Raw genomic sequence first — 57671 nt, 5'->3', positions numbered from 1 at the left:
ACGACATGGTCGACGCCGGCAGCGCGAAGATCGTGATGGGCAACCATGAGTTCAACGCACTGGCCTACGACACCGAATGGCCGGCAGACAGCGGCAAGTACCTACGTGCGCATTCTGCAAAGAACACCAAGCAGCACAAGGCGTTTCTCGATCAGGTCACCGGCGCTGACCGCCGTCGATCCCTGGAGTGGTTCACCACCATCCCGCTGTGGCTGGATCTCGGCGGCCTGCGGGTCGTGCATGCCTGCTGGCACCAGGATTCGATCGCCGTCGTCGAAAAGCAGTGTGGCTCAAGCACACCGTTCGGCGATACCAATCACCTCGTCGCCGCCACCGACAAAGACAATCCGCTGTACGACGCTATCGAGACCCTGCTCAAGGGCCCGGAGATCAGCCTGGTCGACCGCGACCAACCGGCGTACCGCGACAAGGACGACAACCCGCGTGACAGTGCACGGGTGCGGTGGTGGAACAGCGAGGCCCGCACCCTGCGGGACCTCGCGGAAATGGGCGGCAACTACACCACGGCCAGCGGTGAGCCCTACCCGCCACTTCCCGAGAAGGAGCTGTCCGGCAACGACCGGACTTACGTCTATCCGGCGGGGGTCCCGGTGTTCTACGGGCACTACTGGCGGCAGGGTTCGCCCAAGCACCTGCACGACTGGACCGACTACACCGCGTGCGTGGACTTCAGCGCGGTGCAGGGCGGCACCTTGACCGCCTACCGCTGGTCAGGCGAAAAGCGGATCCGCCCAGAGCATTACGTGCCGTCGGCCTGAATGCGGCGCTAGCGCGGTGAAGTGCCCCGCCACGTCACTGCCAGCTATCGCACGGCCCAGCAGCAAATAGAAGCAGGGGTGTCGGTGGACCACCGATATAATTGCTTTATGCAGGTGATACGGGCTATCTATCCACTCCTGGACCGCGATATAGCCACAATAGCTACGCATCAGGATCCCTGTGGGCGGGTCTGCTGCACGATCAGGTGACATCTGAGTTGGCTTGCCCAGCGTGGGCAGGCTGGAAGGATGTCAGTGTGCCTAGGCCCTACCCCCGTGAGTTCCGCGACGACGTCGTGCGCGTTGCTCGCAACCGAGATGACGGTGCGACGATCGAGCAGATCGCCACCGATTTCGGTGTTCACCCGGTGACGCTGCACAAGTGGATGCGCCAAGCCGACATCGACGAAGGCGGCAAGCCGGGCAAGAGCACCAGCGAGTCCGCTGAGCTGCGCGACGCGCGGCGTCGGATCAAGTTGTTGGAGCAGGAGAATGAAGTCCTGCGCCGGGCCACGGCCTATCTGTCGCAGGCCAACCTTCCGGGAAAAGGCTCTACCCGCTCGTAAGTGAGCTCGCCGCCGACGGGATCCCCGTCGCGGTGACGTGCCGGGTCCTCAAGCTCGCCCGCCAGCCCTACTACCGCTGGCGGGCCCATCCCATCACCGACGCCGAACTCGTCGAGGCCTACCGCGCCAACGTGCTGTTCGACGCCCATAAGGACGACCCCGAGTTCGGGTACCGCTACCTGGTCGAAGAGGCCCGAGAGGCCGGCGAGTCGATGGCCGAGCGCACTGCCTGGCGGATCTGCTCGCAGAATCAGTTGTGGAGCGTGTTCGGTAAGAAGCGCGGCAAGAACGGCAAGGTTGGTCCGCCGGTGCACGATGATCTTGTCGAGCGCGACTTCACCGCTGATGCGCCAAATCAATTGTGGCTCACCGATATCACCGAGCATCGCACTGATGAAGGCAAGCTCTATCTCTGCGCGATCAAGGATGTGTTCTCCAACCGCATCGTCGGGTACTCGATCGACTCCCGGATGAAGTCCCGGTTGGCCACCGCAGCGCTCAGTAGTGCGGTGGCTCGCCGCGGTGATGTGGCCGGGTGCATTCTGCATTCTGATCGTGGATCTCAGTTCAGGTCAAGACGATTCGTTCACGCACTCGGTCGCTACGAGATGGTCGGATCGATGGGCCGCGTCGGTGCGGCCGGCGACAATGCGGCCATGGAGAGCTTTTTCGCCCTGCTGCAGAAGAACGTGCTCGATCGCCGCCGATGGAGCACACGAGAAGAGCTAAGGATCGCCATCGTCACCTGGATCGAACGGACCTACCATCGCCGCCGGCGCCAAGCCGGCCTCGGGCGGTTGACCCCGATCGAATACGAAGTCATCATGACCACACCGGCCAGTCAGGCCGCGTGACCGCAACTGTCACCTGATCGTGCAGCAGGCCCATTCGAGTACGGTGCGTGTTACTTGGGTCCGTGAGCTCGGGGTATGTCGCGATCCCCTCATCGAGCAGACGCTGCTCCAACGTCTGCAACAACTTGGCAGAGCTACGTTGGTAGCCGGCTTCACGTACCAGCGTTCCGAGCAGGCTGTCTGGGCTGTGCGACAACGACCGCGTCACCTCCGGTTTGTCATCGATCCGCTTGCGCGTCTTCGCGATGAGTCGCTCAAGGCGCTCTTCTTTGCTGACAAGTCTCGGCATCCTGCGACTCTCCGATCGCGCTGGCTAGGAACACTCACCTGCAAACGTTCCTACCATGACGCGGGAGTGAACCGTGGCAACTTTCTGAACGACATCTTCGGTTGGAAACCCACCGTCGCGAGGTCCGATCAGTAACGTCTGACAGTGAACACCGCTGACCTATCCGTCTGGGTTCGAGCGATAACCGTCCTGGCGGCACCAGTCCCACCGATTGAAATCGGATGGATGTTCAGCGATCTGATAGACGCGCCGACCCCACGTCGCGATCCACGCGTCCGAAGCTGTCCGCGCAGTCTCGGCGGCTACCAACAGTCGATGATCGGTGTGGTCCGAATGGCCGACCAGGCAGTACAAGCTGTCAAGAAGGTACTTCCGGGCAGGGCAAGCTTGATCACCGATAAGCGCTAGCAGCAATTCCAGGTTGTCCATGTCGGCAATGACGAGGTCCCAGTCCTGCATCGGCTCGAACGCTCCGCTGTACGCCCAGTCACGGATCTCCTCCGGCGTCGGGTTGACCACGTCGACAAAGCTCGGTTCGTCCGGCATCGTCCTATCGTCGCAGGATTTCTCCGATATCTACCGGATGAGGTTGCGGCCGTGCCAATTATGCTATCGATCCATTCAGCAAACTAGGCGCGCACAGGGCAAGGGCACTCCTTCAGCGAACGACAGCGCGCCGACCTCAAGGGCGCTCAGCCGTCGGACAACTCGGACCGTTGGTCGGCAGTGAAGGCGGGCATTGCCGCTACAGGGTCGATGAGCTTCGCGCCCCGATACCTGCGGACGTTGTCGGATGCCGCCACCCAGGCCTCGCGGGATTTTCCTCGTGCGTAGGTGACAGCCTGGTCAGCCTTGACGCCCAGGCCCCCGCCCACCTCGACAGCGTCTTGGTCGGCACCCATGTACAGAAACTCCCACCCGCGCTCGTTGGTTTGTTGCTCGACGAGAGCCTTGACTGCCGGACGTGGCCATTCGATGCTCGCGTTCTCATGGCCATCGGTCATGACGGCCACAACCACTGTCCCCGGCCGGCCATCCTCGGGCAGCGCGTCGATCCGTGCGGCGGTGTCGGTGATGAGCTTGCCCATCGAGTCCAGCAGTGCCGTTCGCCCGCGCGGCTCCAGCACCAACGGTGGCACGCGGTCGATCGAAAGACCTTGGTAGACAACCTCGTATTCGTGATCGAACTGCGCCAGCGTCGCGATGCACTGCCCCTCGGCGGCTCGTTGTTCAACGAGGAAGGCGTCGAACCCGCCGACGACGTCGGACTTGATCGACTGCATCGACCCGGACCGGTCCAGCAGGAAAACAAGGTGGGTGAGATTCGAGTTGGCCATGGTCGGTCCTTTCCGGAAGCGCTAGGAGCGCTTCGTGTTTCGGCGCGGTTTGAACCGCATCGGTTCGGTAGGTGGAGTGGGCGGCAGCGGTGTGCGGGCATGCTTGTCGTTCCGCGCACGTTTGACGTCTTCGGCGGTCACGCGACCGCCCGTGGTGGCGTACGGGGCCAGCCGGGCCGTATTGGCCAGGCGGGGCCCGACCGCATTCTCGGTGAGGCCGGCACTTTTCCCGGCCGCCGCGAGCGACATTTCGTCGTCGACGACGGCGCGGGCGAGCTGCTCGTCCAGGAGCTTGCCGACCTCCGTCAGCACCAGCCGCAGATGTCGCAGGGATTCTGCGGTGGCACCGGCCTTTTCGGCGTCAGCCAGGTGACGGCGGATCTGTTCGTAGGGGTTGAACATGACGCACTATAGCGCAGTAACTGCGGACTCCGCAATAACTGCGGTTCCACTGTCACAACCCTGCCGCAGCGGCCCCGTAGGCGGCCTGCGCGGAGGTATACCCCTCGTACTCGAGTTGGTTGATCAGTCCGCTACGCGAGAACCCCGAATAATCCAGGTAAGCCTTGGCAGCTTTCGCCGCTTGCACATTCCAGTCGACGACGATGCTGTCGACGGCGAAGGTCGCGTCTGCGGTCGAGAATCCCTCGTACTCCAGTTGCTTGATGAGCCCCTGACGCGAAAAGGCACTGTAGTCGAGGTATTGCTTGGCGCTACGCACCGCATTGCGTTGGCTCGCTGACGAAACCGGCTCCAACGGGATCGTGGGTCCCGACAGAGCGCGAGCGTGCGGCTGGCTGCGCTCTTCGACGCTGGTGACAGCGCTGGCCAACTGCACCGACGTGGCAGCCACCCCGAGCCCAGTATTCGCGGACCAAAGGGCTGTGCCACCGACGGTCAACAGGATGCCTGCGACAAGGGCACCGACACCCTTTCTCATGTTGATTCGAGATTTGGCGCTCGGAGGCGCCGAATTGGCAGGCGTGCGGCCGACGGTGTGGGTCGCGGCAATCTGCGCCAGGTAGGTAATCATCGTGTGCTCCATCCGTTGTTCGTGTCGCTCGCACACGCGAGCCGAACAGAATGACAGAGCCGACCGACAAGTACCTTCCCTGCCACCAGCATCGCCGCGCCGAGGCCGGCTCACGGCCCTGCTGTCGGTGGCATGTGCCATTCTGATCAGCTCCCGCCCGGGCGCCGATCGCAATATGACGGAGTTGACATGACCGAAAACGCATCCCAGACAAGTCCACCCGGTTTGGAGTCGGGTTTGTTTGAGCTGTGATTCCATTGATCTCGTCGACAACCGGGGCGGCTGTCGGCAGGCACCTGCAGAATGATGCACCATGACACCGACCGTGGAATTCCGCGACGATGACGACGGCTATCTGAGGTGGCTGGTGGAGCATCCCACGGGCTACGTCCTCAACATTCAGCGCGGTTACAGCCCGGCGGACGCCCGCGTGCACCGCGCCAACTGCTCGACCATCGGTGGCCGGAGCATTCCAGGGAAGACGCTGACTGAGTCGTATGTCAAGCACTGCGCCGACTATCTCGAAGATCTGACGCGGTGGGCCATTACGACGGTTCAGCAGGAAATCCGGCCATGTGGCACCTGCCGCCCGACAAGCGCCCTCGGCACGACTACAAACGAGAATGAGGACAGTGCCCCGACGTCCTTGGAGTTCGACGAACATTTCGCCATCCGTGGACCGCAGTCGGACAATCCCGTGGTCGAGGCTCGGGCCGACGACTACATCCGCTTCGAGCGACTACCGTCGTGGCAGCTGAGCCTGCGCTCCCAGATCCGGAGCCGGTGCAACCTGCTCCGCCCGTCTGCCAGTGAGGTGTTGCACGCGAAGTACTTTGGCGCCAAACCGCCCAACGCTGATGTCGAGAACCGCGTGCTGTACAACATCGGCACATTCAAAGCCGCCGGCCAGAACGGAATCCGCTTCGAGCATGGTCACTCCTTCTCGGAGCCTGAGGACCGCGCTGAGTACCCGTACGCCTACCGCTACGCACTCGCCCCACGTGGCGGCGGTTTCGACGACTGGCGGCCAGGACGAAAGCTCGCTTCGTTCGAGTGGACCGATGTCGGCAAACTCACCAGGAACCCCAAGCTAGCCGAGATCTGGTTGGCTCTCGCCCGGAACCCGGGTCAGCTCTACGCGCCATGCCGCGCCCCTGGCACTCCCTATGTCCTCAAGGTCGAGGTCCGAGCACCGCGAGGACGGCATCCAGTGTGGGGCGCGCTGGTGAAGAGCATTTTCGACGGTGTGATCTGCGCACACCAGGCCCACACCGACACGGAAACCGTGCCTGTCGTCGCGGACCGGATCGCCGCAGCGCTCGGGGAAGCCCCTGAGGAGATCGCGAAACTGCTATTAGATCAACGCCGCAACGCCATCGGCCTCGTGCCCAAGCTCGTCAAGCCGTTTGGTGCAGGCGTCCAGTGGCACCCGTCGGACGAGATGTGCGTAGCAGGCGAACTGCTTGCCGCCGAATCTAGCGACCAACAGGGGCGCACAGGCGATCAGGCCTGGGCGATCAAAGGTCAGATCATGGAACTGATTCGTCGAGTGCCCTGAGACGCCACTGCCTGCCCTATCCACGATTCGCCCGGCGTAGAACGTCACTGCATCGAGATGGTGTGTCCGCCCGGGCACTCGGGGCGAAAGTCAGACTGGCAACAAGGACTCCACAACACCGCACAGGTACTCAATCTCAGCGGCTGAGGGTTGCAGCTCAAACGCATGGACGTGGCATGCCGCGCTGAGCCGATTCCACGCGATCGCCGCGCCGTCGGCGGCCTCCTCGGTGTCCAACGAACGCAGCACCACAAGCTGACTCCTGGTATTCGCCCATGGCGCGGGTGCACCCACGCTGGCGCACCGCAGTTCGATGATCTCTTCCAACGCTTGACGCGCGAGAAAGGCCGCCATGCGCGACGAAAGTCCATCAGCGCGTGACTGTCTGACAATCCGCTGTGCCTGCCGCAGCAGTTCGTTCGCGCTCATCGCCGCCCCAGGAGATCGTCCACGGTACGTTCGAGCTCGCGCACGTCCTCCTTTGTCAGATTCTCGACGCTCCCGTGGGCGCCGGCATTGCCGATGTCCAGCACGTTCTTCCGCCCACGACGGGCGTTGAGCCACGCCGTCACGTCTGCTTGCTCATCGCCGTGGACAGCGAGCGCCAGGCGGTTCCGCGTTTTCTTCGCGGACTGCCATTGCGATTCGGCGGCCACCCGGGACTGCCCCGCCGACAACTGGCGTGCGTAATGTGCCTGTTTGGCCGCCGATTCCAACGCCATCCGAAACAGGTTCGGCGCCACGCGTCCTTTAATGTCGTCGGGTAGGCCGTTGTCTTGAACGATCGCGAAGGCATCGTCGACAAGCCGACGCGCCGGGTCCGTGTTCAGCCGGGTCGTGACTTTCGAACCGGCTCCCCGAATGACATCGACGAGCCGCGCCTCGACACCGGTATCCCGGATGACCGAAGCCAATCGATCGTCGTGGGAAAAGACCACGATCTGGTGGGTACGGGCGATGCTCGTAAGCACGCGGACGAAGCCGTCGATCTTGGCCGGGTCCATGGCTTGAATCGGATCATCGAGAATCACAAACCGGAACGGGCTTTTGACCGACGTGGCCCGTGGCAGGAACAGCGCCAGCGCGACAGCATTCTGCTCACCTTGGCTCATGACCGAAAGAGCCTGGGTGGGCTCACCGTCCACAGAGCCGCTCAGCACCGCCTTCCGCTGGGTAGCCGTTCCCTTCAGAGTGATCTCGCCGAGATCGACATTGCTCTCTTGTCGTAACTCACTCCAGATCTGGCGCGATTGAGCCGCAATAGGTTTGAGTCTGAGGTTGCGAAATGCCATCCCCTGCTTGTTGGCCCAGTTCTTGGCGGCCGTGGCCGCCTTGTATCGCGCATCGAGCTGCTGAGCCCTGCGCTCCTCCGGCACCCACGCAGCCACCTGCGCCGCCAGCGGCGCCCAGGCGTCTTCGCGGCTCGCCAGAACTTGACCGGCTTCGGTTCTTAGCAGTTCCGCCGCGCTGAGGGCATCGGTCAGCGCCGATTCCAACTCGGCCACTCTCGCGACGTCGTCCACGGGGATTTCCGCGGCGTGTTCAGCTGCGGTGTTGTACAGCGCAAGCACCTGCAGGTCGACCCCCGGGGCTGCCTCGACCGGCCGCAGTCGTGCCGTCAGCCCTTGAACACCTGCCTGGGCAGTCTTGAGATCATTGACAGCTGCGCGGTATTCGGCGACCGAGGCTTCACCGTCGACGAGTGCGGTGCGCGCCTGCTCGGCCCAGCCCTGATCCAGCCGGCCTTCACCGCACACCGGGCAGTCAGTGTCCCCGGCACGCGTGTGGTAGTCGAGTGCGCTCCGCAGCAGTTCCACCCGGTCTGACGCCAATGCCGCGATCGCGACTTCGCTGCGGCGTAGGTTGTCCAGTGAAGTTCGCAGCCGGGCCAGGCATGATCCAATGTCTTCAACAGACGGCACCACCATCTCACTGAGATCGCGAAGCGCCGCGACGATGCCCGTTTCGGGCTGGTTCGCCCCGGTGACTATCGCCAGAATCTCATCGAGTGGCCGTACATGCTTCTTCAGCAGCTTCACCAGGCCTGCGGCTCGCTCATCTTCCGACGACAACAGCGCCGCAATAGCTTCCTTCCGCAGGACGTCGGCAGCGTCCTTCACCAGTTTGGCTTCTTTGAGATCGGCAGCCAACCTCTTCTCGACCACCGAAAGCACCTCAAGTCCAAGGAGTTTGGCCAGCGCGTCGTACAGAGCAGAAGGCCCACCGTCGAAGAGGCGGCCAAGTTCGTCGTAGGACAGCACCGGACGGCAACGCTGCAACGGATGCGTCCAGCCGAGGTTGTCGATACCGTCGAGGCGGTCTTCGCCGTCCCGTTGGGTCCACAGCGTGCAGTCCGTCAGCTCCGCCTCGGTAGCCCAGTCGACGCCGATGGTGACCGGCCCGCTGCCTTCGCGGGTGAACCTGACCCGCAATGCGCAGGGATTGGATTTGTGTAGATTCCGCCACGACTCCGACCACAGCGCTTGCTTCCCTCGCCAGCGGTAGCTCGAGCCGGTCAGGGCCAGTTCGACGGCTTCAGCAAAACTTGATTTGCCCGAGCCGTTGCGACCACTGACCACGGTCAGGCCAGGGCCGGGCTCCAGGTCGAGTTTGGCCGTGGAACCGATGCCGCGGAAGCCGGACACCGTGATGTTGGTCAGGTACGTCGAGGACCAGTCGGTCTCCGCGCTGCCGTCGGCTTCATCGGTAACTTCGGCAAGCGCGCCCAACACGAGGTTGCGGGCCGATTCGTCCAGCTCACTGTCGGCATCGAGCAGCTCCAGGATGGCCTCCTGAACAGACTGCTCCATCTCACTGCCGGCGCGGTCAATTTCTTCCACGCGACGATTGAACTACGTGGCACCGACGTGCGCGTTCAATTGATGCCAGTCAGCCTTGCGTGCCGCAAGCCGTGGTGCCCGTGCAGCAACCTGACAAAGGTGACTTCCAAGGCGTCCGGAATTGGCGGCCAATGTGTCTGCCGTTCCCGCAGCGGAGCGTCCTCGTCGGCACCGAACGCGCTAGCTAATGAGAGAATCTCCTGGTCACGTCACGTCTACAACCCGCGGTCGGGCGACTCGGCTCCGGCGGCTCTGCACGGCGTCGGTGAAGCCTCGTCGTTGGACGCACAAAGATCAACTACCAGGCCGCGTATCCCAGGTTCCGAACAGTGACGCCAACATGAAGATCGCCGCGGTTGCTCGCGACCGCTGCGCACTCAGATACGAACCGCAACTCTCTGCGAGACCATCAACCTGGTTTGCCGCGCGTCCGGCTCGATCGAGTTGTCGGTCGCCGGGTCCATACTGATCGGCTCGCTGGAGATTCCATGCCGAGCGGGAACTGACGTCACCCGAGCACTGGGAGGTCTCGATGGCGACGACCGTACACAACCGACTACAAGACCGTCTCGACGCACTGAGGTGATGGGCATCCTCCACAGCCCCGCCGACGGTACGGAATTAGGGAAGTCGATCCGCCCCTTCGTCCACCTCAAATAACATCAGCCGCGAACTACAAGGAGCGATCATGGCGCCAATCGACGACCTGGGCACCAAGGCCTACAGCGGAATGGGACGTGAAGGCACACCGTTCATCGAAACCCTGGGACCAAAGATCATCAATAACGGCCTTCTGCAGGGCCGTTCGACGATGTCACATACCGAACAGGCCTGGACCGAGGCCGCAGCGGCGGAATTGATCGCGGTCTACGTCGAGAGCCCGGATACGTCGGGCGAGAGCTTTGACAACAAACTGCGAAAGCAGGTCAGCACAACCTCACGGGCAGCTCGCCTGCTCTTTTCCGACCTCATTTTGCTGAATCTGCTGCCCCTCGGCGACTATGGCGCAGTCCGGAAACGGGAGCTCGTCTGTCTGCCCATCGAGGATCTCGACCCCCCAGCCACCATCCCCGCTGACGTCGAGGCGGCACTCCACCACGGAATGTTTAAGGGCGGCATCGGCTTCAAGAGCGGTCGGTTCGCACGATTACGGTGGCTCATCACCTTTGCCCACTACGCCTGCGGAGTGAGCAAAGAAGAACGTACTGCCGCGTTGGCCGACCCGCTGTCATTCCGAGAGTTCGTACAGGCAGCACCCGGAGCAAGTGAAGGCGCTCAACGCCAATCACTGCTGTACCTGGCATTCCCCTGGTTCTATCTGCCTACCATCATTGCCCGCCAGCGGACGAGGATCCGTGACGCTTTCGCCGACCAATGCCTACAGGGCGGCAAGACGGACGACGTCGACATCGACCTGCATAAGATCTACGCAAATCTGACGCAGGCCGCTGGTGGGCCGATCGACTTCTACCGCGATCCTGTCTACGAACAGCGCTGGGCTGAACCCGCCCCACCGAAACGCCAAGTCTGGATCTTGCAGCCTGCCGCCGATGAGTTCGACTTGACCGACTATCTCAAGAAGCCCGATGTTGGAGCAGGCACCCCAGGAAACTTGCGGTTGCGACAACACGTCAAGGAAGTCGCCGAAGGCGACACCGTGCTGCTGTGGTCACCGACGCCCCAACCCGGCATCTACGCGACTGGGAGCATCACCGGGGACAATATGACCGAGCACGAAGCCGAGGCGGAGCCCGACGGTCAGTCAACTGCGGGCCGCTCCATCGGATTCGAACTCAAGGAGAGCCTCCTCGCACATCCGTTGACTCTGGACCGCATGGCCGCAGAACCGGTCCTCAAAGATTTGGAGATCGTCAAGAATCCGACTGCCGCCAACTTCAAGGTGACTGGGCCGCAGTGGGAAATGCTCCGCACCTTGCTGGAACGACCCACACCTGTTCCAGGTCCCCGTGACCATGGCTGGTTGATCAACGAAATTCATTGGCCTCCAGGGGAAATCGATGATCTGACCGAGACCCTGCGTACGCGTCGACCACAGGTGATCCTGGCTGGACCTCCCGGTACCGGCAAGACGTATGTCGCCGAGAAGGTTGCTGAACATCTGACCGGTGGGCTGCCGGGCACCGTTCAGATTATTCAGTTCCACCCGAGTTACGCCTACGAGGACTTCGTGGAAGGACTGCGTCCCGTTGCCAAAGACGGGCAGGTGACGTTCGAGGTGATCGAGGGCAAGCTCGTCCGACTTGCCGACGCTGCGCGCAACTCCCCTGATCAATCATTCGTGCTCGTGATCGACGAGATCAACCGCGCCAATCTGCCCAGCGTGTTCGGAGAGTTGTTGTACCTGTTGGAGTATCGAGAAAAGGAGATTCAGCTCCTGCTCCGCGAGAAATTCTCTCTGCCGCGCAATCTGTACATCATCGGCACCATGAACACCGCTGACCGAAGTGTGCGCAATCTCGATGCCGCACTACGCCGGCGGTTCGACATTTTCGACTGCCCGCCACGTGACACAGTGTTGGAGCGCTACTACGACCGTGGCGGATACGACTCGCAGGTCCTCAGCCTCCTCGATGGGTTCAAGGAGCTGAATGCTCGCTTACGCGAAGACATCGATGAGAACCACACGATCGGCCACAGCTATTTCATGCGCCGCACGTACACGCCTGACGATTTGCGCCGGACGTGGCTGCGCCAGATACTGCCGCTGCTGCGTGAGTACTACTTCGACCAGCCGTCATTGGTGGACCAGTTCGTGTTCAATGACCTGTGGCCAGATCAGCCTCCGCTATGAGAACAGTGCATCTGACCGAATCCGCCGAGCAGCGGGTGCCGCTGACGGCGGAGGAAGCCGCAACGCTGCGCAGCATCGGGCAACAGCTCGCGTCCAAGAAGGATTGGTGGGGCGCCTCTGACGAAGACGATCCCTCCTCCAACCAGACGGTGGTGCGGTGCAATGCCGTGTCGGCATCCGATTACCTGGTACGCATCTCGGATGCGATCGGCGTGATCGGACTGCAACATACTCAGCTCGTGGTCAATCCCAAGATCTCATTGGCACATCTACTGTTCTTGTTCGCAGCGTCTCAACAGTTTCCACGTCACCTGCTCGAACGAACCCATCTCGAAACAGACTCCAGCTTCCACATTGTCGTGGCGACGTGGTTCACCGAAGCATGTGAAGTGCTGCTGCGGCATGGGCTGGCGAGCGACTACTCGCGTGTCACCGGCAACCTCGGATGTGCCCGCGGCCGGATCGAGGCCACAGCTACCGCACGTTCAGTGATGATGGGCAGACCAGTTGTCCGCTGCGACTACGACATCCGCAGCGAGGACACCAGCCTGAACCGGGTGGTCAAAGGCGCCACGCTCCGACTACTCAGTTGGCCGGACATGCCGGCTGATCTGCGGCGGCGATGCCGACGAATCGGCGATCGATTGACTGACATCCGGGGACTGCGCGACGGCGATACCCAAGTCAGGCTCGACCCACTCACTAGCAGCTACAAAGACGTCCTTCCACTGGCGCTGATGATTCTGGAAAGCAGCAGCATCTCCATCTGCGAAGGTGCGCAACCGGTTTGGACATTTCTCTACCGCACCCCAGACGCAGTCGAAGCTGGAGTACGCGACTGCCTCCAGCGGCGACTCCACACATATTGCACAATCGAGAAACGGCGGAAGAACCTGCAAGGTGACAAGAAACGAAGCTTGAACCCAGACCTGGTATTCGGACATACCTTCGCAGTCGGCGACATCAAATATAAACATCGTCCGGACGGTTCGATTGGGCGTTCCGACCTCAACCAGATCACCACGTTCGCAACCGGATACCGCGTCAATGCCGGCGTCGTAATCGCATTCGGCGAGCGCGAAGTCGGGGCACACGTCCGCGTCGGACCCGTGGCGATCAATTGCTTCAACTGGAACACCACCACAGCCAACCCAGCGGACGCAGCGGACGCGCTTGCTGAGCACCTTCAGGGATGGCTCGCGGCGCAAGCAGAAGGACAAGTTTCGACACCTACACGCCGAAGCCACGGAAGGACCCCATGAGCACGGACCCGTCCAATATCCCAGCCGAATGGCTTGCCGCTGGGTTGTCTGCCAGCGATGCGAAGACCTTCATCGATGCCGGTGTGTCCCTCGCCATCGCCCGCGAATGGGCGAATGCCGAGATCGACGCCGACGATGCGGTCGAATACATCGACAAGACCGTACCCCTTGACGTCGCAACGGAATTCCACCAACGGGGCATCGAGCCATGGCAGATCACTCGCACCGACACTGCATACGAGGTGGAGCTCGAGCCCTGGCAGAAGGATCCCGTCGACCAGCTTCCGGAGGTGATCAAGCCCGGGCGTTTCGGGCTGAGCTTGTGGTCGGTGACCCCATGGGATGAAGATTCACATCTCGAGAGCGAGGTTGCACTGGAATGGGACGGACAGACGACCGTCGAATGGTCGGTGCTGAGCGGTTCCGGGCTGTCGATGATGTCGGACGTCTCGTTTACCGGTATCGCCGCCTGGCCAGACGGAAAGAATGTTTTGGTGAGCTACTCGGGCGATGCCGGACTGGGATTCCAGCGGCTGCCCGGTGCCGCACCCACGGCCGGCGGACCGGGCGGCGCAAAAGACCCGCAACACTGGGTCGAGTTCGCCAACTCACTCGTCGGCCTCACCGACGAGCTACTGAATTCCGGTATTGAATCGAGCGATGCGTTCGCCCACGAGTATCACCGCACCGCCGACGACGAATGGTTCGGATTCGATGACATGTTCCATGTCTATCTGGCCAGCGCAGGTCCCGATGGCAACCTGCCAGACTTCGACGAATGGGTTAGCGACGCGTTGACGGACGGAACGTACGAAATCGCCTGACCTGCCGGCCCGCGAGGGCAAGCAGACGGAGTCGGCCACAGCGTCCTGCGCCGCTAGATTTCAGTTCGAAATCCCGTTGGACACCTCGTGGCGTCGGGCGAGCTCCGCAGAGTCACGCCAGGCCGTAGCGATCCACTGGCAACCCAGGCATCCTGCGCAGTCGCCGAGCGTTACGCCGGGATGTCTGGTGGGCCACCGCTCTGGTGCACCGCCGTGTTCGGTCTCGTAGACCCGACGCAGCTCCTCGCGCTGGCGCCAGAGCGCGACCGCGTGGTCGATCCAGTTCGGGACGGCTCTCCACTGAACCATGTAGTGAACCTGGCGCTGCGGATACAGGACGTCGTAGTACGGGCCCCACGTGCTGGCGGCGTACTCGGGTGCGGCGGTAGACAACACAGTGCCTTCGCGGTCCATAGTCACGGCCACCCTCTCCAGATGTCAGTACTCGACTCCGACGGCAGAACGATCGCGGACCTGCAACGGTCACGGCCACCGGTCGGGGCCCCAGCGCGATGCAAGTTGGGTACTTCCCAGGCGATGGCGCCAGGGTTGTACACATTCACAACCCATGCCGATCGTCGTCGACGGCGGCCTGCACAGCGCTGAAGGATGGCTCAGCGGCGACCAACAGTAGTGGCGCCACGGCACCTGCAACACGTCGAATAACATTCCACCCGAAGGCATCCCATGTTGCATGGTAGGTGACCTGCGAATCGCCGATCCAGGTGCGCAACACAAGATCACCCGCGGCGAGTCGGATCCACTCGTTTCCAAACATCTTGCCCACCCTCTCGATGTACGGCCGCGACCGCTCGCCCCTCATCGAGGCGCTCTTACCGCCTCCTGTTGAAGGCGATCGCTTCGTCATCCGAGCCACCCACGAGCGTGGGGTTGGCGTGCCGCCCAGTCGGAGCTTGTCGACGGCATCTCGTGAAGCTCGCTCACCGTAACAACGCCGCCTGACAGATTCTTCCGGCCGCACACACCCCTGCGCGGTCAGCCCGAAGATTGGGCTGAACGTCGGCGAGATCTAGCAGCTGCGCGCCGGTGTAGTTCCGGAATGCGAGCTTCGTCCAATCGCCGCCGACCCAATAATCCGACGGTGTGTGAGCGCACACTGCTCGCCGCCTCAGCAGGCGGGTGCCGATCTCACCGGCGGACGGATCACGGCGCGAGTAGTGCAGTACAGGACACCTCGTGATCTTGAACTGTTCGTCGAGTTCCTGTTCCTGCCACACTTCCGGCTGCATCCGCTCCAGAACAGCCGGCGACCTCCATCATTTCGCCGTAGGTCCTATGTTTCCCGCCGTCTCCACATTGCGCAGCAGTCGACGACGCCCAGACATCGGTCCTGCGGCGCCGCGCGAGGTCACCCGCCTTCCTCTAGCCACCGCCACCCTCGATGCGTCTGGCGGTCGGTTGCACAGGCCAACAGTGACCACCGAGGACCGCTCCACCCAAAGACCGCGACCTGCCCGAATCGCAGACCGAGCTGGCGCGCCTGATCGTCGCTCAACCCGAACACCGCCCAGCTTTCCTCGGCGTGCTGCCCATAGGGGCTGGCACCGACGACTGGCAGCGACCGGGTACGCGCCGCGGCGAGCTCCTGGTCCAGCACGATCATGCGCGCGGCGTTGTCCGCTGAGTCAGGTGTCCGATCCACTACTTCTTGAGAGTGTTCCGCGAATACCTGAGAGTGATCCGGATTCGGCGGATTTCCCATGACCGTCTGAGAGTGCGGCGTCCTCCGGGATGCCGGCGATGGTGCCCTCAGGTTGTGGACGACCTCTGTCGGCGGCGTCTTGTCGGAGGCATGTGCGACTCTGTTGCCGTTCGGCCAACGACCGGTAGTCGGATCGTCAGACACAGGGAGCCGATGACATGGCAACATGGTGCGCGGTGAGGGGGCGCGTTTGATGGACAACGCTCGAAGCGGACGGCTGGGACCGCAGAGGCCACACGACTATTTCTACAGCGTTCCCGACCACACCGACACGCTTCCCGACTACACCACGCGGGCCCGCGAGACCGGAGAGCGCATCGCTGTCACCCGGCCGCTGGCGCACAACGGCCGGGTGTTCTGGAAGCTCACCGACGCCGACAGTGAAGCACTCGCCTGGCTCGCATTCACCCGTCCAGATGCGCGTTCGGCGCTGGCCCGGCGCAAGGTGTGGACACTGATCCCGCACCTGCAGGAATTCTTGGCTAACTGGTTCGTGAGCGTCGACCACGAGCGCACCGATCAGAGCCAGTGGATACACACAAACATCGACGTTGATGAGGCACGCGACCTGGCACTCCTGGTGCCGCAACCGCAAGCCGAGGACATCAAGCGGATCACCCGACCCGAAGCGGTCCTGACCATCGACGACATCGATCGGCTCAAAGTGACGACGGTACTTGGCAGGGGAGCGGCTCAAGCATTAAGGACTCGGCGATGACTGACATCAAAAAAGAGGAATTCCATGCCTGGGCGTACGACGACCTGCTCACCAACACCACCCGTGGTGTGCTGGCCGAGTACATCGTGGCGATAGCACTCGGCATTGATGAGGTGAAGCGCGTCGAATGGCACAGTCACGACCTCGACGTCGACGTCGACGGTGTCAAGGTCGGGGTGGAAGTGAAATCGGCTGCCTACGTGCAATCGTGGGAGCAGACCCGACCCTCGGTGATCGAGTTCGGCATCGGTCCGGCAAAGGGGTGGGACGCCCACACCAACACCTATGCGCCCCGTGCGAAGCGAAGCGCCGAAGTGTACGTCTTCTGCCTGCTGAACGGCTCGATTGGCGAACCGGTCGATCCGCTCGACGTCAGGCAATGGACGTTCTATGTGATGCCCACGACCGAACTTAACCGAAACGTTCCGGAGCAGAAGAAGATTCGGCTCGGACGGCTGCTAGCCCTCGGTCCGAGGCAGTGTTCCTTCGACGAACTCAAGACCGCCATTCATGCGGCCGCAGAGTTGAACGGGCTCTCGGGCGGAGCGTAGCTGGCGAGCAACAACCTATGTGCGCTAGGCGCCCCGGTACATGAACGCGCGTGCAGCACGTTTCGCCGACGAAGGCGCCGAGCATCGAGCGCTTCCTCGGTCCCTAATCGGGCCAACCACGAAGCGGCCCAGGGTCATGTACGGGTGGCGACGGCTTAGGAAACGGATCTCGTCCGACGCGCCAATCGCCGCGGTGGCCCTCGTACCACATGCCCGTCGAACTCTCGCCGGCTTCAATCCGCACGCTGTGGCACCCGCGGTCATGCAGGACACCAATCGCGTGGAGCACCAAGCGAGATGTCGTAGCCGTCCATGAAAGGAAGCATGACACCGGACACCGACGAGTGCGGCGGCCTGCCGCAGTTCGCTCCGGTGCTCTCAGGTCTTCGTGAAACTTGTCCGGCACCGTCAAGTATTCGTGGACAAACAGGGTCGGACCCGTCCGAAACTACTTGAGAGTGCGCTGGTCAGCGCTCCTCCGTGCTCTCAAGAAGAAGTTCCGGATCGGGCAGCAGGGCCGGTCTCGGGCTGAATTGCGGTGACGATGTGCAAGGATCCCAACGGTGGGCGCTCGTCCGCGCTCCCGCCGGCTACTGGAACAACCCGGCCGGACTCGAAGCGCACCGCAGTCTGCTCGTAGTAGCACCACGGATCGTCACCCTCGGCCATGCTTCTCAGCGTCTCTGCGGCGGTCCAGGTGAAGTCCTCATACGCGGGCACCGGGTCAGTCAACCAAATGCGCGCATCTGCACGGCCGAATTTCCTCACCGTTGTCAGTGGCACAGTCCACAATCATGCGGTGGTACCGAGTTGTCGCGGGCGCGGCACCGCACCCGAGCATCGCCCATCCGATACACAAGCCCAGGCCGAGAGGAGCAACCACGATGCGTGAGCACCTCCTGACCCCGTCCAAGATCACGGCATGGTTGGACTGCCCGCACTACCTGACGTTGCGCCACCAGGTCGATGAGGGGCTACTCCCCCAGCCGAAGTCAATGTTCGGGTCGTTCGCCCAGCTCCTGCTATCGAAGGGCGAGGAGCACGAGAAGGAGTGCCTGGCCCACTATCGGAGCGACGGCAAGTCCGTTCTCGATGTTCCGGGCCGCCGTGATGGCGAGGCGTTCGCGGACTGGGTGGCGCGGAGCGGTAATCTCTTCGGTGAGAACTGGGATGTGGTGTACCAGATGCCGTTCATGCACGACGGCGTGCGCGGCATCGCGGATTTCGTTGTACAAGTGCAGGATCCCACGACAGGTGCCGTCTCGTATGAACCGGTCGACGCGAAGCTCGCCCGGTCCGACGCCAAGCCTGGTCACGTGCTCCAGTTGTGCTTCTACGCCGACGCCATCGAGGCGCAGACGGGAGTTCGTCCCGAGCACATGTACGTGTGGCTGGGTTCGGGGCATCTGGAGAAGTTGCGAGTAGACGACTTCAGCCCGTACTGGCGACGGCTGCGAACCCAACTGACTACCGCGCTCGCCGCCGGCCCGATCGCCGGAACGACCCCGCAACCCTGCGCGCACTGCGACTTCTGTGAGTTCCAGGAGTCCTGTGTGCAGCAGTGGCGCGATGACGATGCCCTGCATTTCGTTGCCGGCATTCGCCAGAGCGACATTGCCGCGTTGGCCGACGTTGACGTCCGGACATTGGCGGACTTGGCATCCCGGACCGACTCCGTGGAGGGGATGCGGGAACAACGGCTGCAACGGGTCGCCCAGCAGGCTGCGCTACAAGTGCAGGCACGACTCCAGGATGGGGTGCCGCCGTATCGTGTCGTGCCGCCCGGCGATGATCCTCAGTGGGGCCGTGGATTCGAGACGTTGCCGAAGCCCGACGACGGTGACGTCTTCATCGATTTCGAGGGCCATCCGTTCTGGCGTGCCGATACCGGCCTGTTCTTTCTGTTCGGCTTGCTCGAGCGCAACACTGACGGGCAGTGGCAATACCGCACCTGGTGGGCACACAATCAGGACGAGGAAGCGACGGCGACAGCTCAATTCATCGACTACTTGGCCGAGCGTCGCGGGCAGTTCCCCGACATGCACGCCTACCACTACAACCACACTGAACGGTCATCGCTGGTCTCACTAAGTCAGTCTTACGGCGTGGCCGAGCCCGCCCTCACCCGTCTCGTCGAGACCGGGTACTTCGTCGACCTCCTGTTGGTGGCACGCAACAGTATTCAAGCGGGAACTGAATCCTACGGTCTCAAGGCACTCGAACAGCTGACCGGATTTCAACGCAGCCACGAAATCGACAAGGGCGCAGGCGCTGTGCTGCAATACGAACGCTTCATGTCCGACGGCGATCGCGCTGATCTGGATGCCATCGCCATCTACAACGAGGACGACGTCCTGGCGACGATGGCGCTACGTGATTGGTTGATCGAACAGCGGCCTCCCGATATCGAATGGCGCTCAGCGCGTATCGAATTCGAGGAGAAACATCCCGAGTTCAACGAGCGGATCGCCCAGCTGCATAAGTTCGAGGTCGGCAGCGACGAGCATTTCCTTGGCGATCTTCTCGGCTACTGGGGGCGCGAGTGGTCGGCATACATCACCCCCAAAGTCGCCAATCTGGCCGGCGACGCGTCACGCCTCTATGAGGACCGTGAGGCCATCACCGGTCTGGAGTCCGTCGGCCTGATCGACCAGTTCGGCGCCAAGGGACAACTGCTCCTGCCCGCCATGCGATTCACTTTTCCCGACCAGGACGTCACGAGTTTTCCGCTGACGGGCAGCAGCGTCGTCTTCCTCGACCCCGACGGGATGAAGCGGTACGCGGAGATTGCTCAACTCGACCGTAACGAGCGCGTACTCGACCTCAAGTGGAACGAGGGTCTGCAGTACCTCGGCCACATACCGAAATCCGTTGTCGTGCATGACTGGGTCCAAGCGCAGCCCAAGCCGGAAGCCCTGTCTGCGTTCGCCAGCCAGTTGCTCGACGGCGGTCATGTCAATCCGGCGACGCTGGCCCTGCTGCGCCGCGATATCCCGACATTCACCACCGGAGGCGGTCCCGCTGGCGGAACGTTCACCGACGTTCTCGCCGATATGACGCAGTGGGTCACGAACCTCAATGCCAGCTGTGCCGCCATCCAGGGCCCGCCCGGAACCGGAAAGACCTACAGTTCAGCGCATCTGATTCACGCACTGGTCCGCAGCGGCCTGCGGGTCGGCATCAGCGCGAACACGCATGTCGCCATCGACAATGTGGTCAAAGAGGTCCTGAAGACGTTCGAGGAACTGGGAAGCATCGGTGAACTTCGCGCCGTACGAAAGACACCGGTTGACGGGACCAAGACATTCGCCGGGGTGATTCGGTATGGCGATAACAAGGTCTGTGCACGAAGCGAATTCAATGTGGTTGCAGGCACTACGTGGCTGTTCGCGTCGGAGGCGATGCGCGATGCCCCAGTCGATGTCCTGCTGATCGACGAGGCCGGGCAGCTTTCACTGGCCGACGCGTTGGCTGCATCCACCTCGGCACGCAATCTGGTGCTGCTCGGGGACCCGCTGCAGTTGCCGCAGGTGGCGCAGGCGGTCCACCCGCACGACAGCGGACGCAGCGTGCTCAACCACATCCTCGGCGAGGCAGTCACCATGCCCGACAACCGCGGTGCGTTCCTGTCCGAGACCCGGCGCATGCATCCCGATGTGTGTGGATTCATCTCTGACCAGATCTATGAGGGCCGGCTCAGTAGCCATCCCAACTGCGGCCAGCAGTCGACGATCGCCGGAACTGGCCTGCGGTGGCTGCGCGCCGGTCATGTCGGCTGTAGCACTGCTTCCGTCGAAGAGGCAGACCTGATCGCGGACGAGATCAGCCGACTGATCGGCACACCGTGGACGGACTTCGACGGCAACCAAAGTCCGTTGGCAGTAAACGATTTCATGGTGGTGGCGCCATACAACGACCAAGTTCGTACCATCCGCGAGCGACTCGACAGCTCCGATCGCACCCGCGGTGTGCCGGTCGGGACCGTCGACAAGTTCCAACCTGAGTTAGGACATTTGGCTTAGTGCCCCGGTTTTGGGATGCCGAGGGTGGTCAGGATTTCTTGTTGGGCTGCCAGGATTTGCGGTGGGAAGGTCTGGGTGGCGCCGTTGATGGCGATGGTCGCCGAGCGTAGCGGCCGCAGGGATTTGATGACTTTGGCGATGGCCAGGCCGCTGCGGTCCTGGACGTTGTGTGCGACGGCCAGGGCGGTGAACACGATGGTCAGGTGGGCTTCGATGGCGTCGCGGGTGCGGTGGAACATGGGCCGGGCACGAAGGTCGCTCTTGGACATGCGAAATGAGCGTTCGACGTGCCAGAGGTCGTGGTACTTCGCGATGATCTCGGCCGCGGGCATCATGGTGGCGGGGATGTTGGTGACGTAGCCCTTCAAGCCGACCAGTGATTGGGCGCGGGCCAGGCTGGCCTCGTCGAGGACGCGGTTGCCGGCGTGGGTGGTGACGAAGCGGGTGGACTTGGCGGCACGCTCCCCGTTGATGACGGCGCGGGCGCGGGTCTCCTGGGCGTAGAGGGTTTTCTGGTCGCGGCGTGCGCGTTTGGCCGAGTACGCCCAGACCGCACGCCAGGCGTTGGGGTGCTCGTCGGGATTCCAGGCCGGCTCACGCCGGTGCGCGGGATCATTGACGACGGATTTCGCGTGCCGGGGTGTGACGGTGTCGATGATCTGCCCGTCGGTGAAAACGTCACCGTTCCAATGGAAATGGGACGCCAGATCGATCGGGGCTTTCACACTCCGTGAGCCGACGATGAACCCGAGCCCGGCGTCGTCGAGTGCGGTCAGGTTGGTCGCTGACAGCATGCCGGCATCAGCGGCGATGACCATCGGGGCGTCACCGAGCTCGTGGCGGGATTGGAAGGCGTTGATGACCGGCACCAGGGTGGTGGTTTCGGCGGTGTTGCCCTCGAAACAGCCGACCTCCAACGGGAACCCGGTCCGATCCACGAGTAGACCGACGACGATCTGCGGATCGATGCGACGTTCCTTGGAGTAGCCGACCTTGCGCAGGTCGTCTTCGTTCTCGGCTTCGAAATACAAGGTGGTGACGTCGTACAACAGCAGGCTCAGCCCGCCTCGATCGGCGGCGTGGGTGAAGCACTTGCCGGCGATCACATCCCGGTAGTTGCCGGTGTTGACCTTGGCCAGGTGTCGTTGGATTGTCTTGTAGGACACGGTGTCTGCGCCCAGATCGGTCAAGACCCGGGCGGCATCGGCCTTGCTCGTCGGTTCGACCAGTCGGGCGATCACCAGATCCCGGAACACCGGATCATCGACGGCATTGAAACCCAGCCAGTCATACACCGCGGCGAGGGTGTCGTAGAGCAGTCGCGAACACGTCGCCGTGGTGCGTCCCGACGGCACCGCGGCGCCTTTGGGAGCACCAGCGGCGGGCAGGTTCAGCGTGCCGGCCCGCCAGTCGGCGACGTCATCGACGCGCTGGGTACGGGCAGTCACCTCGATGTCGAGGGCACCTTGATCGGCGGCGGCGATCCGGCGGCCCGCCTCGAGCAGGAGGCCCAGCTCGGCATCGGTATGCGCGGAACCGACATGCGCCAGAATCGTCCGCTGACCTCGATGTTTACGCACCACCTGCACCGCGACAGCGCCCGAGGCGGTGCGCACCTTCCGCACGTATGCCACCGCCAGAACCTACCCGCTTAGTGCCCCAAACGGGGCACTAAGCCGAGGAAACCTGCAGGTCAACGGACTGCGGATTCGTAGACCAGCCGACCATGACCTAAGTCAGGAGGCAGTCACCATGCCCGACAACCGCGGTGCGTTCCTGTCCGAGACCCGGCGCATGCATCCCGATGTGTGTGGATTCATCTCTGACCAGATCTATGAGGGCCGGCTCAGTAGCCATCCCAACTGCGGCCAGCAGTCGACGATCGCCGGAACTGGCCTGCGGTGGCTGCGCGCCGGTCATGTCGGCTGTAGCACTGCTTCCGTCGAAGAGGCAGACCTGATCGCGGACGAGATCAGCCGACTGATCGGCACACCGTGGACGGACTTCGACGGCAACCAAAGTCCGTTGGCAGTAAACGATTTCATGGTGGTGGCGCCATACAACGACCAAGTTCGTACCATCCGCGAGCGACTCGACAGCTCCGATCGCACCCGCGGTGTGCCGGTCGGGACCGTCGACAAGTTCCAAGGCCGGGAGGCAGCGGTCGTGTTCTTCAGCATGGCCACGTCAAGCGGCGACGACATGACTCGCGGCGCTGACTTCTTGTTCTCCCGCAATCGGCTCAACGTCGCGGTCAGCCGGGCTAGGTGTCTGGCGTACCTCGTTTGCACCGAGGCGCTGCTCGACACTCGGGCCCGCACGGTGGAGGACATGCGGTTGATCGCGACGTTGAATGCGTTTGTGGAGCATGCGATTAGGTAGCGGCAGGCATATGTAGGTCTACCCAATGAACCGACGAGGCCCTAGTTGCGCGGCTTGGCAACGTCAATGCGGTCGATCCTGATCATCGAAATACATTTGCAAGAAGCACTTCTCGACGCGTAGCGCTTATTACCCGGTCAATTGCTACCGAGGGTGCACCTCGGAGATTTCCAGTAGATCTTCACCCGACTTGACGAGCGCCTGCAGCTCACCGACCAGCTTGCTCAGCCCATCGTTCAATTCGGCTCGGTCGGCGGTGGCGTCAAGAATCGCCTGTCGTGCTGCTTCGATCAGTGGTTCGAGCTCGTTCATCGCCGCGCTCGCCGCAGAGGCACCCATGCGATCGAGCTCTGCGTCCATCTCCCTACGTTGGCGCTCTCGCTCCGATGCCTCCACTCGGGATCTGAAGAACTGTTCGGCGACCGACGATATTTCGACGAGCAGTGGAACCACAGCGGTCGCAGCCGCAACTCGCTTGCTCACGCCCATCGCCGACGTCGCGACCTGCGCCGGCTTTCGCAGTGTTGAGAGCTTCTCGTACTCGATTAGGGCTGTTAATGCTGCATTGGCAACCTGTTTGAACGCCGGCGAGACGACCTCGGTTGGTTCCTCGACCTCCGGTGCGCGCGTGGACCGTGCACGGATAGATTCGGCGAGCTCGTCCAGCTTCTGCCAAGATGGGCGCTGCCGCTCCAGGGCAATCGTCTCATCCACGTTGCGCAGTAGTTTCTCTATGTTGCGCTCTTGGAGTCCGTACCAAAAATCAATGGTTGTCTTCAGTGACTGCTGGATGGCATCGGCATCGCGCCGGTCGTCGACGGCTTGCCCCATCGATTCCGAGATCCTGCCGCGTAGATCCGCATCAGCGGACGCCTGCAGCGTACTCAGCTGCGTCACCCATGATTGGCGGAGTCGCAGGCCCTCGTCCGCGAAGCTTTCATGCTCGCTATACCTTGCTACCTCCGCGCGTAGTCCGTCGATCGCATTTGTGACCGACTGTCGCCAGAAGCGCTGAGCAGCAGCAGCTCTCAAAGATGTTTTGTTCCCGGAGCCGAGCTCTGCGAGCGCGCCCTGCAGTTCTGACATTCCGTCCCAGCTCCGGAAATCGTCCCACAGCTGCGGATCCGGATTGCGTTCCGATCCGGCCATCTGCGCGAAGTCCTGTGACACGACAAACACCGGTACAGACTCTTCGAGCCCCAGCGCACGGCGAAGTTCTTCGGTCTTTCGGTGGGCCCGTTCGCGGTACCCCTCAGGATCCGACTCGGGATCTACACCCGCCTCGTCGAATCTCGAGATGACGAACCACAAGGAGCCCGCCCTCCAGCCCAGCTTGAGCAACGTCTGGAGCGCAGAGAACTCAGCCGTCGCCAACTGAGGAGTAACCGTAACGATCGCGACATCAGTGAGCTCGACTGCGGCAGCGGCCAGTTGAGTGTTCATATCGGCGCGGGCGTCTTCGGCTCCCGTAACGAACCCGGGGGTATCTCGGAGCACACACCCCGCCGCGCAAATCTCGTTGACTTCGAACGTCTCATGGCGAGCACTAATCGTGAGCCACTCCGGCACCTCCACTCCGGAATCGACAACCAAGCGTCGAAGGAGCGAACTCTTCCCCGTGTCGTACGCACCGTAGACCGTTACGACAGGCTCATTGCTGGCCGCAAATCGTTGCCACCGCTCATCAGCGTCCAAACCGAGGTGCCCGCCGGGAATGGAGTCGAGCCAGGACTTGGCCGAAACAATGTCAAAGGGACTCACTGTGATATCGCTTCCTTCCGGACATCATCAAAGGCTTCCAACAGCGCGGCAATCACCGAGAGTCGTCGTTCCGCGCGGGACAAGTCGTATTGCGCCAGCATCTGCTGGTTCTTGTGGTCGTCGCGAACAGCTCCTATGTCAACAATTCGTTCCAGGAGGTAGGCAACGGGAGCGCCCTCGCCGCGCAAGAACTCCGCCATGTGATCTGCGCTGTTCTGCTCCACCGACTCAACCGCCGCGCTGACAGTTTCCTCCCAGTGCGCGCGCTTACCCTCGGTGCGCACCCAGCTGAACGCATCCCATGCAACCGCGGCGACCTGCAGTACCACTCCAGCTCGTGCAACTGTTTGGCCAAGTTTGACCGCACCCCACGGCTTGAAATTCTGGCCTAGCTTCTTCCCAATGACGTAGACGGCGTCCCGCGTGCCCGCTCCCGCCGCAAGTTTCTGCGCCGCCTCGGTAACGAACTTCCCCACCCCGACCACGTCGGCGGTAGCATCGCGCGGCGATTCGCCAGTGTCTGTCACGGGCTCGCTCAGCTTTTGAGTGAAGTTCATGGCGGCGAGCTCTCGATTTATTGCAGACTCGTGTATCGCTGCCCATTCGCCAATCTCATCGCTGGCAGATACCAAGAATCCCTCAACCTCAGCGTGGAGATCGGTGTTGTTCCAGGACTCCATGGCCGCAGCCAGATTCTGTTCATCGCCGCGGCTCACCTCGCGGACCTTCCTGATAGCTTCGGCCGTGTGCCGTGACACCAACTCTGACAGCGTGTGATCAAATTTGTCCGACAGCTGTTGAGCATCGTCCAGACACCTTTCTAGCGCCAGAATCAAAGAAGAATGAATATCGGCCGCCGATCGACTCGTCTCACTCTCAGCGCGTGTGGCAATCTGCAAGTGCAGCAGCTCTGCAGCCGCGTTATCGAATGCCGCTATCGCATTGGCCTGAGCTAAATCACTCGGTGACAATGAACGCAACGCTTCCAGAAACGCGTCGACGCCATCCCAGTCGCGATTGGCAGTGTACGAGTCGCAGGTGACCGATAGCTGGCTTCCGACGGCCGAGAATGGATCTGCGGCGATGCCGTGGATGTGATCCGCAGCGACGTCGATGCCCCGTGACTTCAACGCGGCTTGCAACTCCGCTGCCTTGCGATCGCGTCGGTTGAAGTACTCGTCGACATCGTTACTCGGGTCGACGCCAAGTTCGTCACAACGGTTGATGAGAAACAACATCCGTGGCCATTTGGCCGGCGCCGACTCGGTACCCTTCACCACTCCTTCGAGCCGGTCGGTGTCACCGATCAACAAGTTCACGTGAAGCAACACGATCACGAGCGAAGCGTTCGCAATAGCGGCGACCGCCCTTTCATCGTGGTCGCTGCGTCCGCTCTGAAAGCCGGGTGTGTCCACGAGGTCGATACGGCCCAATTCGTAGACGTGCACTTCGTCCGTCGTGGGATCAGCTCTGATGTGAAGCGTTTCGGGCACCTCACCGCCTAGCTCAACTAGCAGCCGTTTGATGAAGGACGACTTTCCCGCACTGAAGTCGCCAACAACAGCGATCCCCGGCCGGGCATTATGTGCTGGCTTCGCAGCAACTAGTGCGGCTCGGAATGCCGGGTCACTGCTGGCCGCACCAGACAGCAGCTCTATCCAGTTCGAGATGTGGGCGATATCAGGTCTCTTGACCGCGTCCGTGAGTGCGCGGCGCAGCCGGGCGCCGTCAAAGTCGTGGCGCTCACGGCATGAATCCAAAAACGCCGTGCTAGCTCCTAGTGGGGAGTCGACGGACGGTGTTGCGACGTCGAACCAGTCTTCTCCCAATAAGATGCGCTGGACATTCCCGCGACCTCCTCCACTCGCCGACGGGTCGCTAAATGACTGCTGCGCTTCGGCGAGGACGTCTACCTTGGGCGTTGTCGCAATTTTGCCCGCGCTGCTACTGAGCTGGTCACCGATAGAAGCGACCTGCTGACGCAACCGCGACAGCACCGCCGCCTCGCGCAGCAGTAACTTCACAACAGGTGCTGCTTGATTCCAGGCCATTGAGCGTGCGTCGCGGGCGAAGTCCTTCTCAATTCCGTCAAAAGTTTTACGAATCGCCGTGCGTCCAGCGTACGCAGCCTTGGCGCGCGCCTCAGCCCGCTGCCGTTCAGCGGAGTCGCCCTGCCGTCCACCGACGATGCTGAAAACCGACGACGCGATGCTGACTCCTGCGACGACGAGTCCGCCCGCCCAACCAATAGGGTTCCAGGCATTCGCGAGTGCAATCACCCCCACGGCGGCAGTGACTCCAGTCAACAGTCCCGTTGTCCTAAATGCGGTTTCAAAGGTCGCTGACCCCGAACCAGCCGAGCCGCCTATCTTGGAGGAGTCATGATCCGCCGAGAAGTCGCGATGCCGCAATTCGGCTGCAGCCATTGATAATTCGCGCTCAAGAAACTGTGCAGATTCAGACCACACCCGATCAAGAGCATCTGCTATTGCCGGTTCGTCGAACACTTCCTTGACGAACGATTCTTTGTCAACGTCCATGCGCTTCTCGAACGCCTCCCGCTCGAGCCGCTTGAAGCGCTTCAGCGCATCACCGCGTGGAGCCGAGAGGTGCGGCTTCAGTACTGTTCGCAGGTACCTGCTGAAAGTGCCGTCGGCCGGCGTGAGGTACGGGGCGCCACGCGCGGTCTCTGCAATTGTGAGCAGGTCACCGCTCCAGTCGTCGTCATGAACGAAGGCTCCGCGTTCCGCAGGTTCGAGGTAGCCAAGCACTTCAAGGTGTCGCGCGATCAGCCTGTCGACTTCGTCGAATCGCTCCTTGAGTCGCGAGTCGAGTGCACACAACATGTCGGCTTCGTCGGCGAGAATCGCCCGCATCCCCTCACGGAGCGAGGTCAATCGCAGCTGTGCACCACCAGAGGCGATCCCCGAGGTCAACAGCGCCTCGAGTGCCCCGAAATTCGACCAACGAGCCAGGTACTCCACCCCGTATTGCTCGCGTTCATTCAGAAAATCCCGTTCTGCAGGCCCCCGAAAGGGCAGACTTGCACGTGCGAACAACGCTCGCCTGCTGTGAATCGCGACCACGGGTGTTTCAGCCAAACCGATGCTGGCCAACTCGGTGCGGATGTTATCGCTATGTTGGCGGACGGGCACCGAAATATTTTCCCGGGCAGTCTGATTGGGGACCTTGGCCGGGTGCCGCCAACGTAGGTTCCGGATATTGAGTACGGCGATGGTGGGCTTGCCGTAGTGACGCACCCAATCGGCGACCTTTGAGAATTCGCTGGCTTGCTGACTTTGGCTGTCGAAGCACAGCAGGACGACGTCAGCGATTTCTACTGCTCGACGCGCGGTGGCCTCCAGTTCTGCGCGGCTTTTTCGGCCGCCCCAACCGTTGATCCCGGGAGTGTCGTAGAGCCGGCATCCCCGCCAGGGCACCGAGTGAACCTCAGTCGTCCAGTCACTTTCCCCGGGCGAGACATCGCTTCCATCCAGCTGACCGAAGGCCGACAGCAACGTGCTCTTCCCGGCGCCTGTGCGGCCGAAGAAAGCCACGTTGAAGGTCGACAGCACATCGCGCTGTTCGGAGAGGTGAGTACGCACCTTCTCAGCGAAGGCGGCGGTCGCGTCTGAGACCTCCTGAATCAGTGGTCCAAGCCCATCGGCTCGGGGCAGAGAAATGGCGTAGCAGTCGATCGCTGCCTCACCCAACTCGTCAAGCACAGCCATTTCTTCGTGTCCGGCCGTAAGTGCGCGCGCGATCGCCCTGTCGAAGTCGATTGCTTCGAGACCCTCCTGCACGCTGCCTCCCTAGTGTTGCGACCGCCCTCTAGCTCGTGCGGTGCACAGACGTTAGCTGACGGCTCCGACAGTCGGCGGCGGTTCGACCGTCCCAAAACTCCGACAAGTGGACGCAACCGCCTCACCCTGCGTGATACCGAACGATGCGAGCTCGGACGGTCTCCGCGGCACCACGCGGATCGGCCAGCCGCTCACCAAGAGTCTTGACGGCAAGGTCAGGCGGCAGTGCTACCGAGAACTTCAGCCCAGAGATGGCGTCGTCATCAACGCGCGGGACGGCCACAGGGTCTGCAGCCTTAACGTCATCTCCAGTGATTCCTTCTGGCAAAAGGACACTTTCGTTTTCGACCCCGCTCGCGTTAATGCCCAGCCCTGAGAGAAACGTCGCGTTTGCCTTCAAGCCGGCCCACGTCCACAGGCGCGCACCTCCCGCACCGCGAGAACGCAGGACGAGTCCGTCTCCACTGACCTCCGAAGCGCGTTCCTCCCGGAGTCGCTCCATCGCTGCCGGCACGCGCTTGGACAACTCGACCTCAGGCACCGCTCCAAGCAGCACTTCTCTCTTCGCGTGGCACACCTCGAAGGATTGCGTGACTGCACCGGACGGCCACTTCACATCGCCCTTAGTCGAAACCTCCTCGACCCACACGGTGAAGCGCTCCCAGTCGACATGTTGCACGAACCAGCCTCGGCCCGCGAGAACGAGGGGGCGCTGCTCGCGCTCTGGCCTGGCTGGAATGGCAAGCGGCGAAACGAATCCGATCTCCCTAATGCCTGCCATTACCCGCAACTCGAGATCGGCGACGAAGGTAGAGAGGAGGTCCATGAAGTGACGCTGCCCGAATTCCTTCTCCGCGCGCGGGCCGATCATCAACAACCCTGAGTCCTCAACAAGGAACTCCTGCTCGCGAAGATAGGCGAGCACCTCCGTACCGTCCGCCATGAGCGGAAGATCTCCCCACCACCGCGGCCAGTCCGATGCACCGAACGCCCCCTCTTGAAGCGCCAGTGCAAGGAGCTGTTGGGCAGCAAGGTGGCGTGGATGTGGTGGGGCGACGACCTTCTCGACGAATCCCCGCTTCCACAGAAGTAGCACGGCAGCAGCGTCGAGTAATCCGTCGAGGCTGGTGGCGAGAAAGAGGGTGTTACGACTCGTGCCCGCCCGCCTTCCAGTGCGGCCAAGCCGCTGCAGGAACGACGAGACAGTGCGCGGAGCGTCGATCTGGATGACCCGGTCGAGGTCTCCAATATCGATGCCCAGCTCAAGGGTCGAAGTCGCAACAATGACAGTGTCTTTGGCCTCGGCGAAAGCACGCTCACTCTGCCGCCTCTCGTCGACCGAGAGCGACGAGTGAGACACAAACGTCTGGACGCCGCGCTCGCGCAAGAGGAAAGCGAGTTCCTCGGCGGAACGACGTGATTCGGCAAACACCAGTCTCTTGTCTCCCCGATGGAGCCTAGAGATAACCGTGGCGGCGTTGTCCATGCTTCCGACATAGTCAATGGTGACCTCTGGGCTCACCGTCGGCGATGAGTCCTCTCGCACCACGATGACCGGTTTCCGGCCTTCGGTCGACCCCTGCATCCATGCACCAACAGACTCGGGGTTACCGATCGTCGCGGAAAGCCCCACTCGTTGAATCTTGTGTCCGGCAATCCGTTCCAATCGCTCCAGCACGGCAAGCAAGTGCCAACCTCGGTCGGATCCGGCAAACGCATGAAGTTCATCGATCACAACAGCTCGGATCGACCCGAGAAATCGTTCATGATCGACTCGTCGTGACACGAGCATGGCCTCTATGGATTCCGGGGTCGTCAAAAGAATGTCTGGCCTGTCGGCCAGCATGCGGCGACGCTCGGACTGCCCAATGTCGCCATGCCACAACCCCGCGGTTCTGCCTAGCCAGGAGCAGTAAGCGGTCACACGCGGGTGAATGTTGTTCAGGAGAGCGCGAAGTGGCGTGACATAGAGGATTGTCGTACCTGACCAGTTGCCCTCGATCATTTCAGAGAGCAGAGGAAAAACGGCGGCTTCAGTCTTGCCGCCGGCGGTCGGTGCGACAAGGACGCAGTCCGATCCCGACCTCACCGGACCGACCGATGCTTCTTGTAGTGACCTGAGTCCAGTCCAGCCCAGCGAGTTGACTATGTGGTATTCGATAGCCGGGTCGAGGCCAGTGAACGCCGACATCGGCTAGAGGTCCAACTCGATTTCGTCGACGCTTTCTGCCGGAGCGCGGTTGGTGCGCGCGTGCGCCTCCCGCTCCGCCGGCGTCAGCTCGTCGGCGCTGACTGTGAGGTGGTAGTCGCGGCGTGGATTGAAGTCCTCGAAGAGGTCCACGCGGTCGAGGACGTCGGACACCAACTTCTTGAGGAAGAGTCGCGGTGCGATTCCGGTTCGTCCACCCAACTCGCCTCCGACCGCGGTTGCGAGGTCCTTCAAGTAGTCGTCGTCGACGACGCTCCTGATGCGCTCAGGATCCTTAGCTCCGGACGCGTAGATGTCGCGAACACGACTACCTAGCTCCAAGAGCGACTCGGGTGTAAAACCGGTAAGGCGGACCTGCGTTGCGCGCGGGTTGTCGAAGCGCGCATCGGTGGTGAAGTCGGTCTGAAGACGTTGGGCCAACGGTGGAAGACGCTGCACGCCTTGCTGTCCGTCGAAGAATGCGGGTGTACCCGTAAGAAGAAGATACAGACCGGGGAACCGGCCGCCATCGATCTCATCCATGAGCTGACGAAGAGCATTCAGCGACTTCTCCCGAACGTCGCTTCTCATGCGTTGCAATGTCTCAACTTCATCGAAAACAATGACAATCCCCACGTAGTCCGAATCGCGAAGAACCGTGAGCAGCCCCTGAAGAAAGCCAAGAGCACCGAAGTGGTCGAGGTCGCCGCGAACTCCAGCAGCGCGCTTCACGGAGGCCGCTACGTGAGGCTGACCACCGAGCCACGCCAATAGTCCATCTGCCTCCGCAGTGTTACCCGCAGCCTGCGCCAATCGATACTGTCGCAACACCGCGGCGAAGGCCGGCGCCTCCTTCGAGACATCCGAGAGCCGGCGGTGGAGAAGTTCGAGTGTTTCTTCCGAACCGGTCGGCTCTCCGGTTCCGTCTTTGACGTCATGATCGAGGATGTAGAACCAACCATCAATGACGTCGCGAAGAGCACCCGACTGGGTGGTCGAGGTGGATAGGTTCTCAGTGATCCGCCGATACACGGTCTCCAACTTGTACAGAGGCGTTTCCGTCTCGCTGATCTGCACTTCGGAAGTTGCAAACCCTGCACGCTTGGCGCGTTCGGTGAGCCAGCGAGAAAAGAAGGTCTTACCCGAGCCATACTCGCCGCGAACGGCTTTGAAGACGGCACCTCCCCCAGCAACAGTGTGCAGCTCTTCATCAATGGCATCCTCGAAGCGGCCCAGGCCGACAGCGAGGACGTCGAGCCCCTGTTGCGGCACGGTGCCGCGACGCAATGCGTCAATGATGTCCTTGCGACGGCGCGGGCTGATGCCGCCCGAGACCTCGGTCATGGCGCGCTTCCGACCTCGAATTGCTCACGCAGGAGATGTTCATCGAGCCGCAGCGTGACCCCGTCGGTGTCGAGCTCGATGACGCCGTACCCGTCAACGTTGAACAACCGACGAACGGCCGCAAAGACCTGTCCGAACTCGGCGGTTGGAATTCCGACGGCGGCGGCCACCGTGTCCTGATGAGCGCGACCACCACGATCCACCAGTGCGCGCAAAAACGCTCCTGCGGTCGTGTCGTCGAGCGCCCGCCGACCAGCCATCCGCTTCTGCTCGGCGTACGTGGTCGACGCAAGCACCGCTTCGGCAACTCCCGCGGGGGCTTTCGTCGACGTGGGCAAATCGTGGAGCTCGAACAATCCATCGCCCTGGCTCGACGCTTCCGTCTTCTTCGTCTTCGTCGGCTTCCCGGTGGGCTTTGTCGGCGCCCCTGTGGTCGAGGCGATCGGATCGTTCCACCACAGAGGAACCTGCGGTGCGGCCTGCTCCCACCCAGGTGCCCCGGTCGCCACTGCAGCAGCTTGAAACACGAGTACCGGAATCGTCAGCTCCGCGAGGCTGGCACCACCGTGGTAGCCCGCATGTCGGGGGCCGTAGTGCGCGTCATCACGCCAGAGCAGCACCGCTTCGCCTCCTGGTGCGATCACCCGCGGCCCCGATACATGCACTTCTCCATCGCCAGCAGCACCGGTCGGGGCCGGCCGCCAACGGGAATCGGCACCGCTGACGCTCAGTGCCTCTGTGCCACGCTCGACGACGTGACCGTGGTCGGACGTCAGGATGACTGCGCGCCGGGCGGAGATCGCGGCTTCCAGAAGCGCTCGCAGAGGATCGAGCGAACGCAGATCCCAATCCCACGCTGACATGTCGTTCTTGTGGGTCGCATCATCGATTGCGTTGATCACCACTCCGACAACGGGAATGGCGCCATCCCGCACCGCGGCCATCACGTCGCTCGGTAGCGAAGCACCACCTTCGGATCGCAGGTCGTTCTTATGAAAGAGCTTTGCGCCGGGGAATGCCGTTGACAGTCCGCGTTTCTCGTCTTCACCGGTGCCTGTGCAGATCTCGCCACAAAACAACGAAGCGCGAGAGACGTTCGTCAGCGATGGCAACGCCGCCGCCACCGAACGCCGTGCGTGCGTTGACGAGGGGACCCACTCCACAAGGCCCAACCGGGCAACTTCGGAGGCGAGCGCTGTGGCGATGGCGCTACTCATTCCATCCAGCACGATGAGAAGTGCACCGCCTTGGCGGCGCCAGGGATCAACGATCTCGGCGAGCAGTCGCTCGACTCCGATCGCGTGCTGGTCGTCCGCGCCGTTGACTTGGTCCAGTCTTGATGCTGCGGCGCGATCACGCTGCTTACGTCGACCGTGCACCTTGTCGAGAAGCTGTTGATACGCAGCCGTGACAGTCGGGTCACCGGAACCATGCCACACAGCACCGATGGCGGCATCGACCCATGCGCCGTCGTTCATCTGCAGTTGGAGATCGCTACCGAGCGATGTTGAGGCATTCTCACTGGTGGCAAGCCAACGATGGATGCGCACTGCCATCGTCGGGGCCTGCGAGGCATCGGCGTCACGGTGCTCAAGGACGCGAGCTAGCGCCTCTTCGACCTTGTCTCCGGAAGTCAGCGCCAACGCAAGTCCACGGACACGGGCCAGATACCCAGGATGCAGGATGGCCGATCGCTCGGCCCCCTCGGGCCAGCCGAGGTCACCGAGGAGTGCTTCTGCTTGCTGTAAGGCCACACCCAGCTCGGGAGGGTTATCAACCTCAAGACGCAGCACCGCCGCCTTGGCCAGTTGCGCAGTGGCCTTAGCGACATCGACAGGAACCGCCTTCCCATCGATGAATGCCTCGACCCGCACCCGCGCGGAAACCTGTGTCTCCGTGGGCGGAACACCATCCTCCGGCCACAAGACGTCCAACACAAGGCCAACGGCAAGTGGAGTGACGTGCTCGTTGCGCTGAGCGATCAGCAGCGCTACGGCCGCAGGATCGCCCAATTCGGTTCCAGCCCAATCGATCAGGCGCGCGCGCAACGGCGCATCAATCGCAGCCCACGCAGCGCGTACGTTTCGTCTCCCCAAAGACGTAAGGAGCACAACGCCATCCAGCTGAGCCTCGGCGCTCAGTCCGAGGACACGTGCGAGGAGAGAACCGACGGCATGGCGAGCGGTGAGCGCGGGTTCAACCGATCGCGGCCATCCACCTGGTGGCTGGTGATCGAGTAGTGCTGTCGCGGCCCAGTCCAGACGCCGGAGGTCGCGACCCACCTCGATCGCCCCAGGAAACAGCCGAGGAACGGCCTGCCACTCATCTGGCAGTTCGATGACATTCTTGTACGCCCGAGCCAGTACGGCGTCGCCAAGGTCCTCCGCTGGTCGGTCGGTCAGAACGATTGCTCGCTCATCAGTTGCCAACGAGGCGAGAATGTCGAGAACGGCGAGCTGAGACACGCCTGGCAGTACCCGGACAACTGCCTCGCCAACATTGACATCTCCGTGTCTCCATTCGGGACGCGCACGAAGCAAAAGGATCTGGGCATCCGACTTGACCAGGTCTGCTGCTCTCTGCTGCACCATCGCCGGCGAGACGCTGACGGTGCGGAGCCGCTCGCTCAGAACCATCGCCAGTCAATCCTCAACTTCTTGCCCTCAACCGGACGGCTGAGTTCGGCTGTCAGATTTTTGACGAGAGACTCGAGTTGCGAGACAGCCTCAACTTCGATCGTGTGTTGCTGGCTGGCGCGTGCTTCGGCTTCGCGCTGCGCCTCCTCTTGCCGACGGCGGAACTCCTCTTCCTGCTCCCGCAAACGGCGTTCACGGTCGGCGGCTTCCTGCTCACGCCGCTTGAGTTCCTCTTCTTGCTCGCGGCGTCGTTGGTCCTCTTGCTCACGACGCGCCCGTTCTTGTTCCTCGGCGGCCGCATGGCCGGGCTTGGCGTCCTTGGGGCGCTGCTCGACAAGGATCTGGGTGACCTCTCGAGCTGCTGAGACAAGGGCGGGAGCCAAATCCGCATGCATCTGGTCGGCTTCGGCAGCGGTCCGCAACGTGCCAAGTACAGCGGCGGACCGCTCTCCGCCCAAACTCGGAAGTTGGTTCAGGAGCTGCCAATTCGCACCTTGAACTGCAGCCGCAATGTCGGCTGCGGTGGCGAGCGAGCGGGCCAGCGGCTGCAGTTCGTCCGGAAGGTCAAATTCGGCAACCACCCGAATCCGGTCGACGTGGTCAGCGGCATCGCGCAAAGCCACGATCAGATCCCGTGCGCGGCGAGCGGTACCAAGGCGAGGACTTACGTCCTCCAAACCGAGCACGTCACTGTGTCCTTCAAGGGCTCCGACAAGGTCGGTCACTCCCCGGTCGACGTGCCGGGCCTTTGCCATCAATTCATCGCCGAGCCGCTGCACGGCACTGCTCGACAGATGGTGTTCATTGGCCCCTGTTCCGAGCAACGCTCTGACGCGGGCAAGGGCGTTGGTCCAGTCCTCCGGGCTTGGGAGGACTGGCTCCTGCAAGGTCATTTCGTTGGCCAATCCGCCAATCCCCGGCGAACCTGCTGATGACCCGTGACGGCGCAGTTGCCGATCAGTGAGTGCCACCCACGCCAGAATCAACAGATCCTGGGCGTCGGTGGTCATGCCCGCAGGTGCGAGCGCAGTTCGCAGCGTGCCGACGGTCGGATCGCCACTAGCAAGGGCCTTCGTGAAGTCGTCATGCCAGGCAAAGCGCACCGTGTCCAGGACGTAGGTCACTTCGCTCAGGGCACCGATCCCGTAGGCATCGACCACCCTCCGCACCTTGCCGGCAGTGGTTCTGTCGACGGTGTCGATGCGTCCGCCCTGTGCCGTTGCATTGCGCGCGAGGTCGAGCACCGCGCTGAACTCGGTCCTGCGGACTTCGTCAGTACCGCGATCGACCGCGGGATGCGTCGGGAAACGTGCATCAAGGCCGCCTCCGAGAACGGCTACGACGGCGTCGGCGAAGGAGGGCGAGGACGGTTTCTGGGGGTCGTAGTCGCGTGCAAGGGTGACGAAGGTGTTTCCCTCGGGCACTCGCTCACCGAGGTGATCATCGCTCGGCGCATCAATGCCATAAGACTGGCGCAGGGCCAGCACAATCTGATCGCGCAGGGAATCTCGTTGGTTGGTGAGTTGCCTGCGGGCAGGCTCGCGGTCGTTGACCGGGAGGGAGGTCGAATACTGGTCGAACCGTGCGCCGGTCAACAGGTAGTCAAGGACGACGAGCTTTCCGATGTCGTCCATCCGAGATGCGATCAGGAAATGCGGCAACCACGCGATCGTGTCGCTCTCCAGACCGTCCAGCTTGAGTTGTACAAGCCGCAGCAGATCATCGGATGGCGGGTGGCCCGTGTCGTCGAATGGGAAGTCGATCACCAGTTTCCAGCGTCCGCCAGTGGACGTGAGAGCGCTATCAGGAAGCGCCCGCGCGTCACGAACATTCCCGAACACGACATCAACCTCGCGCTTTTGACCGCGCCAGACGTGAGAGAGCGAATATTCGCTACCCAACGTGCCGGTCGGCGCCGCACCGATCTGCTCGGCGAGAAGGCGCCGCAATAGACTGCGCCGGTTCTCATGGGTGTCCTCGTTCTGTACGTGGACAAGGACCGAGTCGTAGTCGACCCCGGACAATTGCAGAGTGATGACCGGGTCAGTCGCCTGTGTGCCGACCGTGATTTCACCAAACTCTCCGCGCCAGTCGCGGGCAAGCGCGACAACCTGGACTGCTTCCTGCCCAGGAATCATGGTTACCACGGTGCCGAAGTTGAGAGCCGCCAGCTTGGAGGCCGTGAGGTCCTTCAGCGAGGGAGCGCCCGGGGCGATGGCAGCGACCAGAAGCGTCTTGGCGAGCCGGTCGTCGCGCCGGAAGGGGTGATTCCGCGCCAGTCCTTTCGCTTCCTCCTCGGTAAGGCCGTGCCGATTCAACAGGTAGGGGCGCATCTTTCGGGTGTAGAAGGCGCGTGCGGCACGGAACAGGTTCTTCATGTCGTCGGTCAGCGGCTCGGCGTCGCCAAGAACAACGACATCAAAGAGGTCGCCGACAGGGATCACGTCGCCGACGGTCAACTCGTCACGACCGCGCGACAACAACTCACTCATGATCTTCAGCGCGGTGCGTTCGCGCTGCATGATCGAGGAGAGCGCGACCATGGCATCCACCAGCGCGGGCGAAAACGGGTAGACCTGCTCGAAGTCGACGGCGGCAGACCCGGCTTCATCGGTGAGCAAATACTTGAAGGCGACCGGGTTCGCGCGCACCCGGGCCACCGCCGCAGCGAGGGCGTCCCGACCGACTTCACTGGTCGGCTCGAGGAGTCGCTTGTTGACAATCTGGGGAAGGTTGGCTGCGGCGAGGGTGATCTTCTCGAAGCGGCCTTCCCACCACTGGAACGAGTCGTCGAGGGCGACCTGTTCGGCGCCCACCGCGCCGCCGCCTAGGAAGTCCTTGAGGTTGCGCTGGCGAGCAACGAAGGACACCAACGGAATTGGCAACGCGCCAATGCCGGTCTCGACGAGCTTGGCAACCTTTGAGGTCTCGGTCTGGATGAAGGCGGTGTCGCGCAGGTGGTTGGCCAGCCACAGGACCAGCTCGTCAAGGAAGAGCACGACCCCGTCGTACCCGAGGTTCTTAGCGTGTGCGGTCATTGCTTGCAGACCGTCGGTCATGTCCAGCCAGGTGCCAGTGTTCTCGAAGGCCGGGAAATAGGTGCGAACCAGGGCGGCGACGACACGCTGACGGTCGGAGTCGCCTGCTGGCTTGGTGCGGGCAGCGTCATACAACTCAGGAGTCAACGTGGCGGCGAACGTGCCCCAGCCAGAGGAACCCGAGCCGCTTTCCTTGAACCGGGCGAAGAACTGATCGTCCCCGAGCTGCGAGCGCAACTGATCGGCGTTCTCGAACAGCGAATCCGAGCGATGCAGCACCGGAACAGAGGCATCTGGGTGCCGCTTTTTCATGGTCGCGAGGTAGCCACCAAAGAGCGCTGACTCGAAGGACTCTGCCCCGATGAGGTGGTAGTCGATCGCGAGCAGTTTGCGGGTGAGCAGGGCCTCATGCTTGGCGACTTGTGCCTGGAGACCGGGCAATGACTTGGCCTGCGCGTTGCCGGAAAGCAGTAGATGCATGACGGCCATGTAGTGCGACTTACCGGAACCGAACGAGCCGTGGATGAAGGCGCCTTTGGAGGATCCGCTCGACAACGTGGCCTCGACCAGAGTCAGCCCCTTCTCGAACGACTCCGCGATCGACTCGGTGACCACATAGTCGGCGAGCGTTTGAGACGCCGCTTCTTGTGCGCGGTGGATCTGCAGGACGAAGTCGTCGTCGTGGACGGCGAGCGGGATGTCGATCGCGTCCCGCAACGGCAAAGATAAGTCGGTCATTGTGACGCCCTCCGTCCGCGGGCTGCGGCCGGCGGTGTCCACGCCGTCACCTGATCGCGTGTCTTCTCCATACGGGCAAGGTACTGGTCAATGACGCCGGTGATGACCGAGGCGGGGCTGGCGCCGAATTGAGGTTCGATCTCCGAGTACCATTGCGCCAACCAGGGTTCCAACTCCACCAGCCCGGCCACCAGAGGCTCCAGGGCGTCGTCGTCGGCACCGAGCGCCTGCTGGACAGGAATCTCACGGGCGAGGGCGAGCGCTTGGTCGCGGTGGGACCATCCGGCCCAACCGAACACCGGTGTCGGGTCGCCTTCGCGCGCAACACCGGGATACGTGATGAAACGTTCTTTGGGGACGTCGAGCTTGCCGCGAGCTGTCCAGTACGTCGCTTTCGCGAAGTCGCCCTTTCCGTACTTGGGAGACACCGCGATCGTGACCTTTTCACCGGCGTCCTCGCGCCGCTGCAAGGCCCACACTTCCTGCCAGGCCCGGTACTTCTCAATGCCTGGGGGCTTGTAACGGTGGGCAGCCAGGAACGGCACCGCCTCGTCAAGAATCAAACCGCCAATCACCGCAGCAAGGTCCGGCTCAGCGGTGCCAGTGAGGGTGCGAGCGAGCTCCTTAAGTACCTGGTCTGTACGGAGCAGGTCAGCGAGTTCAGTCACCGACCTGGTGATCGGCCCCTGAGGGTCCTGCCACAGGGCCGGATCTTCAAGCCGGTCGAGGAGTGCCGCTTGCAGAGCGGCGGTGCGCTGTGCGTCCCATGCGGTGACGGCCCAGCGACGCTTGAATTCCGGCTTCTCCAGAAGCCGGATGGATTTGTCGGATTCCATCAGGTCGAGACGCTGCTGAACAAGTGCCTTGTAGTCGTCCGGCCATGAGTCGAGCAGCTCAGTGAGTTCTGAGTACCCATGATTCCAGTGGCGGAACCATGAACTATCGCTCCGCCCGTCTCGAACGTCCCGCGCGAGCGCAATGGCGAACGCCCGCTCCGAGGAACGAATCCCGTCGATCTGCGAGCCGCGGTAGTTAAGGTCCTCACCGATAAGTCCGTAGAGAAGGTAGACCTCCCAGTCCAACTCCTCCTGCTCGAAAATCATCCGTGTCCGGATTCGATGCCACTCAGCCTCTGCTCTTGCCAGTGCATCGCTAACGGTCCCCGTAGAGCTGTCAAGCCAGGCCCTCACCACAGCGAATGGCGTGTTCGCGGTTAGCTCTTGCGCCAACTCATCAAGGACACGCCCCCGGCTCAACGGAAGATTCGCCGGTAGTGGAAACTGCTCAAGCTTCGTGCCGGTGAACTCGTATCGGTGCTCCCACGGTTCGTCTGCGCCCGCACCGTCAGCGCTCGGCCTCCCCTTGTTGTGGCTTACCTGCTTGAGCCAGAAGCAGGCCGTGGAGGAATTCAGTACGCCGAGTAATTCAAAATGGTCGTCATCGGTCGCGTCGTCCGGCAGCTTGATCACCGGCGCAGATTTGTTTACCACCGGAGCCCCGGTTACGAGAACGAAGTGGTTGTGAGTGGCTACGAATGCAAAGGTAATCAACTTCTTGGCTCGCATTGACCAGCGGGTGAACTGCATATACTCGGTCCACCGAAGCCCTGCATCCGCCATTACGCCTTGGAAGGTGTTGCGACCGGCCAGCAAGCTGCGCCAAGGCCACAAACGACGATCGACGGTCGTCGTCGCGGTCAAGTCATTGGCGTACGGGAAGATGATCGTTTCCTCGCCACCGACTCTATAATCGCGAACGCCCTCTCCAATCAGGAACTTGCGCACGAAATTGGCGATGTCTCGATCAGTGTTCATACGTCGGGGACGCATGTATACGTCGTCAGCCCCGACCCTTACCCCACCGCCAATGCCTACATCGATTACGTGCGCCAACTTCTGGACCGCGACGTCCTCGACCTGTTGGAAAAGATCAGCGGCACCGCCACCACTTAGCGACCAAGGGTGAGTTGCAAGGACATCCCGCTGTAATTCCGTGACGGTCACGAAACTTCCGTCGTGTTTCATCCGATGAATATTTTCGACGATTTCAGTCCAAACAAGCCCTTTTGAGGGATCAGCTGGGGTACCGGGCTCGCCGCGGACGCCCAGGACCGCCCGGACCGAATCGTCGACGGGTCGACGACGGCGGCCGATAATGATTACTGGCGGTGTGCCATGGCCTGGGATGTATGCGCCGGAGACGTCGATGACAAGAGTCAAGTCGACTGGATTTCCAAGTTCATGCCCCGCGAAAAGGTGCTCGATGAGTTTCTTGCCGAACTCGCGCTTCATGAATGAATTCGAGGTGATCTGGCCGACGTAACCCGCACCCTGGCCCTGCTCGCCCCGAACCGCGAGGCGGAAAAGCAACTCCATGAACGGGACGGTGAGCGCGTACTGCCGATATGTGGTCGCATACATCGCCCGATAAAGGGCGTTCAGAGCCGGGTCGTTCGGCGTGATGTAGGGCGGATTTCCGACAACTACGTGGTACTGACTCGGCTTGAGGATGCCGAAGTACTCGTCGAGGTCCTCGGTGTCGTAGCTGAATGCTGCCCCGGATTCGTCGTCATCGAAATCGAAGGTCTGATCAAGGCCGCCCCGCACACCAAGAAGCGAGTCGCCGATGGCGAGGCGGAATCCCATCGGGGGTACTCCGACAAGTGAGCGTTCTCCGGTCTCTTTCAGGGCGGCGACATTAAGGCGGAACCGTGCGATCGCCGCGGCGAACGGGTTGATGTCGACGCCGTGGATCGACGCCATCGCACGACGCACGCGCTCCTTGGCGTCAAGTCCGGGCGCAGCTTCGAGCCACGCATGGTTGAGTCGCTCGAACGCTCCGAGCAGAAAGTGTCCGGACCCGCAGGAAGGGTCGATCAGCTTGAGGCCGTCGAGTCCGAACTCCGCGACTGCCGGGGTTAGCGTCTGGTCGAGGATGAACTCTTCTACGAACACCGGTGTCTGCAATAGTGCATAAGTCTTCTTGGCGTGCTCGGAAAGATCTTGGTAAAGGTCGCCGAGGAATCGGGTTTCCAGGGTGGAGTCGGTGAAGTCGTGGACGAGGGTGCCGTCCTCCTTTGTGCGCCGCCAAAACGAGATCAGCGCAGTCGCCGATTCCGGGCTGATCTCCGCCCGCCACACCGGATTGTGTTTCGGGTCGACCAATGCCTGCCCGGCCGGCTGTGCGGCGAGCACGGCGAATCCCTGTTGAAGCCAGTGACGACGGTTGTGGGTTGGGTTGTCACGGAAGTAGGCGGTGAGGTTCTCTTCGGCGCGCTGCACGCGGTGGCCGGGACCGCCGATCCAGCCGACAGCGGTCGGTAGTCCGTCGATTTTGGCGCCGACGAGAAGATCGTTGTCCTCGCAGAAGCGCAGGAAGGTCGTTGAGACAATCCAGGCGACGGCAGCCTGGTCGACTTCGTTGTCGCGCCAGTCCACCCAGGACCAGCCGGTCCGCTCGCGGCGGAACGCCTCGGCATATTCCTCTTTTAATCGCGCACCCCAGGAGTTCGAGGGGTCATCGGCGCGCTGCTTCAGGTCAGCTTGGAGAATCTTGAGCTGTGCCTTGAGGTCGGCGAGGAGGGCAGACGAGTCGATCACTTTCGGGCTCCTGAGTTACTGCGGGTGGCTATGGGCTCCGTAAGGAGCGAGAGGTCTGCGGGCAGCTCAACCCAGCCGCTGGGACCGAGCGGCACGGGCTTGCCCTCCAGCAGGGGGACGGCTTGGCTGCCCTGCTTGGCGACAAGCAACCAGCGGGCAGCGGGGCGGGGAGTTCCGACATCGAGCAGCGTAGAAAGAAGCTCTGCCATGCCGTATCTCACGAGCGGGCCGGCATTGACGATGAGCAACGGCTTGTCCGTTACGAGTCTTTCCTCCCAGGCTGGTTTCAGGGCTCGCTGGACAAGGCCCACGAGATTCGACCAGTCTCCGCTGTCTTTTTGGCTGGCATCAACGCCCAGGACGAACTCCCAACTTGCCCCGTGCTGGTTGGCGAGTGCGCGCGTCGTGTTCACGACGAGCGATGCGACATCGAGCACTTCCACGCCGTACCGGTTCGGAAGTTCGTGCGCTGCCTTCACGTATCGCTTGGGTGGTGTCGTCAGGGTGAGTGCGCCGTTCCGTGAGAGCGACTCTTCCAGCTTCGTCGCGGCCTCTGCCACTGCGACCGGTGTGAAGACCGTAAAGCCGCTGCCGGTATGCGTGGCCGAGCGCACCTCTGATGCCAGCTCGTAGACGCCGTTGTGGTTCACGATCCCAGGCAGGACCGCAGAGACCAGAGCGTCGAGTCGATGCGACGCAGTCGGGAGCTCGACCTGCGGGAAACGCGCAGCGACACTGCGCCGGACGGCGGCCTCGCTGATCCGCCGACCAGGTTTGCCACGCAATGCGCGCTCGACGGCCTCCTGGGGGTCGAGGTCGACTGGATACAATTCGTCGAACCCCGAGACGGCAGCCTTTTTCGACACAGAGGCTGCCAAAGTCAGTAGTCGACGCCCCGTTAAGTCCACGAGCGGGAAAGATCCTGCCTCGCCCACGATTTCGGTCAGGGCGGCGTTCGCTGTTGCGAAGGCCACGACGCCGGCGGCCACGAGGTCATCCGCTCGGCGTCCGAGCTCAATCGCCGCCTCCGTCAGGATGTCGGCTGGCGCGAACTCCTGTCCTGATCCATCAGGGTCCGCTGTTTCTCGGAGCGCGATGAGGTCGGCGCGCTTGCCGATACCTCGCCGCAGTTCCAACGCGGGCTCGGGCATCCTCGCATCCACCTCGTAAGCTGCCCGCAGCAGGGCGGCCCCTTGCCGGAGGCGATCGTCCCCGTCCAACAGAGAACCGCGCTGGGCAACCAGTGCGTTCGCGAGGGACGTCACCGCCATCACTCGGCCGTTGCGGGCAAGGAGTGTGGCCGCTTCGTCTCGCACGCCATCGATGGCAGGGCGGGCCTTCTTGCCCCACGCCGTGACTGCGTGATCCACCGCGTGCGCGACGCGCTCTCGGGTCATCCCAAGTGATCGGGCCGTGTCTCCCGTGGAGGGCCAATCACCGGCGGCCGCGTCACCAGATAGTCCCAGGAGCCGCTCGATCACCGTCTGCTCAGCACCCTTGAGCTGGTCTACGAGCAAGGAGACGAGGCGCTCTGTGCCCATCGGCTGACCAGTGCCGATGTCCTCCGCACCGCTGAGCCGTGACCGCCAGCCGCGAATCCTTGCCTGAATCTCCTTGCGGTAGGTCTCCCCGAGGCCTCGTATCGAGTTAATCCGGGTCGGGTGAACGCCCAGCAATTGCCCGACGGTCGCCACATCGAGACGCGACACGCCGGACAACGCCCGAGCGGACAGGCCAGCGCGCTCCAAAGGGGTGTCGAGCGTAGCGGCGTCGGCGAGGTCGTCGCTTCCGCCCCCGCCATCCTCCTCTGTGTCGAGAGCGGCGAACACTCCCTGCCAAGCAACTGCCAACTCATCAGCGTTGCTGAACCGGGCACCGATGTCGGGGCTTAGAGCGCGTTGGAAGAAAGCCGTGAGCTGAGTTGCCACGGCCAGCTCGAAGCTTGCGGGCTCGATGATCGGCGGGTCATTCGGGTCGGAGGGCCGTCCCGCGCCCTCTCCCCACCACGGAAGCTGCCCCGTCGCCATCTCGAAGAGGGTGGTCGAGACAGCCCACAGTTCGGCTGCCCGGTCATACTTCTGACGCCGACCACGACCGAGGTAGGGATCTAGATAGCTCGGAGTGCCGGACGCGACGTTGTCAACATTCTCATTCGCGAGGGAAAAGTCGAACAGCACCAGAGACGGCCTCCTGGTGCCGGGATCTGGAGTGATGCCCAGGTTGGCCGGCTTGATGTCGCGGTGGAAGACACCCCGGGATTCCAGGTAGATCATCGCTTCCAGCAATTGGCTGCCGTACTGCTCTAGCTGGCCGACCGTCGCCCGGCCCTCCTTGGAGAGTCGCGTAGCCAGTGTCTCCTTGCCAGCGTCGCTGAGTAGAAGTGCACGTCTTTCTCCGACGTCGAGGGGGCCCGCGACGAGTCGCACCACCCGACGGTGATCGAGAGCTCTCAACACGTCGGCTTCGAGTGCGAGCCTGCGCCCCGCCGATTCAGTGCGAGCGACTTTAAGCACGAGCTCGCGGTTGGGATCATCGGAGTCGATGTCGTTGACAGCAAGTGCGACGCCGCTGGAACCTTCGCCACGCCGACTGGTCACGATGAAACGGTCGGCGACGATGTCGTCCTTTTGCGCATCGACGGCGTCTGCCGCTGGTGTGGGTTCGTCGGTCTGGCTTCCCCGGCGAAGCGCTTCGCTCTCTAGCCGAAGGAGCTCCAGCACTTCCTCAATGGTTGACAACCGTTCCGACTCGACCGCACGAGTTGCCATCACAACGACGTCGGCGACACCATCAGGCATACCCGGTGATGCTGCACGGGGGTCAAGTGCACCCGCGTCCGACATCCGTTGTTCCAACTCCACGAAAGTTTCGGCCGGCGACTTTCCCGTCAGAACGAGATAGGCCAGGACACCAAACCCGTAGACATCCAGCGGAATTGGCGGGAGCCCGTCGACCGAATGACGAGCCTCGGGTGCGAGCCAGAGCCAGTCGTCCAGATCCGCCACACCCATGATGTCCTCGACACCCGCACTGATAGCCGTCAGGCGGGAGACGTTCCTGGTCGAGCTGTCACGTTGAGCGAAATACCAATCGCGGATCGTTAGGTGCGGCAGGTCGTCGGCACCCGGGGTCGCCCACACCCGTCGCGGCGACAATGCTCGATGGCGCAGGTGGACGTTATGGGCGAACCGCAGAATCTCGCCCAAACGGATCACCAAATCGATGCGCTGTTCGAGATCGAGCTCGATTCCCTCCCCCGCGATGTAGGCGTCAAGCGGGAGTTCCTTGGCTTCGTACTCGAACACCAAAGCCGGCCCGTCATCGGTCCGCTTGAAGTCGATCGGGGCCGCGATGCCGCTATGCCGCAGCCCCTGGGTGAGCTGGAACTCGCGCTGCGCGAGCTGCTCGATCTGCTGGCGGTCGGCCGGTGACGCGGTCGCGGGCACGTCGTACAGGCGCAGCCTGCGCTTGATGTCGGGCAGCGCGGGAAGGTTGACGAGCACGTCCTGCCAGTCCCGGCCCTGCGCAATCGGCTCGTCATCGGCAACAACAAAGTCACCCACCATCCGGACCTTGGGCGTCGGTGTGAATCCCACCGCGTCACAGAGCGCACGAACCTGTTTTGCCCGCTGGTAGTCGATCGGCTGCCGGAAATCGTGCGGCGGCTGGGCCAGGAAGTCGGAGAATTTCAAGAGGTGGGGCGAGGACTTGACGTGGTAGCCGTCGAGGGTCAGCACTCCGATGTCGCCGGGGGTGGCGATGCTGACGGTACTGCCCTCACCATGCATGACCACGACGGCGTGGATGCGGGGCACCTGTCCCCTCGCGGATTGGTTGGGCGTTCGGTCCTGCAGGAGACCCTTCAGCCATTTCGCCTTGCGGTCGGCGGCGAGCCTGGGGTTCTCGACGTTGCGCTGGCCTTGGTTCCAACGCTGCGCATTGCCGCGGATCGTGCCATGCCAGCCCTTGAGCTCAACGAGGTACATCCCCTGAGCGGTTAGCAGGAGTACATCGACCTCGGCCGTGCGTCCTTGGTCATTGATGAAGGTCAGGTTCGCCCAGGCGGTGGTGATGCCGTCGTCTGGGAGAAGCTCGCGAAAGGCATCGAGTGCGGCGGCTTCGGCAGGACTTGCCGGCTCACCCATCACCTTCCACAGTGGAGAGTCATGCTTCATCGCGTCCCGCTTTTAGGCATGCAGATGCGCGATCCAAGCACAAGTAGCAACCACAACCGCTTCACTCCGGAGACTTTATCGGCGGAGCCGACAAAATGGGGACAACCAGAACAAGAAGAAGGTTGATGAGACGCGGAACGGCGTTGCTGGAGGTGACTATTGCGGTACCGACGCCAGTGCGCATGGCTCGTCACCTCCAAATGGGCCCCCAACAGTATTGCGTAACGCAAGCGCCAGGTGTAGAGCCGTATCCCCAACATGCCGTGTCGCGGCCGAATTCCGGGGCAGTGACGTTCCTGCGGGCCAAATGTTCGCTCAGCCAGAGGCCAGCGAGTACTGGAATTCCGTACGTTTGGCACACCGTGGTGCGAACATTCTGAGGGAACTAGCTAGCCGGGGGATTCGCATGGACGTCGCAACAGTGGAAGGGCCGGCCTGGTGCGCCCCGGGCTTGACCACTCGGAGTGGTGTGTACCCCCTCGCCGTCGAGCAACCAGTTCTGAACCAGGTCGGCTTGCTGGTCCCGGGTGTTACGACCCTGACAACCATCGCTCGGTACTTCTCCTTTTACTGGGCTCTCGCCGACGTTGCCGCAACCCATGACTTGGATGCCGCCGCGAGCCGAACACTCGTCCGAAATGCTGAGGTGGCCTTGGCCTGGGCGTCGGCCTTGCAGCCAGAGGGCGATGAGCTGACTGGCACTCAAAAAATGCATGGCGCAGACACAGTCAATCGACTGCTCCAGAAGGGGCAAGATCAGCACCTCGCTGACGTCGGGCCCGGCACGTACTCCCCTCGATCGTGGGGCTATTGGTCCCAATATCGGGGCTCAGCTCTCACCCTGAAGATCGCTGCGGCGGACGGCCACGCCATTCGACGAGGCTCAAGGTCATGCCCCGACTCGATCAAGCAGATGTACGAGGGTCTGCTATCGATGGCGGCAGCTCGTGCTCCCCGCGCCTCCGACGTCGCGGCCTTCTTTGACCTAACAGTCATGGGCGAGATGTCGCCGGACGTCGAACCGCTCCGGGAGTTACTGTGTGCGACCGACAGCGGTGTTCACAGTGCTGATAATTGGTTGCCCGCCGACCGGATGCGCCGATCAACGCTGCGGATACTCGGAAGGTCGGCCCAAGTCTGCTCGAACTCCAAGGGCTGGCGTTTCACCCTGGCTGACGGCGTGGCGTACGGCGGTCATATCGATAGCGACCCGGTGTTCGTGTCGGAACGACGACAGGCTCAGACATGGCGCGGGATGCTCCTTCGGCACCATTCCGTCGGAGCATGGCGCGCGTTGTGGTCTGCACTTGTCGACGAGGTGATTCGTACTGCCGACCCGGTCAGTCGCGATCAACTTCACGAGTGGATCCGGGGCCAGGTCGGGAATGGCACGGTCGACTCTTTCGTCGACGGACTGCCACCCGTCCAAGCGAACGGCCATCCCGCTGCGGCCGAGGAAACAGTCGGCCAACAGTACACCGGAGTGGAAGCATCAATCGGAATTCTGCTGCTTGGCGGGCTTCGCCTCGACCACTTAGACGGCGAGGTGCTTGCCTCGTATCTGGGCGGTTCAGCGAGACGTCGCGTCTATCTCGACCCTCACTGGGTGCGTGGACAGCACACCGAGTACGAGTCGCGTTCTCTCGGCGACTTGGCGTGCGCACTGGTCGACGACATGCTTGCCCAATCACATCGAGTCTCACTGCGAAAAATGCGTGTGGAGAACAACGGCCAAATGATCCTGCCGACGAAGCTCCATGAGCGAGAAGGCCGTTGGTTCGCCGAGAGTCGCGAAGGAGCCGGCAACATCGGTGTACGTGCGTACCAATTGGGCCAGATCTGTACCCAACTTGGCATGTTCATCGAGACAGACGGCGCTCCAATGCCAACGGCGATCGGCTGTGCACTCCTAGGACTACCCGAATGACCCACGTGCGTTTTGACTTTCAATCGCCGTTGGCGTTGATCCGACAGTGGCAACTACGAGCCGACGGCGCAAGTCTGCTCGAAGTACTAATCACCGGTTACACGCTGGACCTTGCCTTCTTCGAGAAGCGTTGTGTCTCACTAGCTCGCGGGTTAGGCGCACGTATCACCGTGCTCGCCGATGCCCACCAGTCGGTGCACGACCCTGCGGATGTGCGCCTCGCGGGAACGTCCTACCAGCATGCGAATGTTGGGTGCCAGGGAGCATTCCACCCGAAGCTCGCGGTCCTGGTCGGGGAAGAAGACGTCTGGGTCGCAATCGGCTCCGGCAATCCGACAACATCCGGCTGGGGCCATAACGACGAACTCTGGCTAGTCCTGAAGTCGAGTCGGACGACCGGACCCGCCGCTCTGTTGGAACTCGCAGACTGGCTTCGACGCCTTCACTCTCACGTCAAAATGCCAACTTGGATCGCGTCCACGGTTATTGAGATCGCAGACATGGTTATACCCGAGGTCACGGACGACTCAGTACCCGCACTACGCATCCTAGGCAATCTCAAGAAACCGATCATCGACCAGTTGCCAGCAGTCGAGGTGAACTCACTAGCGTTGAGTGCACCATTCTTCGACTATGCGTCAGCCGCAGTCCGCGAGCTTGTGGGACGGTTCAAACCGAAGAGTCTGATCGTCGGCATACAACCAAGATTGGGCAGCTACGACGGAGTTAGCCTCGTCGCCGCGACCGCGCACGTTCCCTCAGCAGCGTTTCGCGATCTTCCCGATTCCGACGGACGCGTGAGTCATGGGAAGTTGGTGGAATGGACGGTCGACGGCAAGTCGACCGCGCTGATCGGAAGCCCGAACCTGAGCTATGCAGCGCTGCTTTCCAGCACGGAAGAAGGCGGCAATTGCGAGCTAGCAGTGGTCTTTCCAGTCGATCAGACGCTGCTACCTGAAGGCACCGATGTAGCCGTGGAGACCATTCGACAGCGCTCGACTCTGTCCGCAGCAGCGGAGCCCAGGCTGAGCCCACCGGTGACACTGCTCGGTGCACGCCGAGAACTACAGGGCATCACAGTTGAGTTGATCGTGGAATCGTCGGTACCCATTGTGATCGAGACGTCGCCCAATGGTGGTCCGGGTACATGGCAGCAATGCCATGTCATCCGACCCGACGGCGCAAGCCTGAGCGGCGTTGTAGCGGAGCGGTTCCAAGCGCCAGAGCAAATGGGCGCTGCGGTGCGCGCGGTAGTCGATGACCCGAAGACGCCGTACACGACTCCTGCTGTCTTTCTTACCGATACAGCGCGATGCCTTCCACGACAGGTGAATTCGTCCGCGCCTCGCCTGAAGCATCAGTTCGGGGATTTCTTTAGCGACGAGAAGTTGCAGCGACGCTTCGAAGCCGACCTCCTTCGACTGCTCGCCGAGAATGCTAGCCAGCGCAGCCAGTCGGCCGCCTCGCGCCCCACTCGTCAGCAACCTGCGCGTGCGTCCAGCACCGACAGATGGACTCTGTGGCTCCAAGGAACAGAAGCGACCATCGGCCCGACCTTCACCGCGTCGTTGTTCCCGTTCTCTGCGGCAGCGAGAACGCCCACTCCGGCTCAGCTGCAACAGTGGGATGTTGATCTCGCTGGAGCTTCAGAAGACATTGCGGAGGGCGAGGATCCCGAATCTGTCGATCCGATCGCCGATGACGAGGAGGAGTCGGGCGAACGCCTGCCGCCAGTCGTGCCGCCCGCGATGCGCCATAAAATGCGACATTTCGCGATCAAACTTTCCGCGAGGTCGCGAGCGACACCGCAGCCGAGCCTCGAGCTTAGGATGCTTGTTCTCCGACTTATCCTGGATCTCCTCGCAGCGGGCGTCTGGGGCCCAGACGACGACGGGTGGCGAGCACCGGTGGCTGATGCGATCATCGCGCTCCCGCCCACCGCGGACGAAGAGGTACCAGATCGTGCGCTCGACTTCCTTGGTTCACTCGCTGCTGTTGGACTCGCGCTACTTGCCCAAGGTGCATCGCTACACGGCGGTCGTGAGCAAGACCTGATTTTCAGAAAGGCTTGGGAGGCCGCCAGTCTGCACGCAGCGATGGCTGAGATCGGGCTCAGCGAGCAGTACCTTTATCAACCGGCCGAGGGCTACAGCCGGGTTGCCGGACTCGCAGGCGTGGAGTCCGTGATTGAGCTGGCCCAGGACTACGTCAACGACTCCAACGCCGCAGTTCGGACCGCTGTTGAAGACGCGGCAGCTGAAAAGGGCTGGGACGTCAAGTTCGGCGATGGACTGTGGATCGTTTCAGCAGCGCAAGCCACTCCGCGTGCGGTGGCCGCCAAGATCGCAACGGTGATCGGTGAGCATGAGAAGACGTGCGGTGTCTTCGTAGAGACCAAGCGTGGGAAGTGTGTTCTACTCCGTCACAACTCAATCCTCGCAGTCGCGGAGAACAACTGCTGGCGTGTAGGCAAGCTTCGGTCCTCACTGAGCACGCCCGCCTCGCGACTAAGCGAGGGTTCCCTTGGCGGTGAAGCATATTCGCTTGCAAACCCACCCCAGTCCGTGACTGAGCTCTGCGGTCAGATCGGGGTCGAATCAGAACAAGTGCGGCTGTTTCTGAAACCCGCACGGACGGTACTCGAGTCGGGCTCGGGACATACAACCCCGGAATCGACGTTCTGACGAGCTCCCAAACAACGAGAGGAACAAACATGGATGAACCATCGTCTCTTCAGCTTTCGACGTTCGAGCGTCTCGCGCCTCGACTCTTCGGCCGCTGGTGCGATCGGCATGCAGCCGCGATGTCCCCTGCACCGCACGCAATCCGCAGCCAGTCATCGACCATCATTGATGCGAGCCTGTTGAGGTTAGGGCGACCGCTATAAATCGCCGGTCTCACGCTAGCAATCCCGAAGCGCTGCCAGAAATACAACAGGTGGGGAGCTGAAGTGATCAAGTCTGTAGCCAACGCACCGGTCTTCCAACTACTCAGTCCACAAGACACGGTCGTCTACGAGATTCCCAAGTATCAGCGGGAATACGCGTGGACGAAGCAGGAATGGGACGAACTCTGCGATGACCTCCTGGAGGATGACGGCTCGGGATCTGGCCATTTTCTCGGCACCATCATCTGCATAAACAGAACGTCAAACGCCAACGAAGAGAACGTCCTCGAGCTCGTTGATGGCCAACAGCGATTGACTACACTGTCAATACTCATGGCATCGATCTACAGATTCCTAACTGACCACAGCGGCCAGCTCGACGCCGACGGCCGGTTTGATCTTGATTCGTTGGGGCGGCAGCTTGTTCTGAAGGATCCCATTCGACTGCGGGTCCGCCCTCAGAGCCAGAACTCAAACAATGACGACTATCTCAACGTCCTGAAGGCCAGTGGACTCGACGTGAAGGCCCCGTCAGTCAAGTTTCTGGGAAACCGCCGGATCATGAAGTCCTACAACCACTTTACCGATCGACTCGATCAGCTTGCTGGACCAAAATCGTCAGTCACGCCCGTGCTCGAACTGCTGAAACGCGTTAAACGGGCCATACTCGTAAAGCTGGAAGTCGAGAGTACCGCGGATGCCTTCACGCTGTTCGAGTCGCTGAACAACCGCGGGATTCCACTCACGCCGATCGATATCATCAAGAACTCCCTGCTCGCCGCGGCGGACAAGAAGCGGAACAGCGGCCTCACCGCCGAAGAAGTGTTCGAGCAATGGAACGAACTACTTCGTGACCTCGGGGACGATTACAAGACCCAGGAAAGATTCTTTAGGCACTACTACAACGCGTTCAAATCTGAGCTCCCGGCAGTCCAGAATGCGCCGATCGCCACGCGGTCGAAACTGATCCGAATCTACGAGAAGCTCATCACAAGCGATCTCGAAACTCGGCTGGAAGATCTCCTGATTTGCGGCGGCATCTACAAACGCATTGTGGGAAATCTGGACTCCGACGAGCCTAGGAATTCATTCGACGACGCGCTCGCCGACCTCGGCCGTGTGCAAGGAGCGCCCTCCGAAGCGCTGCTGCTCTATCTCATGGCCTACCAGGAGTCCCTAGAGCTAACTGAGCCGATGCTCAGATCCGTCACCGAAACGTTGACGAGCTTCTTTGTCCGCAGAAATCTCACGGGTGATCCTGCCACGAACACCCTTCAGCGGCTTTTCATGTCGATCATCGACACGGTGTCCAAGGTAACCGGACGCCAGATTGTCGAGGTGATCGAGACACGGCTCCGGAAGGAAGCCTCTGATGACAAAGCCTTCTACGCCAAGCTCGTGGGCCCGCTCTATAACGAGAACGCCGACGTGACCCGGTACATCCTCGTTTCCCTCGCGAAGGCAACCATGACCAAAGAGACCACCAACGATCTGTGGGAGCGGGAGGGAAAGCATTTCAAGTGGACGATCGAGCACATCCTGCCCCAAGGACCCAATCTTCCGAAGGAGTGGCTGAGCATGCTCGGGGGCACCGCAGAGGCGTCAGCCATCCAACAGCAGCACGTCCACAGGCTCGGCAATCTCACGATAACTGGCTACAACAGCACGCTGAGTAATCGATCGTTCCATGCCAAGAAGATTCGGAAGGATGGCCGAGGAAACTACGTCGGGTTCAAAAACCGGCTGCCACTCAATGACGACGTGGTTCAGGCGCCCCAGTGGACCGCCGCCGAGATCGACGCTCGAACCGAGAAGCTGGCCAAGCAAGCCTTGAAGCTGTTTCCTCTGTGACCTGGTTTGCTCTCGGCGTGACCTGGCCACCACAGCGCCGCCAGTTTGATCGAGCGAAACTTGGACATCGACACGGGTACCACCGCATGCCTAGGACGTCAGGTACGCGGTGAGCGACACCTTCTGATATCTGGCGAGATCCCGCTGCGCGTCGAGGAGTGCATCTTCGAGGCTTTGTAACCGCATTGCAGCCTCAGCAACGGTGGCATCGCCGTCGGACCGGCGGCGCCGATAGTCGAGGCGGACCGCATCCACTTTCAGCGTGATTTCCTGGTCCAGCGCTTTGAACTTGGTATCGACGGACGCTTGGATCTGGCGCAGCTGCGGGGCTATGGAATCGATGGCTACCTGCTGTTGTCGCTTCTGGTCCGCAAACTTGCGGTCGAGAGCTTGCATCTGTTGTCTAGGCAGCGTCTGAGGTGCGCTGCTTTCGGCGGCCGCGAGTACCCGCTCGCGCCATAGGCGAATACCTATGGACTTGGACGGACCGATCCCATAGATGGTGAACCAACTGCTCGACCCCGTTCTACGGAACTGGGTGCCGTTAACCGCGGCAATATCTGCCGCTGTGTGTAGACCGTGGACGCCCAGTGCCGCGACCAGTGCCGGTCCAATGCCGTGGATAACGCCCGGTTCGATACGGCGCGATGCCATGTAGGTTTGGATATGCTGCTCGCGCAACGCCTTTAGTTGCTTTTGCGCTTCCGTTGCCTTGGCATTGTCCAACCGGTTGAACGCGGTCTGGAGCGTCGTCAGCTGCTTGCGTAGATCCTTGGATTGGCGCTCATATTCGGCGGTTGAGGATTTCGGTAGTTTCGATCGTTGATCCTCCAATGCTTGAATGGCGCGTCGTTCGTCGCCATCCAACCCAGCACGAGCGGCTCTCGCTTTCACCACCCGCTTCTCCTGCTGGGCCACTTCGCGGCCCGTCTGTCTCACCTGCCGACGCGCTGCAGTGCGACCGACAACGGTATCGGATCTACGCCACAGCATCCAGGTTCCGAACATCATCGCGGACACCCACAACAGAAGGAACAAGCTCCCGAGCAGTACGTTCAGTACGGCACCTACAGCGACCGCACCGAGGATCGCGACCGCCGTCATCACCGCGCCCACAACCTTCGCAGCCGTGCTTGGGCCCACTACTTCAACCGGCGGAAGTGGCGCCTCGTGACTCCGCAACCAACCGGTGCCCAGCCGAGCTGTCTGGACCGACTGCTCGGACGCGGGTGTCGCGCCGGCAATGAGAGTGCCCGCATCCCGCCACCAGGCCGACGAAGGATTAGTAGAAGCACCCATTTGTGGTGATGCTTGAGCGCCCGTTGGGAGTGGAATCCGTGCCGGATCGAATTCCGGGACACCGGCGAGCGAGCTCGACGACGTGAGTGACTCCGTCAGTAAGTCGGCCACCTCACTGTGAGGGGACCCCAGCAAGCCGATTCGCTTAATAGCGGCGAGCGGTGCTGCAAAGTCTTCTTTGCCGAATAAGAGCTTCTCGTCCCCGTCTTGGCGGAATGTCCACCACAGCCCGGGATGTGCCGCGAGCGAGAGCAGCGAACCGTAAATGAGCCATGCGCTGAATCGGTCCAAATGTGCTGCGAAGTCAGTGTTCGAGCGGAGGGGATGCTGGTAGTTAGCAAGCCCCAGTTCGTTAGAACCGAGATCCCTGATCGATGGCACGAACATGCCGTCGTAGTCGATTAGGCGCAGCCTGTCGTTTGTGTCGACAAGGAGGTTTCCGTGTTGCAGGTCTCCGTGGGCGATGCCAGCGTTTTGTAGATCGTCGATGCAGGCGGCGAACTGTTCTGCAACGCGCAGGATTCGGTCAGGTTGACCGAGGTTCTGTTCCAGCCATGGGATGAGGGTCTTAGAGTTTTCGACCCACTCCATACGGAGGATTGGGTGCCAGTGTCCGTCGACCAATACACCCTGCGTTATGTAGTCGAAGCCGACCTGCCATGGCCGCGCCAGTTTGGCCAGCACGTCGTGGATGGCTTCATACCGCTTATTTTGGCCACCGACTTCGCGGGTGAAGCACTTCACGGCGTAGCGCTTCCCGGACGAACCGGTGATTGAGAAAACTGACGCGAAGTTGCCGGAGATGGCCTTGGGCAGTCCCAACGAAGTCAGTTCGACTCGACCGGTTTTCAGTTCCTGGTCGCGGAAGCACATGCCAGTGTTCTGCAATGCCTGAACGTAGTCGCCGTTCGTAGGGAAGGTCGTCATCGTCGGTCAGAAACAGTGCACGCGGACCAGTGTGACGTCGTCATTCTTCAGACGGCCGCTCAAGCGCTCATCGGCTACCCAACTTTCGAACGGTTGGCAGTCGCTGCTACCAAAGTCTCTCCAGATCCGCCACGGGCTCTCCGATTGTTCCTTGCGCTCCAGGAACCACGCAGCCAAAGCATCGGTACAGAGAAAGAACAGATCTTCGGGTTGCCAGTCACCGCTCGTCTTGCGTAGCCGCCGCTTGAAGGTGCTCTCGCGATCGAGGCTACGTATCAGGTGCGGTGACGTATTGAAGGCGCTGGAGCGTTCTAGAGGAAATGCCCGCTTGCAGACCTCCCCGCGCACATGAAAGAGCGTTGCGTCACCGACACCCATCGACCACCAACGACCAGGTTCGTCGGCGCGCGGGTTGCGAAGCCTTAGAGCCACGAGGGTGGCTTCGGCACCACGCTCGAGCCCTGGCTCCTCGTACCACGCGATCGGCTTATTTCGGCGGAGCCGTTCCTCGCGATAGTCGACTAGATGTGCTGGCCACTCCTGGATCGCCGCGTTGATTGCATCGGACCATCGGCGGTGGGGAATCTGCTCCTGTGCGACACGTTGCGACAACGCCCTTGCCCAGCTTCCCGACAACAGGCTCTCGGTGGCCCCGTCCGAGACTGCCACCTTCACGTCGTCGACCTCTGGCGATAGCACCACCTCGATGAGTTGGTCGCTGACACTGTTTGCTGCAGCGTCTTCATATTCCGCGTCTGACGCGCCGGCTTTCGGCAGCCAGAACGTGTCGATCTGCCCATGCATGGATGACTCAGCGAAGATCGCTGGCGCGAGTTCCGATTTCGAGGAATTGCACGATGCCTGCCACGTCCGCGTTGTAAACGAACCCTTTCGAGCCCTCCTCAACGCGATGCCCTTGGTTGCTTGCCAACGATCTCATCTGAGACGGCAACAAGCTCGACATAGCAAAGAGCAAACGGGAGAACTGATCCGGGAGGGATGCATCCGACGCCGGGAACGAAATTGAAGTGCCGCCCTGATCGCTCACATGGAGGTTGAACAGGAGCACATTCCCGTCGGTGGTGAGTTGTGATCGAAGCTTCGTAGCGATCTCCGTCGGGTCACCGTCGTTGCTTTCCCCGTCGGTTAGGTGCAACACGACCGGGGGGAAACCTGCGGGGTGCTGGTCTACCCAGCTCGAAACAAGGGCTTCTGCACGCGTCAGAGCCTGAACCATGGGTGTGCCTCCCCCAGCCCGCGGATAGAGCCAGATCGGGAACTTGACCTGTTGCTCAACAAGCCCGCCCGCGCCATCGGGCACCTTCTTCGTACGGTCCTCAATCTCCGCCGGACTCTCGGCGACCTCGCTGATCGGAACCAGGTCACGTCCGCTGAGCGGACCCCCAAACGCCGAGTTGACCAGATTTCCGCCGTACCCCAACACCGCAACGTGGAAGTAGTCCCGTACGCCCTCCTCTTTGGCGCAGCGGAGTGTTAGCTCCTGCAGCAAACGGTTGATCGCATCGGCGACTACCTCGGACTTCTTCTGCCGCACCTCTCCGCCGATCGCATCATCCATACTGGCGGACTGGTCGACGACGAAGACAAAACACGTCGGAGTGGCTCTGCTGATCTCAGCGGTATATGACACGCGATCTTCCTTACCCTTCGCTTCGGTGATATCGAAAATGATGCACCAGATTCTCGCCCACTATCACCTCGGTTGACACAAATTCCCGTCACCCGATACTCGCGGTGAGCGAACGCAATCACAGTTCACTCCGGTCGAGAACACGCTCCGACGTTCATCCGTGGATTTAGCCCGGATTTTGCGTGGAAATGGGCGTGGGCTTGGTCTGATGTCGAGTTGTGTTGCTGGGGAGTAGTTTTCGGGTGTAGGCGTGGGTGGATTGTCCTGTTTCGCCAGGTGGTGCGGGCTTTCCCGGGG

35 protein-coding genes and 1 riboswitch (1 of these 36 running past the window's edge) are annotated in these 57671 nt (G+C 61.9%); of the genes, 13 read left to right on the top strand and 22 right to left on the bottom strand.

Annotated features, from left to right (window positions below; all coding sequences use genetic code 11):
• On the top strand, window positions 1-779 hold the 3' portion of the coding sequence (locus tag E0T84_RS04425; RefSeq protein WP_138743903.1) for a metallophosphoesterase. It extends 199 nt beyond the left edge of the window; the window shows 779 of its 978 coding nt (coding positions 200-978); the start codon falls outside the window, past its left edge; the stop codon is at window positions 777-779.
• 257 nt (window positions 780-1036) lie between these two features.
• A protein-coding gene (locus E0T84_RS04420) for an IS3 family transposase (RefSeq protein ID WP_138743902.1) occupies window positions 1037-2199 on the top strand; the annotation gives its coding sequence in 2 pieces (ribosomal slippage) (window positions 1037-1321 and window positions 1324-2199; 1161 coding nt in all).
• Here E0T84_RS04420 and E0T84_RS04415 read toward each other — a convergent pair.
• The 5 genes from E0T84_RS04415 to E0T84_RS04395 all read right to left on the bottom strand — a co-directional run bounded on the left by E0T84_RS04415 (window position 2168) and on the right by E0T84_RS04395 (window position 4858).
• Window positions 2168-2488: a hypothetical protein gene (locus tag E0T84_RS04415; protein WP_138743901.1), complete on the bottom strand. Its 321-nt coding sequence runs from the start codon at window positions 2486-2488 to the stop codon at window positions 2168-2170. The genes E0T84_RS04420 and E0T84_RS04415 overlap by 32 nt on opposite strands.
• Before the next feature lie 159 nt (window positions 2489-2647).
• Complete coding sequence (locus E0T84_RS04410) at window positions 2648-3034, bottom strand: hypothetical protein (RefSeq protein WP_138743900.1); 387 nt, start codon at window positions 3032-3034, stop codon at window positions 2648-2650.
• 146 nt (window positions 3035-3180) lie between these two features.
• The gene (locus E0T84_RS04405; protein ID WP_138743899.1) at window positions 3181-3825 is read right to left on the bottom strand and encodes a vWA domain-containing protein; all 645 of its coding nucleotides are present in this window, start codon (window positions 3823-3825) and stop codon (window positions 3181-3183) included.
• A 21-nt stretch (window positions 3826-3846) separates the two neighbouring features.
• Window positions 3847-4227, bottom strand: coding sequence for a hypothetical protein (locus tag E0T84_RS04400; protein ID WP_138743898.1), 381 nt, complete (start codon window positions 4225-4227; stop codon window positions 3847-3849).
• Window positions 4228-4279: 52 nt separating this feature from the next.
• Window positions 4280-4858, bottom strand: coding sequence for an Ltp family lipoprotein (locus E0T84_RS04395; protein WP_171054914.1), 579 nt, complete (start codon window positions 4856-4858; stop codon window positions 4280-4282).
• A gap of 313 nt (window positions 4859-5171) precedes the next feature.
• On the opposite strand from E0T84_RS04395, the gene E0T84_RS04390 reads away from it, so the two are divergent.
• Window positions 5172-6416 carry a hypothetical protein gene (locus E0T84_RS04390; protein WP_138743897.1) on the top strand — a complete coding sequence of 415 codons (1245 nt, stop codon included), beginning with the start codon at window positions 5172-5174 and terminating at the stop codon, window positions 6414-6416.
• Window positions 6417-6506: 90 nt separating this feature from the next.
• On the opposite strand, the gene E0T84_RS04385 is transcribed toward E0T84_RS04390, so the two are convergent.
• Window positions 6507-6845 (bottom strand): hypothetical protein, encoded by a 339-nt coding sequence (locus E0T84_RS04385; RefSeq protein ID WP_138743896.1) that lies wholly within the window; start codon window positions 6843-6845, stop codon window positions 6507-6509.
• Window positions 6842-9148 (bottom strand): AAA family ATPase, encoded by a 2307-nt coding sequence (locus E0T84_RS04380; RefSeq protein WP_249383582.1) that lies wholly within the window; start codon window positions 9146-9148, stop codon window positions 6842-6844. Before E0T84_RS04380 ends, E0T84_RS04385 begins: the two co-directional genes overlap by 4 nt.
• 796 nt (window positions 9149-9944) lie before the next feature.
• Between E0T84_RS04380 and E0T84_RS04375 the strand changes: the two genes are divergently transcribed.
• From E0T84_RS04375 to E0T84_RS04365, 3 genes are read left to right on the top strand one after another with little or no spacing between them, the layout of a single operon-like run.
• Window positions 9945-12068, top strand: a complete 2124-nt coding sequence (locus E0T84_RS04375; protein WP_138743895.1) for an AAA family ATPase — start codon at window positions 9945-9947, stop codon at window positions 12066-12068.
• 5 nt (window positions 12069-12073) lie between these two features.
• Window positions 12074-13330: a hypothetical protein gene (locus E0T84_RS04370; protein WP_171054913.1), complete on the top strand. Its 1257-nt coding sequence runs from the start codon at window positions 12074-12076 to the stop codon at window positions 13328-13330.
• On the top strand, window positions 13327-14154 hold the full coding sequence (locus E0T84_RS04365; protein WP_138743893.1) for a hypothetical protein: 828 nt from the start codon (window positions 13327-13329) through the stop codon (window positions 14152-14154). The genes E0T84_RS04370 and E0T84_RS04365 overlap by 4 nt, the downstream gene beginning before the upstream one ends.
• Window positions 14155-14214: 60 nt before the next feature.
• Here E0T84_RS04365 and E0T84_RS04360 read toward each other — a convergent pair whose 3' ends face one another.
• Together E0T84_RS04360 and E0T84_RS31785 are read right to left on the bottom strand one after the other, a co-directional pair.
• Window positions 14215-14574: a hypothetical protein gene (locus E0T84_RS04360; protein ID WP_138743892.1), complete on the bottom strand. Its 360-nt coding sequence runs from the start codon at window positions 14572-14574 to the stop codon at window positions 14215-14217.
• A 404-nt stretch (window positions 14575-14978) separates the two neighbouring features.
• Window positions 14979-15090, bottom strand: a riboswitch (SAM riboswitch).
• A 433-nt stretch (window positions 15091-15523) separates the two neighbouring features.
• On the bottom strand, window positions 15524-15817 hold the full coding sequence (locus E0T84_RS31785) for a DUF3293 domain-containing protein (protein WP_171054912.1): 294 nt from the start codon (window positions 15815-15817) through the stop codon (window positions 15524-15526).
• Window positions 15818-16070: 253 nt separating this feature from the next.
• Between E0T84_RS31785 and E0T84_RS04350 the strand changes: the two genes are divergently transcribed.
• A complete protein-coding gene (locus tag E0T84_RS04350) occupies window positions 16071-16595 on the top strand; it encodes a hypothetical protein (RefSeq protein WP_171054911.1) in 525 nt (174 codons plus the stop codon).
• Window positions 16592-17146, top strand: a complete 555-nt coding sequence (locus E0T84_RS04345; protein ID WP_138743890.1) for a hypothetical protein — start codon at window positions 16592-16594, stop codon at window positions 17144-17146. Before E0T84_RS04350 ends, E0T84_RS04345 begins: the two co-directional genes overlap by 4 nt.
• 486 nt (window positions 17147-17632) lie before the next feature.
• Here E0T84_RS04345 and E0T84_RS04340 read toward each other — a convergent pair whose 3' ends face one another.
• Entirely contained in the window at window positions 17633-17866 is a 234-nt protein-coding gene (locus E0T84_RS04340; RefSeq protein ID WP_138743889.1) for a hypothetical protein, read from the bottom strand.
• 164 nt (window positions 17867-18030) lie between these two features.
• Here E0T84_RS04340 and E0T84_RS04335 point away from each other — a divergent pair, with 164 nt between their 5' ends.
• Window positions 18031-21168, top strand: coding sequence for a TM0106 family RecB-like putative nuclease (locus tag E0T84_RS04335; RefSeq protein WP_138743888.1), 3138 nt, complete (start codon window positions 18031-18033; stop codon window positions 21166-21168).
• Here the strand turns inward: E0T84_RS04335 and E0T84_RS04330 are convergent.
• The gene (locus E0T84_RS04330) at window positions 21165-22802 is read right to left on the bottom strand and encodes an IS1634 family transposase (RefSeq protein WP_055110997.1); all 1638 of its coding nucleotides are present in this window, start codon (window positions 22800-22802) and stop codon (window positions 21165-21167) included. The genes E0T84_RS04335 and E0T84_RS04330 overlap by 4 nt on opposite strands.
• Window positions 22803-22920: 118 nt before the next feature.
• On the opposite strand from E0T84_RS04330, the gene E0T84_RS04325 reads away from it, so the two are divergent.
• The gene (locus E0T84_RS04325; protein ID WP_138743887.1) at window positions 22921-23550 is read left to right on the top strand and encodes a DEAD/DEAH box helicase; all 630 of its coding nucleotides are present in this window, start codon (window positions 22921-22923) and stop codon (window positions 23548-23550) included.
• Between the two features lie 144 nt (window positions 23551-23694).
• On the opposite strand, the gene E0T84_RS04320 is transcribed toward E0T84_RS04325, so the two are convergent.
• The 8 genes from E0T84_RS04320 to pglW form a co-directional block, all read right to left on the bottom strand.
• On the bottom strand, window positions 23695-25311 hold the full coding sequence (locus E0T84_RS04320) for a GTPase domain-containing protein (RefSeq protein ID WP_171054910.1): 1617 nt from the start codon (window positions 25309-25311) through the stop codon (window positions 23695-23697).
• Window positions 25308-29114, bottom strand: coding sequence for a GTPase (locus E0T84_RS04315; protein ID WP_138743885.1), 3807 nt, complete (start codon window positions 29112-29114; stop codon window positions 25308-25310). Before E0T84_RS04315 ends, E0T84_RS04320 begins: the two co-directional genes overlap by 4 nt.
• A 121-nt stretch (window positions 29115-29235) precedes the next feature.
• Window positions 29236-31305 (bottom strand): DEAD/DEAH box helicase, encoded by a 2070-nt coding sequence (locus tag E0T84_RS04310; RefSeq protein ID WP_138743884.1) that lies wholly within the window; start codon window positions 31303-31305, stop codon window positions 29236-29238.
• A gap of 3 nt (window positions 31306-31308) precedes the next feature.
• Entirely contained in the window at window positions 31309-32646 is a 1338-nt protein-coding gene (gene brxD, locus E0T84_RS04305; protein WP_138743883.1) for a BREX system ATP-binding protein BrxD, read from the bottom strand.
• Complete coding sequence (gene pglZ, locus E0T84_RS04300; protein WP_138743882.1) at window positions 32643-35282, bottom strand: BREX-2 system phosphatase PglZ; 2640 nt, start codon at window positions 35280-35282, stop codon at window positions 32643-32645. The genes brxD and pglZ overlap by 4 nt, the downstream gene beginning before the upstream one ends.
• Window positions 35273-39058, bottom strand: coding sequence for a DUF6079 family protein (locus tag E0T84_RS04295; protein ID WP_138743881.1), 3786 nt, complete (start codon window positions 39056-39058; stop codon window positions 35273-35275). The genes pglZ and E0T84_RS04295 overlap by 10 nt, the downstream gene beginning before the upstream one ends.
• On the bottom strand, window positions 39055-42657 hold the full coding sequence (pglX, locus tag E0T84_RS04290) for a BREX-2 system adenine-specific DNA-methyltransferase PglX (protein WP_138743880.1): 3603 nt from the start codon (window positions 42655-42657) through the stop codon (window positions 39055-39057). Before pglX ends, E0T84_RS04295 begins: the two co-directional genes overlap by 4 nt.
• Window positions 42654-46832, bottom strand: coding sequence for a BREX system serine/threonine kinase PglW (gene pglW / locus E0T84_RS04285; protein ID WP_138743879.1), 4179 nt, complete (start codon window positions 46830-46832; stop codon window positions 42654-42656). Before pglW ends, pglX begins: the two co-directional genes overlap by 4 nt.
• A 469-nt stretch (window positions 46833-47301) precedes the next feature.
• Between pglW and E0T84_RS04280 the strand changes: the two genes are divergently transcribed.
• The 3 genes from E0T84_RS04280 to E0T84_RS04270 all read left to right on the top strand — a co-directional run bounded on the left by E0T84_RS04280 (window position 47302) and on the right by E0T84_RS04270 (window position 53497).
• Window positions 47302-48759 carry a hypothetical protein gene (locus tag E0T84_RS04280; RefSeq protein ID WP_138743878.1) on the top strand — a complete coding sequence of 486 codons (1458 nt, stop codon included), beginning with the start codon at window positions 47302-47304 and terminating at the stop codon, window positions 48757-48759.
• Complete coding sequence (locus E0T84_RS04275) at window positions 48756-51443, top strand: hypothetical protein (RefSeq protein ID WP_138743877.1); 2688 nt, start codon at window positions 48756-48758, stop codon at window positions 51441-51443. Before E0T84_RS04280 ends, E0T84_RS04275 begins: the two co-directional genes overlap by 4 nt.
• A gap of 266 nt (window positions 51444-51709) precedes the next feature.
• Window positions 51710-53497 carry a DUF262 domain-containing protein gene (locus E0T84_RS04270; protein WP_138743876.1) on the top strand — a complete coding sequence of 596 codons (1788 nt, stop codon included), beginning with the start codon at window positions 51710-51712 and terminating at the stop codon, window positions 53495-53497.
• 90 nt (window positions 53498-53587) lie between these two features.
• Here the strand turns inward: E0T84_RS04270 and E0T84_RS04265 are convergent, their stop codons facing one another.
• Genes E0T84_RS04265 through E0T84_RS04255 form a run of 3 tightly spaced genes read right to left on the bottom strand, consistent with a single transcriptional unit; the run spans window position 53588 to window position 57374 of the window.
• A complete protein-coding gene (locus tag E0T84_RS04265; protein WP_138743875.1) occupies window positions 53588-55723 on the bottom strand; it encodes a phosphotransferase in 2136 nt (711 codons plus the stop codon).
• Window positions 55724-55729: 6 nt separating this feature from the next.
• On the bottom strand, window positions 55730-56527 hold the full coding sequence (locus E0T84_RS04260) for a hypothetical protein (protein ID WP_138743874.1): 798 nt from the start codon (window positions 56525-56527) through the stop codon (window positions 55730-55732).
• 7 nt (window positions 56528-56534) lie between these two features.
• A complete protein-coding gene (locus E0T84_RS04255) occupies window positions 56535-57374 on the bottom strand; it encodes a vWA domain-containing protein (protein WP_138743873.1) in 840 nt (279 codons plus the stop codon).
• Between the last annotated feature and the right edge of the window lie 297 nt (window positions 57375-57671).

Source organism: Mycobacterium sp. DBP42, assembly GCF_005924235.1.
GTDB lineage: Bacteria > Actinomycetota > Actinomycetes > Mycobacteriales > Mycobacteriaceae > Mycobacterium > Mycobacterium syngnathidarum.
Note: the sequence above shows the minus strand (reverse complement) of the source record. Positions and strands in the feature narration are given on the sequence as shown.

Excerpts from the sequence above, each read along its gene's own strand:
- E0T84_RS04415 (WP_138743901.1), bottom strand. The coding sequence starts at position 2,488 with ATGCCGAGACTTGTCAGCAAAGAAGAGCGCCTTGAGCGACTCATCGCG.
- E0T84_RS04410 (WP_138743900.1), bottom strand. The coding sequence starts at position 3,034 with ATGCCGGACGAACCGAGCTTTGTCGACGTGGTCAACCCGACGCCGGAG.
- E0T84_RS04405 (WP_138743899.1), bottom strand. The coding sequence starts at position 3,825 with ATGGCCAACTCGAATCTCACCCACCTTGTTTTCCTGCTGGACCGGTCC.
- E0T84_RS04400 (WP_138743898.1), bottom strand. The coding sequence starts at position 4,227 with ATGTTCAACCCCTACGAACAGATCCGCCGTCACCTGGCTGACGCCGAA.
- E0T84_RS04395 (WP_171054914.1), bottom strand. The coding sequence starts at position 4,858 with ATGATTACCTACCTGGCGCAGATTGCCGCGACCCACACCGTCGGCCGC.
- E0T84_RS04390 (WP_138743897.1), top strand. The coding sequence starts at position 5,172 with ATGACACCGACCGTGGAATTCCGCGACGATGACGACGGCTATCTGAGG.
- E0T84_RS04385 (WP_138743896.1), bottom strand. The coding sequence starts at position 6,845 with ATGAGCGCGAACGAACTGCTGCGGCAGGCACAGCGGATTGTCAGACAG.
- E0T84_RS04375 (WP_138743895.1), top strand. The coding sequence starts at position 9,945 with ATGGCGCCAATCGACGACCTGGGCACCAAGGCCTACAGCGGAATGGGA.
- E0T84_RS04365 (WP_138743893.1), top strand. The coding sequence starts at position 13,327 with ATGAGCACGGACCCGTCCAATATCCCAGCCGAATGGCTTGCCGCTGGG.
- E0T84_RS04350 (WP_171054911.1), top strand. The coding sequence starts at position 16,071 with ATGGACAACGCTCGAAGCGGACGGCTGGGACCGCAGAGGCCACACGAC.
- E0T84_RS04345 (WP_138743890.1), top strand. The coding sequence starts at position 16,592 with ATGACTGACATCAAAAAAGAGGAATTCCATGCCTGGGCGTACGACGAC.
- E0T84_RS04335 (WP_138743888.1), top strand. The coding sequence starts at position 18,031 with ATGCGTGAGCACCTCCTGACCCCGTCCAAGATCACGGCATGGTTGGAC.
- E0T84_RS04325 (WP_138743887.1), top strand. The coding sequence starts at position 22,921 with ATGCCCGACAACCGCGGTGCGTTCCTGTCCGAGACCCGGCGCATGCAT.
- E0T84_RS04310 (WP_138743884.1), bottom strand. The coding sequence starts at position 31,305 with ATGTCGGCGTTCACTGGCCTCGACCCGGCTATCGAATACCACATAGTC.
- brxD (WP_138743883.1), bottom strand. The coding sequence starts at position 32,646 with ATGACCGAGGTCTCGGGCGGCATCAGCCCGCGCCGTCGCAAGGACATC.
- pglZ (WP_138743882.1), bottom strand. The coding sequence starts at position 35,282 with ATGGTTCTGAGCGAGCGGCTCCGCACCGTCAGCGTCTCGCCGGCGATG.
- E0T84_RS04295 (WP_138743881.1), bottom strand. The coding sequence starts at position 39,058 with ATGACCGACTTATCTTTGCCGTTGCGGGACGCGATCGACATCCCGCTC.
- pglW (WP_138743879.1), bottom strand. The coding sequence starts at position 46,832 with ATGAAGCATGACTCTCCACTGTGGAAGGTGATGGGTGAGCCGGCAAGT.
- E0T84_RS04275 (WP_138743877.1), top strand. The coding sequence starts at position 48,756 with ATGACCCACGTGCGTTTTGACTTTCAATCGCCGTTGGCGTTGATCCGA.
- E0T84_RS04265 (WP_138743875.1), bottom strand. The coding sequence starts at position 55,723 with ATGACGACCTTCCCTACGAACGGCGACTACGTTCAGGCATTGCAGAAC.
- E0T84_RS04260 (WP_138743874.1), bottom strand. The coding sequence starts at position 56,527 with ATGCATGGGCAGATCGACACGTTCTGGCTGCCGAAAGCCGGCGCGTCA.